This is a genomic window from Mycobacterium sp. E2327 (assembly GCF_001672675.1).
GTDB lineage: Bacteria > Actinomycetota > Actinomycetes > Mycobacteriales > Mycobacteriaceae > Mycobacterium.
In genome coordinates this window covers 1-56057 of record NZ_LZKE01000256.1, presented here as the reverse complement: position 1 = coordinate 56057, position 56057 = coordinate 1, and the positions used below count along the sequence as shown (strand labels likewise).

Annotated in this window: 59 protein-coding genes; 18 read left to right on the top strand and 41 right to left on the bottom strand. The window is 70.3% G+C overall.

Translation table 11 applies throughout. The annotated features are described in order from the left end of the window. Window positions 1-270: 270 nt before the first annotated feature. The gene (locus A5712_RS29815; protein WP_068114170.1) at window positions 271-1902 is read left to right on the top strand and encodes a hypothetical protein; all 1632 of its coding nucleotides are present in this window, start codon (window positions 271-273) and stop codon (window positions 1900-1902) included. A gap of 52 nt (window positions 1903-1954) precedes the next feature. On the opposite strand, the gene A5712_RS29810 is transcribed toward A5712_RS29815, so the two are convergent. Further along, window positions 1955-2986 carry an NAD(P)-dependent oxidoreductase gene (locus A5712_RS29810; RefSeq protein WP_068114168.1) on the bottom strand — a complete coding sequence of 344 codons (1032 nt, stop codon included), beginning with the start codon at window positions 2984-2986 and terminating at the stop codon, window positions 1955-1957. Continuing rightward, on the bottom strand, window positions 2983-3759 hold the full coding sequence (locus tag A5712_RS29805; RefSeq protein ID WP_068114201.1) for an S-methyl-5'-thioadenosine phosphorylase: 777 nt from the start codon (window positions 3757-3759) through the stop codon (window positions 2983-2985). The genes A5712_RS29810 and A5712_RS29805 overlap by 4 nt, the downstream gene beginning before the upstream one ends. Before the next feature lie 34 nt (window positions 3760-3793). Here A5712_RS29805 and A5712_RS29800 point away from each other — a divergent pair, with 34 nt between their 5' ends. Then, window positions 3794-4666 (top strand): 1,4-dihydroxy-2-naphthoate polyprenyltransferase, encoded by an 873-nt coding sequence (locus A5712_RS29800; protein WP_068114203.1) that lies wholly within the window; start codon window positions 3794-3796, stop codon window positions 4664-4666. Window positions 4667-4771: 105 nt separating this feature from the next. On the opposite strand, the gene A5712_RS29795 is transcribed toward A5712_RS29800, so the two are convergent. Then, entirely contained in the window at window positions 4772-5125 is a 354-nt protein-coding gene (locus tag A5712_RS29795; protein WP_068114165.1) for a DUF4229 domain-containing protein, read from the bottom strand. A 46-nt stretch (window positions 5126-5171) separates the two neighbouring features. Here A5712_RS29795 and A5712_RS31165 point away from each other — a divergent pair, with 46 nt between their 5' ends. Next, the gene (locus A5712_RS31165) at window positions 5172-5327 is read left to right on the top strand and encodes a hypothetical protein (protein ID WP_142282082.1); all 156 of its coding nucleotides are present in this window, start codon (window positions 5172-5174) and stop codon (window positions 5325-5327) included. A gap of 6 nt (window positions 5328-5333) precedes the next feature. On the opposite strand, the gene A5712_RS29790 is transcribed toward A5712_RS31165, so the two are convergent. The 8 genes from A5712_RS29790 to A5712_RS29755 all read right to left on the bottom strand — a co-directional run bounded on the left by A5712_RS29790 (window position 5334) and on the right by A5712_RS29755 (window position 13024). Next, window positions 5334-6605 (bottom strand): MinD/ParA family protein, encoded by a 1272-nt coding sequence (locus tag A5712_RS29790; protein WP_068114198.1) that lies wholly within the window; start codon window positions 6603-6605, stop codon window positions 5334-5336. Between the two features lie 44 nt (window positions 6606-6649). After that, entirely contained in the window at window positions 6650-7627 is a 978-nt protein-coding gene (gene ccsB / locus A5712_RS29785) for a c-type cytochrome biogenesis protein CcsB (protein ID WP_068114163.1), read from the bottom strand. After that, entirely contained in the window at window positions 7624-9183 is a 1560-nt protein-coding gene (locus A5712_RS29780; protein ID WP_068114196.1) for a cytochrome c biogenesis protein ResB, read from the bottom strand. The genes ccsB and A5712_RS29780 overlap by 4 nt, the downstream gene beginning before the upstream one ends. Window positions 9184-9305: 122 nt before the next feature. After that, entirely contained in the window at window positions 9306-10085 is a 780-nt protein-coding gene (locus tag A5712_RS29775; protein ID WP_068114158.1) for a cytochrome c biogenesis CcdA family protein, read from the bottom strand. Continuing rightward, a complete protein-coding gene (locus tag A5712_RS29770) occupies window positions 10082-10672 on the bottom strand; it encodes a TlpA disulfide reductase family protein (RefSeq protein ID WP_197519535.1) in 591 nt (196 codons plus the stop codon). The genes A5712_RS29775 and A5712_RS29770 overlap by 4 nt, the downstream gene beginning before the upstream one ends. Continuing rightward, entirely contained in the window at window positions 10669-11277 is a 609-nt protein-coding gene (locus tag A5712_RS29765) for a histidine phosphatase family protein (protein WP_068114156.1), read from the bottom strand. Before A5712_RS29765 ends, A5712_RS29770 begins: the two co-directional genes overlap by 4 nt. Then, window positions 11277-12620 (bottom strand): glutamate-1-semialdehyde 2,1-aminomutase, encoded by a 1344-nt coding sequence (hemL, locus tag A5712_RS29760; protein WP_068114152.1) that lies wholly within the window; start codon window positions 12618-12620, stop codon window positions 11277-11279. The genes A5712_RS29765 and hemL overlap by 1 nt, the downstream gene beginning before the upstream one ends. 62 nt (window positions 12621-12682) lie before the next feature. After that, window positions 12683-13024, bottom strand: a complete 342-nt coding sequence (locus A5712_RS29755) for a hypothetical protein (protein WP_068114149.1) — start codon at window positions 13022-13024, stop codon at window positions 12683-12685. Window positions 13025-13047: 23 nt separating this feature from the next. Here A5712_RS29755 and A5712_RS29750 point away from each other — a divergent pair, with 23 nt between their 5' ends. Together A5712_RS29750 and A5712_RS29745 are read left to right on the top strand one after the other, a co-directional pair. Continuing rightward, entirely contained in the window at window positions 13048-13923 is an 876-nt protein-coding gene (locus A5712_RS29750) for a hypothetical protein (protein ID WP_231982280.1), read from the top strand. Window positions 13924-13956: 33 nt separating this feature from the next. Further along, window positions 13957-14352 (top strand): nitroreductase family deazaflavin-dependent oxidoreductase, encoded by a 396-nt coding sequence (locus A5712_RS29745; protein WP_068114189.1) that lies wholly within the window; start codon window positions 13957-13959, stop codon window positions 14350-14352. Here A5712_RS29745 and A5712_RS29740 read toward each other — a convergent pair. The 4 genes from A5712_RS29740 to A5712_RS29725 all read right to left on the bottom strand — a co-directional run bounded on the left by A5712_RS29740 (window position 14336) and on the right by A5712_RS29725 (window position 20026). Beyond that, entirely contained in the window at window positions 14336-15688 is a 1353-nt protein-coding gene (locus A5712_RS29740; protein WP_068114192.1) for an amino acid permease, read from the bottom strand. The two genes, A5712_RS29745 and A5712_RS29740, sit on opposite strands and share 17 nt — an antisense overlap. Window positions 15689-15819: 131 nt before the next feature. Beyond that, a complete protein-coding gene (locus A5712_RS29735; RefSeq protein ID WP_068114141.1) occupies window positions 15820-17160 on the bottom strand; it encodes an MFS transporter in 1341 nt (446 codons plus the stop codon). 3 nt (window positions 17161-17163) lie between these two features. Continuing rightward, window positions 17164-18309 (bottom strand): LLM class flavin-dependent oxidoreductase, encoded by a 1146-nt coding sequence (locus A5712_RS29730; protein WP_068114138.1) that lies wholly within the window; start codon window positions 18307-18309, stop codon window positions 17164-17166. A 91-nt stretch (window positions 18310-18400) separates the two neighbouring features. Continuing rightward, on the bottom strand, window positions 18401-20026 hold the full coding sequence (locus A5712_RS29725; protein ID WP_068114136.1) for a phospholipase C: 1626 nt from the start codon (window positions 20024-20026) through the stop codon (window positions 18401-18403). Window positions 20027-20132: 106 nt separating this feature from the next. On the opposite strand from A5712_RS29725, the gene A5712_RS29720 reads away from it, so the two are divergent. Together A5712_RS29720 and A5712_RS29715 are read left to right on the top strand one after the other, a co-directional pair. Continuing rightward, window positions 20133-20993 (top strand): alpha/beta hydrolase family protein, encoded by an 861-nt coding sequence (locus A5712_RS29720; protein ID WP_304528687.1) that lies wholly within the window; start codon window positions 20133-20135, stop codon window positions 20991-20993. Between the two features lie 51 nt (window positions 20994-21044). Then, window positions 21045-23162: an acyltransferase family protein gene (locus tag A5712_RS29715; protein ID WP_197519537.1), complete on the top strand. Its 2118-nt coding sequence runs from the start codon at window positions 21045-21047 to the stop codon at window positions 23160-23162. 226 nt (window positions 23163-23388) lie between these two features. On the opposite strand, the gene A5712_RS29710 is transcribed toward A5712_RS29715, so the two are convergent. Together A5712_RS29710 and A5712_RS29705 are read right to left on the bottom strand one after the other, a co-directional pair. After that, window positions 23389-24084 carry a GDSL lipase gene (locus A5712_RS29710; protein ID WP_068114128.1) on the bottom strand — a complete coding sequence of 232 codons (696 nt, stop codon included), beginning with the start codon at window positions 24082-24084 and terminating at the stop codon, window positions 23389-23391. A gap of 170 nt (window positions 24085-24254) precedes the next feature. Next, window positions 24255-25493: an acyltransferase gene (locus A5712_RS29705; protein WP_068114186.1), complete on the bottom strand. Its 1239-nt coding sequence runs from the start codon at window positions 25491-25493 to the stop codon at window positions 24255-24257. Window positions 25494-25809: 316 nt separating this feature from the next. Between A5712_RS29705 and A5712_RS29700 the strand changes: the two genes are divergently transcribed. After that, the gene (locus A5712_RS29700) at window positions 25810-26241 is read left to right on the top strand and encodes an STAS domain-containing protein (protein ID WP_068114125.1); all 432 of its coding nucleotides are present in this window, start codon (window positions 25810-25812) and stop codon (window positions 26239-26241) included. 15 nt (window positions 26242-26256) lie between these two features. Here the strand turns inward: A5712_RS29700 and A5712_RS29695 are convergent, their stop codons facing one another. From A5712_RS29695 to A5712_RS29665, 7 genes are all read right to left on the bottom strand, one after another. Continuing rightward, window positions 26257-26502, bottom strand: coding sequence for a hypothetical protein (locus A5712_RS29695; protein ID WP_068114123.1), 246 nt, complete (start codon window positions 26500-26502; stop codon window positions 26257-26259). Then, window positions 26499-27011: a DUF3093 family protein gene (locus tag A5712_RS29690; protein WP_068114179.1), complete on the bottom strand. Its 513-nt coding sequence runs from the start codon at window positions 27009-27011 to the stop codon at window positions 26499-26501. The genes A5712_RS29695 and A5712_RS29690 overlap by 4 nt, the downstream gene beginning before the upstream one ends. A gap of 55 nt (window positions 27012-27066) precedes the next feature. Beyond that, window positions 27067-28053, bottom strand: a complete 987-nt coding sequence (hemB, locus tag A5712_RS29685) for a porphobilinogen synthase (protein ID WP_082973722.1) — start codon at window positions 28051-28053, stop codon at window positions 27067-27069. Window positions 28054-28144: 91 nt separating this feature from the next. After that, complete coding sequence (locus A5712_RS29680; RefSeq protein ID WP_068114120.1) at window positions 28145-29812, bottom strand: uroporphyrinogen-III synthase; 1668 nt, start codon at window positions 29810-29812, stop codon at window positions 28145-28147. Between the two features lie 22 nt (window positions 29813-29834). Beyond that, window positions 29835-30779, bottom strand: a complete 945-nt coding sequence (gene hemC / locus A5712_RS29675; RefSeq protein WP_068114176.1) for a hydroxymethylbilane synthase — start codon at window positions 30777-30779, stop codon at window positions 29835-29837. Between the two features lie 13 nt (window positions 30780-30792). Next, complete coding sequence (locus A5712_RS29670) at window positions 30793-32157, bottom strand: glutamyl-tRNA reductase (RefSeq protein WP_068114116.1); 1365 nt, start codon at window positions 32155-32157, stop codon at window positions 30793-30795. A gap of 100 nt (window positions 32158-32257) precedes the next feature. Then, complete coding sequence (locus tag A5712_RS29665) at window positions 32258-32515, bottom strand: glutaredoxin family protein (RefSeq protein WP_068114115.1); 258 nt, start codon at window positions 32513-32515, stop codon at window positions 32258-32260. 57 nt (window positions 32516-32572) lie between these two features. Here A5712_RS29665 and A5712_RS29660 point away from each other — a divergent pair, with 57 nt between their 5' ends. The 5 genes from A5712_RS29660 (at window position 32573) to cmaA2 (ending at window position 35686) form a co-directional block, all read left to right on the top strand. Then, window positions 32573-32884 (top strand): WXG100 family type VII secretion target, encoded by a 312-nt coding sequence (locus tag A5712_RS29660; RefSeq protein WP_068114113.1) that lies wholly within the window; start codon window positions 32573-32575, stop codon window positions 32882-32884. After that, window positions 32877-33167 carry a WXG100 family type VII secretion target gene (locus A5712_RS29655; RefSeq protein ID WP_068114111.1) on the top strand — a complete coding sequence of 97 codons (291 nt, stop codon included), beginning with the start codon at window positions 32877-32879 and terminating at the stop codon, window positions 33165-33167. Before A5712_RS29660 ends, A5712_RS29655 begins: the two co-directional genes overlap by 8 nt. A gap of 117 nt (window positions 33168-33284) precedes the next feature. Then, window positions 33285-34196: an HAD family phosphatase gene (locus tag A5712_RS29650; protein ID WP_068114108.1), complete on the top strand. Its 912-nt coding sequence runs from the start codon at window positions 33285-33287 to the stop codon at window positions 34194-34196. A gap of 42 nt (window positions 34197-34238) precedes the next feature. Then, window positions 34239-34754: a MaoC family dehydratase N-terminal domain-containing protein gene (locus A5712_RS29645; protein ID WP_068114104.1), complete on the top strand. Its 516-nt coding sequence runs from the start codon at window positions 34239-34241 to the stop codon at window positions 34752-34754. An 11-nt stretch (window positions 34755-34765) separates the two neighbouring features. Continuing rightward, a complete protein-coding gene (gene cmaA2, locus A5712_RS29640; protein WP_068114101.1) occupies window positions 34766-35686 on the top strand; it encodes a cyclopropane mycolic acid synthase CmaA2 in 921 nt (306 codons plus the stop codon). A gap of 13 nt (window positions 35687-35699) precedes the next feature. On the opposite strand, the gene A5712_RS29635 is transcribed toward cmaA2, so the two are convergent. From A5712_RS29635 to A5712_RS29600, 9 genes are all read right to left on the bottom strand, one after another. Continuing rightward, the gene (locus tag A5712_RS29635; RefSeq protein WP_068114098.1) at window positions 35700-36791 is read right to left on the bottom strand and encodes a lysophospholipid acyltransferase family protein; all 1092 of its coding nucleotides are present in this window, start codon (window positions 36789-36791) and stop codon (window positions 35700-35702) included. After that, a complete protein-coding gene (locus A5712_RS29630; protein WP_068114096.1) occupies window positions 36773-37888 on the bottom strand; it encodes an SDR family oxidoreductase in 1116 nt (371 codons plus the stop codon). Before A5712_RS29630 ends, A5712_RS29635 begins: the two co-directional genes overlap by 19 nt. 72 nt (window positions 37889-37960) lie before the next feature. After that, window positions 37961-38062: a 30S ribosomal protein bS22 gene (locus A5712_RS30580; RefSeq protein WP_003402602.1), complete on the bottom strand. Its 102-nt coding sequence runs from the start codon at window positions 38060-38062 to the stop codon at window positions 37961-37963. Window positions 38063-38189: 127 nt separating this feature from the next. Continuing rightward, window positions 38190-38447 carry a cell division/environmental response transcriptional regulator gene (locus A5712_RS29625; protein ID WP_067152205.1) on the bottom strand — a complete coding sequence of 86 codons (258 nt, stop codon included), beginning with the start codon at window positions 38445-38447 and terminating at the stop codon, window positions 38190-38192. Window positions 38448-38587: 140 nt separating this feature from the next. After that, window positions 38588-39460, bottom strand: coding sequence for a pyrroline-5-carboxylate reductase (gene proC, locus A5712_RS29620; RefSeq protein WP_197519534.1), 873 nt, complete (start codon window positions 39458-39460; stop codon window positions 38588-38590). A gap of 27 nt (window positions 39461-39487) precedes the next feature. Beyond that, complete coding sequence (locus tag A5712_RS29615; RefSeq protein ID WP_068114089.1) at window positions 39488-40327, bottom strand: thioesterase family protein; 840 nt, start codon at window positions 40325-40327, stop codon at window positions 39488-39490. Between the two features lie 25 nt (window positions 40328-40352). Then, window positions 40353-41195, bottom strand: coding sequence for a sugar phosphate isomerase/epimerase (locus A5712_RS29610; RefSeq protein ID WP_068114087.1), 843 nt, complete (start codon window positions 41193-41195; stop codon window positions 40353-40355). A gap of 15 nt (window positions 41196-41210) precedes the next feature. After that, a complete protein-coding gene (locus A5712_RS29605; RefSeq protein ID WP_068114085.1) occupies window positions 41211-42143 on the bottom strand; it encodes a hypothetical protein in 933 nt (310 codons plus the stop codon). Further along, on the bottom strand, window positions 42140-43156 hold the full coding sequence (locus A5712_RS29600; RefSeq protein ID WP_068114082.1) for a Ppx/GppA phosphatase family protein: 1017 nt from the start codon (window positions 43154-43156) through the stop codon (window positions 42140-42142). The genes A5712_RS29605 and A5712_RS29600 overlap by 4 nt, the downstream gene beginning before the upstream one ends. Window positions 43157-43251: 95 nt before the next feature. Between A5712_RS29600 and A5712_RS29595 the strand changes: the two genes are divergently transcribed. Next, entirely contained in the window at window positions 43252-44037 is a 786-nt protein-coding gene (locus A5712_RS29595; protein WP_068114081.1) for a hypothetical protein, read from the top strand. A 12-nt stretch (window positions 44038-44049) separates the two neighbouring features. Here the strand turns inward: A5712_RS29595 and A5712_RS29590 are convergent, their stop codons facing one another. Further along, window positions 44050-44772, bottom strand: coding sequence for a FadR/GntR family transcriptional regulator (locus A5712_RS29590; RefSeq protein ID WP_068114079.1), 723 nt, complete (start codon window positions 44770-44772; stop codon window positions 44050-44052). Between the two features lie 66 nt (window positions 44773-44838). Between A5712_RS29590 and A5712_RS29585 the strand changes: the two genes are divergently transcribed. From A5712_RS29585 to A5712_RS29575, 3 genes are read left to right on the top strand one after another with little or no spacing between them, the layout of a single operon-like run. Further along, window positions 44839-45795, top strand: a complete 957-nt coding sequence (locus A5712_RS29585; RefSeq protein ID WP_068114076.1) for a hypothetical protein — start codon at window positions 44839-44841, stop codon at window positions 45793-45795. Then, the gene (locus A5712_RS29580; RefSeq protein WP_068114074.1) at window positions 45792-46121 is read left to right on the top strand and encodes a hypothetical protein; all 330 of its coding nucleotides are present in this window, start codon (window positions 45792-45794) and stop codon (window positions 46119-46121) included. Before A5712_RS29585 ends, A5712_RS29580 begins: the two co-directional genes overlap by 4 nt. Then, entirely contained in the window at window positions 46118-47974 is a 1857-nt protein-coding gene (locus tag A5712_RS29575) for a GMC family oxidoreductase (RefSeq protein WP_068114071.1), read from the top strand. The genes A5712_RS29580 and A5712_RS29575 overlap by 4 nt, the downstream gene beginning before the upstream one ends. A gap of 102 nt (window positions 47975-48076) precedes the next feature. Here A5712_RS29575 and regX read toward each other — a convergent pair whose 3' ends face one another. The 6 genes from regX to A5712_RS29545 all read right to left on the bottom strand — a co-directional run bounded on the left by regX (window position 48077) and on the right by A5712_RS29545 (window position 54109). Then, window positions 48077-48760: a two-component sensory transduction protein RegX gene (regX, locus tag A5712_RS29570; RefSeq protein ID WP_046187060.1), complete on the bottom strand. Its 684-nt coding sequence runs from the start codon at window positions 48758-48760 to the stop codon at window positions 48077-48079. Further along, window positions 48757-49977, bottom strand: coding sequence for a cell wall metabolism sensor histidine kinase WalK (locus tag A5712_RS29565; protein ID WP_142282078.1), 1221 nt, complete (start codon window positions 49975-49977; stop codon window positions 48757-48759). The genes regX and A5712_RS29565 overlap by 4 nt, the downstream gene beginning before the upstream one ends. 149 nt (window positions 49978-50126) lie before the next feature. Continuing rightward, a complete protein-coding gene (locus A5712_RS29560) occupies window positions 50127-50876 on the bottom strand; it encodes a phosphoglyceromutase (RefSeq protein WP_068114066.1) in 750 nt (249 codons plus the stop codon). Window positions 50877-50902: 26 nt separating this feature from the next. After that, complete coding sequence (locus A5712_RS29555; RefSeq protein ID WP_066930865.1) at window positions 50903-51418, bottom strand: YbjN domain-containing protein; 516 nt, start codon at window positions 51416-51418, stop codon at window positions 50903-50905. Further along, window positions 51415-52746, bottom strand: a complete 1332-nt coding sequence (gene mshA, locus A5712_RS29550) for a D-inositol-3-phosphate glycosyltransferase (RefSeq protein WP_068114062.1) — start codon at window positions 52744-52746, stop codon at window positions 51415-51417. Before mshA ends, A5712_RS29555 begins: the two co-directional genes overlap by 4 nt. Before the next feature lie 52 nt (window positions 52747-52798). After that, on the bottom strand, window positions 52799-54109 hold the full coding sequence (locus tag A5712_RS29545) for an ROK family protein (protein ID WP_068114060.1): 1311 nt from the start codon (window positions 54107-54109) through the stop codon (window positions 52799-52801). Window positions 54110-54283: 174 nt separating this feature from the next. On the opposite strand from A5712_RS29545, the gene A5712_RS29540 reads away from it, so the two are divergent. Then, a complete protein-coding gene (locus A5712_RS29540; RefSeq protein ID WP_068114056.1) occupies window positions 54284-55033 on the top strand; it encodes an SDR family oxidoreductase in 750 nt (249 codons plus the stop codon). On the opposite strand, the gene A5712_RS29535 is transcribed toward A5712_RS29540, so the two are convergent. Further along, the coding region (locus tag A5712_RS29535; RefSeq protein ID WP_068114053.1) for an Ig-like domain-containing protein at window positions 55017-56057 on the bottom strand (1041 nt) is incomplete at its 5' end. The genes A5712_RS29540 and A5712_RS29535 overlap by 17 nt on opposite strands.

Sequence of the window (56057 nt, the reverse complement as noted above, 5' to 3'; positions counted from 1 at the left end):
ACCCCACAGCCAGCATGTCCCGGCATCATTACACTGCGATACCGTCGGCGGTAACAGTCATTCGGGCGACGAGGTTTCGGTGTTCGCCTGTGAGCGCAGCGTAACCGCGTGGCGGCCACCCCGGAAACGCACACGTCCTCACCACTGCCGCGTCGCCCGAACGGAGATTATGTTTCCAAGTAAGCAACGCGGTCGATGCGGCAGGGGGTTCCCGCGCCGCGCCGCCAAAGTTGCGCCGCCAGAAGCCGTCCTCGACACCCGGGGGGAACCGTGAGTCAGAGCAGCGACGATGCCCCTACCGGGCCGATCCGCGGGCGAACGCAGCAGACCCAGCCCGCGCAGCCCCGCCGGCGTTCGGACGTCGCGATCGATCTGACCGCGGCCGCCATGCTCGTCGTAGCGCTGCTGTTCCCGTGGAACCTGTATTTCGGCTTGGGAATCGAGGGCAGTAACAAGCCGCTGTTGGCGGTGCTGTTCGTCGTGACGCTGCTGTCGCTGGCATCGATCGTGCTGGCCGGTTCCTGGCGATCGGCGAGTCCGAAGTTCGATCCCGCGCGGGCGGGCCGCCTTCGGCTGGCGCTCAACGTTCCCTACGTGTTGCTGGTCATCGGCTTCGTCGTGTTCGACGTGTTCGAGACCGTGCGGTTCGGTGGCAGCGTGAACGTGCCCGGCGGTGTCGGGCCGGGGGCGTGGCTGGGCATCGCCGGCTCGCTGCTGAGCGCCCGGCCGGTCGCGGCCGACTCAAATGACCACCCCAGGCCGGTGCGGGTCATCGGCTACGCGTCAATGGTGGGCGCGGCACTGAGCTTTTGCTTCAACCTGTTCTGGCGCCTGAAATACGCGCTGCACGACGCGGGCGGCTCGTCCGGCTTCGGCAAGCAGAACATCGCGGTGATCGCGACGGCGTTGGTGTACGGCGCGGTGGCGCTGCTCGCCGTGCTGGTCGGGTCGAGGTGGCTGCTGCGCAGCACCAGGGCTTCCCGGCTGGCAACCGTGGCCCTCGGGGTCTCGACGCTGGTCGCCGGAATCCTCGTGTGGATCCTGCCGGTCGGCCGCGACATCGACGCGTTCCACGGCATAGCGCAGAACACGTCTACGGCGGGGGTGGGCTTCGAGGGCTACCTGGCGTGGGCGGCGGCCGCGGCCATTTTCGCGCCCGCGGCGTTGTCGGCCCGCCGTGACGCGTCGGCGACGGAGGAGAACGCGTGGCGCGCGGCGGCCCGAAACGGGTTGCTGCTCATCATCGTTTGGTGCCTGGGGTCGATGGCCATGCGCATCACCGACCTGGCCGTCGCGGTGACCCTGAACTACCCGTTCTCGCGCTACGACAGCATGGTGCTGGCGGCCTTCGACCTGGCGACCGCGGTGCTGGCCATCTGGCTGCGCATCAACCTGGGCAACGACGCCGTCTCCCCCAGGCTGATCTCGTCGCTGTGCGGACTGGTTGCGACACTGGGCATTTCCCGCGTCGTGCTGGGCGTCGCGCTGGCGCCGCGGTTCGAGGAGGCCCCCAACGCGCCGGCGCCGAATCCGGTGTACGGCAACAACCTCGCCCAACAGATCACCAGCACCTTCGACGTCGCCCTGTGCGTGCTGGCGCTGTGCATCCTCGTGGCGGCCATCATCACCGGGCAGCTCGGCGCGCGGCGCGCGCGACGCCAGCGCCGCCGCCCCGCCCACACGCGCGGCGGCCCGGCCGGCACCCCCCCCGGCCCCGGCGCGCCGACGACGCGCATCCCCGTCGGCCACGCGGCCCCGTCGGCCGCGGCGACGACGCGCATCCCGACCGGCGGGGCGACGCCGCAGCTCGCCGGTTCGCCGCGGATCTTCCGCGGCGACGACTCGGCCACCCGGCAGATCCCCGTCCAAAAGCCGCGGATCTTCCGCCCGCCGTCGAGTTAGAGCTAGCTGGCGGCGACCCGCTTCGCCCGGCTTCGCCGCGCTTGCGATCGCCTTAACGCAAAGGCGCGAAGGCGAATTCGCGCAAGCCCTCGCGCGGGTCGATGCCCGCACGAAACCCCAACACCTCGGCGGCCCGGGCCGGGTCGGCGACGATGTGGCGCACGTCGCCGCTGCGGTACTGCCCCGTGACCACCGGGGCGACCGAACCGTCCCGCGCCTCGCACAGCGCGCTGGCGACATCCAGGATCGAGATGGGCCGCCCGGAGCAGACGTTGACGGCGGTGAAGCCGTCACGGTCGGCCTCCGCGGCGGCTACGTTCGCGGCGGCGACGTCGTCGACGTGCACGAAATCCCGCATCTGGCCGCCGTCCTCGAAAACCCTTGGCGGCTCGCCCTTTTCCAGTGATGAGCGGAAGATCGCCGCCACCCCGGAATACGGGGTGTCGCGCGGCATGCCCGGCCCGTAGACGTTGTGGTAGCGCAGCGCCACCACCGAGCCGCCCGTCGCCTCCGACCACGCCAGCGCGTAATGCTCCTGCGCGGTCTTGCTGGCCGCGTACAGGCTGCGCGGGCGCAGCGCGGCGTCCTCGTCGACCAGTCGCCACGTCACGTCGAGCCCGCATGCCGGGCAATGGTTTTCGAAGATGCCGGCGTCGAGGTCGGCGCGCCGGCGCGGCGGCGGGTCGACCAGCCCGTGCTCGGGGCAGGCATAGTGGCCCTGCCCGTAGACCACCATCGACGAGGCCAGCACCAGGCGGCGCACGCCCGCGGCGAACATCCTCGCCAGCAACACCGTGGTGGCGAAATCGTTGTGGCCGCCGTAGGCCGGCGCGTCGGCCGCGTCGACGCCGGCACCGACCATCGCGGCCTGATGACACACGAGGTCCACGCCGTCCAGCAGCGGGGCCAGCGCGTCGCCGTCGCGGACGTCGACGCGTCGACAGCCGTGTGGCAGCACGGGATTCGGGCCGTGCGCCGCGGGCAGCATCGCGTCGACGCCGACCACGTCGTGACCGGCCGCCCGCAGCGCCGTGTCCACCCGCGACCCGATGAAACCGGCCGCCCCGGTCAGCAGCACCCTCACGGCAACTCCACCGGCAGGGTCACGCCGGTGTGCGGCTGGCAGTGCGCGCAGTCCCGCTCGGCGGCGACCCGGCCGATCGCGGCGCGCACCAGCTCCTTGAACGGCCCGATGTTCTTCTCGAACTGGGCGAACACCTCGACGGCCTTCACGCCTTCACCGGCCCGGACGCCGGCATCCAGGTCGGTCACCAACGCGATTGCCGCATAACATATTTCGAGTTCGCGCGCCAGCACCGCCTCCGGATAGCCGGTCATGTTGACCAGGCTGAAGCCGGCCGAGGCGAACCAGCGGCTCTCCGCCCGGGTGGAAAACCGCGGACCCTGAATCACCACCATCGTGCCGCCGTCGACGACGTCGGGCAGGCCGGTGGCCGCGGCCCGCAGCGTCGGGCAGTAGGGGTCGGCGAAGTCGACGTGCACGGCGCCGGAGTCGAAGTAGGTGTCGGGGCGGCCGGTGGTGCGGTCCACCAGCTGGTCGGGCACCACCACCGCGCCCGGGCCGTTGTCGGGATTCAGGCTGCCGACCGCGCAGGGGCCGAAAACCCGCCGCACGCCGAGCTTGCGCAGCGCCCACATGTTGGCCCGATACGGCACGGTGTGCGCCGAGAACTGGTGGGTCGCACCGTGCCGGGGCAGGAAGGCGACCTCGTGGTCGCCGACGGCGCCCACCGTGACCGGGGCGCTGGGCGGGCCGTAGGGGGTGTCGACGTCGATGTTGCGGGTGTCGGACTCGAAGAACGTGTAGAAGCCGCTGCCGCCGATGACTCCGAGCATCCGCTCATTGTGGTGCATGAGGCAGGATGGCTTGGTGGCCAGTCTCGCGCAGTGGGTCTCGGGTGCCCGGCCCCGCACGCTGCCCAACGCGGTGGCGCCGGTGGTGGCGGGCACGGGCGCCGCGGCGTGGCTGGGATCCGCGGTGTGGTGGAAGGCGCTGCTCGCGCTGGCCGTCGCGCTGGCGCTGATCGTCGGCGTGAACTACGCCAACGACTACTCCGACGGCATCCGCGGTACCGACGACGAGCGCGCCGGCCCGGTCCGGCTGGTGGGCTCGCGGCTGGCCGCCCCGCGCGCGGTGCTGACCGCGGCGGTGACGAGCCTGTCGCTGGGCGCGGTCGCCGGGCTGGTGCTGGCGCTGCTGAGCGCGCCGTGGCTGATCGCGGTCGGCGCGGCCTGCATCGCCGGCGCGTGGCTGTACACCGGAGGCTCAAAGCCGTACGGCTACGCGGGTTTTGGCGAGGTCGCGGTGTTCGTGTTCTTCGGCCTGGTCGCCGTGCTGGGTACCGAGTACACCCAGGCGCTGCGGGTGGACTGGGTCGGGGCGGTGCTGGCGGTGTCGATCGGGGCGATGTCGTCGTCGGTGCTGGTGGCCAACAACCTGCGCGACATCCCCACCGACGCACAGTCCGGCAAGATCACCCTGGCGGTGCGCCTGGGTGATGCCCGCACGCGGATCCTTTACCAGGTGCTGCTGGCGACCGCGGGGGTCGCGACGCTGGTGCTGATGGCGGCGACGCCGTGGTGCGCCGTGGGATTGGTCGCCACGCCGCTGGCCCTGCGCGCGCTCGCCCCGGTGCGCTCCGGCCGCGGCGGGCGCGAGCTGATTCCGGTGCTGCGAGACACCGGGCTGGCGATGGTGGTGTGGGCCTTCGCGGTGGCGGGCGCGTTGGCCCTCGCGCACTGAGTGTGCATTCAGGGTTTTGCGTGTGAGCTGGCGGCGGGATCCGGGCGATTTTTTCGCCCCGGATGCACGCGCAACGCCGTCGATGCACACGCAAACGAGGGGGGACTAAGCGTCCGGCGCGTCCGGCTCCGGCCGCGGCGCCTCCTCGCCGCGCAGCCGGGCCTGCAGCTGTTCGCGCTCCCGGCGCCGGCGTTCGCCGGCTATCGCGAGCGACGCGGTCGCGCGGCGGCGCAGCGGGCCGAACACCCAGATGCCCAATGGCATCGCGATGATCAGAGCGAACAACACCGCGACCACGACGGGGAACTGGGCGATCCCCAGCAATCGCGCGAGCCCGTAGATCGCGCCGCTCAGCGCGGCGACCAGCGCCAGCCGCGCAGCCGCGTAGAGCAAAACGTCGACGACGACCCGATTGCGCGGGCGCTCGTCGGTGCTGCTGTCGCTGGGCCGATCTGACACACCCCGAGCCTACGGCCCGCGTATATTCGCTCGGAGGAGGTGTTGAGTGCTCTACCTGCTACTCGTTCTGATCCTGGGAACGCTGATCTACGTTGGCTGGCGCGCGGCGCGGTCACAGGCCCGGCCGAAGACCCGCGTCATCGGGCCCGACGACGATCCTGACTTCTTGCGGCGGTTAGGCCACGGGGATAACCCCCGCTAGTCCCTCCTAAACCAGACCCGGGTTGCGCTGGTCACCGGGGAACCCGTCGGCCACGACGGCGGCCAGCTCCGTGAGCGCTTCACGGGTGCCGCGCCGCAGCCGGTCCAGGTCGATCTCGGCGCCCTCCTCGAGGTGCGGGTCGAACGGGATCAGCCGCACCGCCCGGCAGCGGCGCGAGAAGTGGTCGACCACTTTGTTCATGTCGACCTTGCCGGTGCGCGGCCGCACCGCGTTGATGACCGCGATCGAATTGCGGACCAGCTCCTCGTGCCCGTGCGCGTCCAGCCAGTCCAGCGTCGCCGAGGCGCTGCGCGCGCCGTCGATCGACCCCGACGCGACGACCAGCAACACGTCGGCCTTCTCTAGCACCGACGACATTACCGAGTGCAGCAGCCCGGGGCCGCAGTCGGTGAGCACCAGGCCGTAGAACCGCTCCAGGATCTCCAGCACCCGGCTGTAATCCTCGGCGCCGAACGCGTCGGAGATCGCGGGGTCGGTTTCCGACGCCAGCACCTCCAGGCCGCTCGGGCCCTTCGAGGTGTACCGGCGGACGTCGCTGTAGCGCTCGATCGCTCCGGCGTCGTGCAGCAGCTGGCGCACCGTCGCCGCCGTCTCCAGCGGGATCTTCTGGCTCAGCGTGCCCCGGTCGGGGTTGGCGTCGACGGCCACCACGCGGTCGCCGCGGATCGTCGCGAACGTCGACCCCAGCGTCGCGGTGATCGTGGTCTTGCCGACGCCGCCCTTCAGCGACAGCAGCGCGATCCGGTAGCAACCCCGCAGGGGCCGGTTGACCTGCGCCACCAGGTTGTTGTGGCGTTGGGCCCGCGGGCTCTCGCCCAGGTTGATCAGGTGACCGGACAGGTCGTAGATCACCCGGCGCCAACCCTCGGATGGCGGCGGTTTGACCGGGCGCAACAGCATGCCGGTGGACAGCTCCGGATACGGCGTGTGCGGCAGGTGCTCGGGCCGGTACGGGGGCGCCTGCGCCTCGGCCGGTGGCGCCTCTGCTGGCCCGTTGTAATAGGCCCCGAACGCGGTCGGGTCGACGCGCGGGATCCCGGTCACCGGTGTGGGATCCCAGGGCGGCATCCCGCCGGGCGCCGGGCCGGGCGCGGTGGGGGCTGCCGCTTGCCGCCGCTCGGGTCCGGGGACCCGCCGCTCGGTGCGGAATCCGGCGAAGGCGCGGGTGGGCGCCTCGTCGCTCGGTCCCGCCTGCTGGGGCGGCGCTTCGGGGGGCGGCTCGGGCGCACCCACGCCGGTGGTTGGATGGTCGGACACGTGCACTCCCCCTGTTGTGTGTTACTCGGGTCGGTTGCTGACTGTCATCCCACGCCCGCATACGAATGCAGGCCCACGGTCACCAGGTTAACGAAGAACAAATTGAAGATCATGGCGACGAATCCCGCGACGTTGATCCAGGCCGCCTTCCTGTCCCGCCATCCCGCGGTCGACCGTGCGTGCAGATAGGCCGCGTATACCACCCACGCGACGAACGAAACCGTCTCCTTGGGGTCCCAGCCCCAATACCTGCCCCAGGCCTCTTCCGCCCAGATGGCGCCGAAGATGACCCCGAAACCGAACACCGGGAACGCGAAGATCGTGGTGCGGTAGGCGACGCGGTCCAGGGTCTGGGCGTCGGGGAGCCGCCGGACCATGCGGGCCAACGCGCCGTCGGCCTCCGGATCGCCGAGCCGCGACGTGCGCAGCAGGAACAGGATGCTGGCGATGCCCGCGACCATGAACACCCCGGAGCCCAGGCTGACCACCGACACGTGGATGGGCAACCAGTAGGACTGCAGCGCGGGCATCACCGGCGCGGCGTTGGTGTAGAGCCAGCGCCCGGAAACGGTCAGCAGGATCAGGATCGGCAGCAGCAGGAACACCCACAGCGGGCGATACTGCGGGCGGCGCAACACGACCGCGCCGGCGACCAGGCCGCAGAAGCACGTCAGGTTGATGAACTCGTACATGTTGCCCCACGGCACCCGCACGGTGGCCAGGCCGCGCAGCACGATGCAGGCCAGCAACAGCCCGATGCCGAGGTAGACCACGGCCAGCCCGGCCCGCCCGACGCGCTCGTCGAACGGCCGCGCGTCGGCATCCTCCACGATGCCGGGGACCGAGCTGTCGGCGGCGACCGAGCCGGCCAGTACCGCCGTGCGCCGATCGGCGCGCCGGGCACCGACGTAGGCCAGCTCGACGGCCAGCAGCAGCAGCGCGACGACCAGGGCGACGATCGCCGAGGTGAACGCCCAGTCCGAGTAGCGCGCCAGCGTGATGTTGACGTGCAGCGTGTTCATTTGACGTCCACCTGAGAACTCCTTCTGGACGCGGCGGTGTCGGGCTCGCCCAGCCCGTGCAACAACCGCTCGGTCAACCGCTCGAACTCGTCGCCCCACCCCGAGTTGTCGGTGCGCGCCAGCCCGCCCAGTTCGACGTTCACCGTACCGGCCGCCGGGCTGAGCCTGACCCACACCCTGCGGCGGCGCACCAGCAGCGACACCACCAGCCCGCCCATCATCGTGACCGCGAAGACGAGCACCCAGGCCTGGCCGGGGTCGTGGGAGACCTGCAGGTTGACGAACGGCACGGCGCCGTCGAAGCGGACGACGGTGCCGGCGGCCGGGCCCTGATCGAGGCGGACCTCCTGACCGACGCGCAGGTTGACCCGCTTCTCCTTGGTCAGCCGGCCCTGCTCGATCAGCCGGGGATCCAGCGTGAACAACGACTGCGGCCGCCCGGTGTCCAGGCCGGTGTCGCCGCGGTAGATGTCGACGGCCACGGCCGGGGCGTTGAGCGCCGGGAAGCGCGACGACAGCAGGGTGCCCTCGAGCTGCTCGGTCGGCGCCAGCAGGCCCTGGATGGCGATCTCGTGCTGGCGGCGCTCGGCCGCGTTTGGGTAGCTGCCGGCGGGCGGGTCGATGCGCGCCACGCCCGAGCTCAGCAGGGTCTGCGGGTTGTCGGGGCGCCATTGCACGGTCGACGTGCGCGCCTGGCCGTCCGGGAAGGTCACGGTGAAGGTGGGCGCGTAGCCGTGGCCCTGCAGGTACACCCGGTCGCCGCCGACGCGCAGCGGATGGTTGACCTCCAGCAGGTAATGCCGCCAGTTGTTGGCGGCCAGGTCGCGGCCGTTCTGGTAGTCGATATCGGCGGCGAACGAAGTGGCCTGCCCCGACGGCAGGTAGTGCGCGGCAAAGTCGTTGACCCGGATGCAGATTGGGTGCAGCGACGTGCCGTCGACGGTGTTGCCGGCGCGGAACGAATCGAACGCCGCCGGCGAGGCCGAGCAGAAGCCGGGGCCGCCGTCGGCGATGACGATGACGTTGCCCTCGTAGCCGAACAGCTTGCCGACGGCCACGGCGACCAGCAGGCCCAGCAACGAGAAGTGGAAGACGATGTTGCCGAACTCGCGCAGGTAGCCCTTCTCAGCCGAGACCTCAACGACCTCGCCTTCGTGGCGGATCGCCGTGCGCCAGCCGCGCAGTCGGCCGGCGATCGTGTTCGCCAGGGCGTTGAGATCCGCCGCGTCGCCGGCGATTTCGGCGCTGGCGTGCTTGGGCAGCCTGGCCAGGTTGCGCGGGGCGGCCACCGGGGTGGCGCGCAGGCTGCGGGCGTGCTCGATCATCCGTGGGGTCAGGCAACCGACCAGGGACACGAACAGCAGCACGTAGATGGCGGTGAACCAGAAGCTGGAGAACACGTCGAAGGCCTGCAGCCGGTTCAGCCAGGGCCCGATCACGCGGTGGGTGGCCAGGTACTCGTCGACCTTGCCGGCGTTGAGGCTGCGCTGCGGCAACAGCGCGCCGGGTATCGCGCCCAGCGCGAGCAGGAACAGCAGCACCAGCGCGGTGCCCATCGAGGTCAGCGCGCGCCAGGTGTTGCGGGCCGTGGCGCGAAGGGTCGCGAGCAGACGCAGAATCGCACTGGCGCGTGTCTTTTCATGCGATTCTGCGTCTGCTCGCGCATCCAAGGGCGCCATCAAATCGGCAGCCTCACGTCGGAAACGAACGCGTCGCGCAGCCAGGAGACGAAGTCGTTCCACACCCCGGTGACCAGCAGGGCGCCGACGGCGATCAGCAGCGCGCCGCCGAAGACCTGGATGGCCCGGGTGTGCCGTCGCAGCCAGCCCAGCGCCCCCACGGCCCCCGCCGAGCCGAACGCCAGCAACACGAACGGGATGCCCAGCCCCAGGCAGTAGGCGATCACCAGCGCGACCCCGCGCGCGACGTTCGCGCCGTCGGTGGCCGACGCGACCGTGATCACCCCGGTCAACGTGGGCCCCAGGCATGGCGTCCAGCCGAGCGCGAACACCGCGCCGAGCAGGGGCGCCCCCGCGACCGTGGTCAGCTGCCGCGGGCTGAACCGGGCCTGGCGCTGCAGCGCCGGGATGAGGCCCACGAACACCAGGCCCATCACGATGGTCAGCACGCCGCCGACGCGCTGCAGCAGCAGCTGGTTGGTGATCAGCGCGGTGGTCATGCCGAGGACGGCGACGGTCCCGAGCACGAACACCGTCGTGAACCCGGCGACGAACAGCGCGGCGGAGCCCGCGACCCGCCACCGGGCGGCGGGCGGCGCCTTGATGGCGCCGGGCGGCGGTTGCTCGTCGACCCCGACGACCGCGGCCAGGTAGGACAGGTAGCCGGGGACCAGCGGGACCACGCACGGCGAGGCGAACGACACCAGCCCCGCGAGCAGGCACACGCCGAGCGCCAGCAGCAGCGGCCCGGCGGCGGCGATCTGGGCGAAGCCGGTCACGGGCCGGCCACCCGCTGCACCACGGGCTGCAGGTCCTGGGCCAGCAGCTCGCGCAGGAAGACGGCGGCGACCCGGTGCTCGCGGTCCAGCACCAGCGTGGACGGGATGACGGTGGTCGGGTATCGGCCGCCGAACGCGATCAGGGTGCGCATCGCCGGATCGTAGATGGAGGGGTAGCTGACGTGGTGATCGTCGACGAAGTCCAGGGCTGCCTGCCGGTTGTTGTCCCGGACGTCGATGCCCAGGAAGGAGACCCCTGCGCCGCGGGTGGCGTCATATACCTGCTGCAGCTGGGCGACCTCGGCGCGGCACGGCCCGCACCACTGCCCCCAGATGTTGACGACGACGACGCGGCCGGCGAACGTCGGGTCGTCCAGCGACAGGGTGTGCGCCGGGTCGGCCAGGTCCGGCCCGGACAGCGGCCCGGGGCGGCCGCGGCTGGACGGCGGGTCGTAGTAGATGTCGGTCTTCCCGCCGGGCGAGACGAACTCGAAGGTGCCGCCCTGGGCGACGGCGTCGCGACCGGAGCAGCCGGCCAGCAAAATGGCCACCGCCGCCCCGGCCATCGCCAGCCGCCGCACGCTCATGGCGCCGCGGGCTGGAAGTACTCGATGTCGACCAGGCGATCGCCGTCGTAGACCAGGGTCGTCACCGAGGCGAGCCCGCATTCGCGTCGCCGCGGGTCATGCCAGAGCCGACGGCCGCTCAGGTGCAGCCGCAGCGTCCACACCGGCAGCTGGTGGCTGACGCACACCACCTCCTGCCCGGTGGCGCGGGCGCGCGCCTTGTCCACCGCGGTCGTCATCCGGGCCGCGATCTCGCTGTACGGCTCGCCCCACGATGGGGTGAACGGGTTGCGCAGCTGCCACCAGAACCGCGGGTCGCGCCAGGCGCCGTCGCCCGGGCCGACGCGGCGGCCCTCGAAGAAGTTGAGCGATTCGATCAGGTCGGGGTCGGTGTCGACGTTCAGGCCGTGCTTGGCGGCGATGGGCGCGGCGGTCTCCTGGGCCCGCTGCAGCGGGGAGGCGATGACGGCGGCGATGTCGCGGTCGGCCAGCGCCTCGGCGACCGCGTCGGCCTGCGCCCGTCCCCTCTCGGACAGGTGGAATCCGGGCAGCCGGCCGTAGAGGACGCCGCTGGGGTTGTGCACCTCGCCGTGGCGCACCACGTGGACTTTGGTCTGTTCGGCCATCAGGGCCTGTCCTCCTGTGCGGCCGCGCGGGCCGCGAGGGCCAGCCCGGCCGAGATCCGGTCGAATGCGTCGTCGTCCAGGGCCGTCGAGACGAACCACGCCTCGAAGGCGCTGCATGGCGGGTAGATACCCGCGTCCAGCAGGGCGTGGAAGAACGGCGGGTAACGCCAGGTCTCGCTGGCCCGCGCGGCGGCGAAGTCGGTCACCGGCGTGTCGGAGAAGAACACGCTGAGCATGTTGCCAGCCCGCGGAACCTGGTGCGGCACACCGGCTTTCGTCAGCGCCTCGGACAGCAGCCCGGCCAGCCGATCGGCGTTGGCGTCCAGTGAGGCGTAGGCCGCGTCGTCGGCGGCGCGCAGCGTGGCCAGCCCGGCGGCCACCGCCACCGGGTTCCCCGACAGGGTGCCGGCCTGATACACCGGCCCCAGCGGCGCCAGCCGCTCCATCACCTCGGCCCGTCCGCCGAACGCCGCGGCCGGCAGCCCGCCGCTCATGACCTTGCCGAAGGTGAACAGGTCGGCGGCGACGGGATCGATTCCGTACCAACCACTTCGGCTGACCCGGAAGCCCGTCATCACCTCGTCGACGATCAGCAGCGCCCCGTGCTCGGCGGTGATCGCGCGCAGCGCCGCGTTGTAGCCCGGCCCCGGCGGGACGACGCCCATGTTGCCGGGGCTGGCCTCGGTGATCACCGCGGCGATCTGGTCGCCGAACCGGGCGAACGTCTCCGTGACAGCGTCAATGTCGTTGTAGGGCAACACGATCGTGTCGGCCGCGGCCGCGCCGGTCACCCCGGGCGAGGACGGCAGGCCCAGCGTCGCGACACCGGATCCCGCGTCGGCGAGCAACGCGTCGACATGGCCGTGGTAACAGCCGGAGAACTTGACGATCTTGGCCCGCCCGGTGAACCCGCGGGCCAGCCGGACGGCGCTCATCGTGGCCTCGGTGCCGGAGTTCACCAGCCGGATCCGCTCGACCGGCGCCACCCGCCCGATGATCTCGGCGGCCAGCTGGCTCTCGGCCGGCGTCGGCGCCCCGAACGATAGGCCCGAGGCGGCGGCCGTGGCGACGGCGTCGACGACGGCGGGATGGGCGTGGCCCAGGATCATCGGGCCCCAGGAACACACCAGGTCGACGTAGCGGTTGCCGTCGGCGTCGGTGAGCCAGTAGCCCTTCGCCTCGGTGATGAAGCGCGGCGTGCCGCCCACCGCGGTGAACGCGCGCACCGGGGAGTTCACCCCGCCGGGGATGACGGCGCAGGCGTCGGAGAAGAGCCGCGCCGACGCCGCCACGCCGCTTCCCGAGGTCGCGGCATGGGCGGTCGCCTGGTCACTGGTACCCATGCCGACCAGTGTCCCAGCCTCGGCCGATCGTTCAACTACAGGGTGTAGCAGAGCGCCGCTTATCAGGCGTCCTGCTGGTCGGCCTGCTGCGCGGCCCGCAGCTCGCGGCGGGCCGCTTCGCGTTCTTTTTCCGCCGCGCGCCGGTGGGCGGCCACGTCGCCGAGGCCCTCCTCGACCGCGAGTTCCTCGACCGCGGCGGCGCGTTCGTGGGCGGCGCCGGCTTGGTAGTGGCGCGACACCGCGCGTTCACGGGCCGCCTGGTCCCGCTCGTGAGCGCGGTCGGCGCGCTCGGCGGCGCGCTTCACGTCGTCCTCGGTGACGGCCTTGCGGGCGGCGAGTTCGGCCTCCCGCCGCAACAGCTCCTGGGCGCGCTCGGCGGCCTCGTCACCCGGGGAGTCGGTCATGACGCGACATTACGCTTGCGCTGGTGACACGGCACACGGCCGTCGAGGTCGCCCGGACCCGGGTGGAAGGCGTCCGCGACGATCCGCACGCCCGCCTCGCGCTGATGCGAGAGCTCTACGAAGTCCCGGCGCGCGTGGACCGCGGACACCTGCCGTATCGGCAGGCGGCGTCGGCTTTCATGGGGTGGCAGCTGCGGCGCGGGCTGCTCAACCCGGCCGAGGGGCCGTCCCCGGGGAGCCCCTGGTGGCGCGCGATGAACGAGCGCCTACTCCGCGACGGATGGGAGGCGCGCGCCCTGGCCTTCGGCCATCCCGGCGCGCCGAGCTCTCCGGCCGTCGCCGCGACGCTCGAGTTCATCCGGCGGCCCTCCGCCCAGCGTTGGTACCGGGCGCACAATGTGAGCGTCGTGAGCGCGTACCTGGAGAACCTGCACCTCGCCGCGCGCGAATCCCGCGTCGAACGTTTCTTCATCAACCTCGTGCTGATGCGAGTCCTCTACGCCCACGCCCTGGTCGCCTCCCCGCGCCTCGCGCTCGGCTGGCTGGCCGTCGCCGGCCGGCCGCTCGGCGACCCGCGGCTCGGCATGACCGGGATATTCCTGTCGCTTTCCCGGGTGCTGCCGGATCGCTACCCGCTCGGCGAGGACCTCGCACCCTACCTGCGGGCCGAGCACGGAGTAGGGCACCTGCTCGATGTCGGGGTCATCCAACCGCGACTCGAACTGCTCTACGACTGGTCCGCCCGCGAGCTGGCCATCCCCGGCCTGCGACGCCTGCTGGACGGCCAAACCCCTTGTTACGCATGGCCGGCACACGATCAGCAACCCTGGCGACTGCCCCCGTCCCGCCCGGCCCGGCTGGCACGCGCGCTGCTGCCCGCGACACGCCGCATGCCTTGATGCCGGGCGGGGTGGGCGGGTTGGATGGAAGGCATGCAACTTCCACAGGGGCTCGCCCGCTTCAACCGGCACGTCACCAACCCAATTCAACGGCTGTGGGCCGGCTGGGCGCCTTCGTTCGCCATCATCGAGCACGTCGGCCGCCGCTCCGGAAAGCCTTATCGCACACCGGTGAACGCGTTCAATGCCACCGTCGATGGCAAACCCGGCGTGGCGGTCCTGCTGAGCTACGGCCCCGACCGCGACTGGTTGAAGAACATCAAAGCCGCGGGGAGCGGGCGGATGCGCCGCCACGGCAAAAGCTTCGGCATCGCCGACCCGCAGGTGGTCACCAAGGCCGAGGCGGCCACGCACGTAACGAGCCGGGCGCGGCCGATCTTCTCCCGTATACCGTTCGAGCAAGCGGTGTTGTTCACCAAGACCGACTGACCCGGCCGCGCGCCCGGGCCGCGAAATACAGCGCGATCACCACCGCCCACGACAGCAGGCTGAGCCAGAGCTGGCTGCGCGCCGAGCGGTCGAACGCCATTTGCACCAGCACGGCGGTGATCCCGGCGAGCGTGAGGATCGACAGCACCGGGAAGAACCACATCTTGATCCGCAGCTTTTCGTTCGGCGTCCGGCGCCGCAGCACGATCTGCGACAGCGCGATCAACCAGTAGACGAACAGGATGACCGCGCCCGACGAGTTGAGCAGGAAGAGGAACACGGTGCCGGGCGCGATCCAGGCCATGAGGACGCAGCCGAAGCCGATCGCCGACGAGCACAGGATCGCGATGTGCGGGACGCCGCGCCGGCTGAGCCTGACCAGCCGGGCCGGGGCCTCGCGCCGGTCGGCGAGCACGAACAGCATGCGTGACGCCGTGTACAGGCCCGAGTTCAGGCAGGACAGCACCGCGGTCAGCACCACGGCGTTCATCACCTGATCCGCGCCGCGCAGGCCCATGTGTTTCAGCGCCGCGACGTACGGGGAGGCGCCCAACTCCACCGAATTCCACGGCAGGATCACCACGAGCAGGAAGACCGAGCCGACGAAGAAGATCCCGATGCGCGCCACCACCGACCTCGTCGCCCGCTGCACCGCCAGCTCGGGATCGCGGCTTTCGGCGGCGGCGACGGTGACGATCTCGGCGCCGACCATGGAGAAGATCACCACCACGATGGCCGCGAAGACCGCCGCGACGCCCTTCGGGAAGAACCCGCCGTGCGCCGTGAGGTTGGAGAAATCGGGGTGATGGCCGGGCAGCAGGCCCAGCACGAACACCGCGCCGACGGCGAGAAAGATCGCGATCGTGGCGACTTTGATTCCGGCGAACCAGAATTCGAATTCACCGAACGACGACACCGAGAACAGGTTCGTCGCGGTCATCAGCACCATCAGGCACAGCGAGAGCAGCCACAGCGGCGCGTGGAACCAGTACCCCAGGACCTTGCCGCCGGCGACCGCCTCGAACCCGACCACGATCACCCAGAAGTACCAGTACAGCCAGGCCACCGAGAACCCCGCCCAGCCGCCCAGGGCCTGCGCCGCGTAGTCGGCGAACGACCCCGTCGACGGGTTGGCGGCGGCCATCTCGCCCAGCATCCGCATCACCAGCACGATCAGCAGGCCGCACAGCGCGTACGTCAAAAACGCGGCGGGCCCGGTGTCCTTGATCACCACGCCCGACCCGACGAACAACCCGGCGCCGATCACGCCGCCCAGGGCGATCATGCTCAGCTGCCGCTGCGATAGCCCTTGGCGCAGTTGGGTGGTGCCGGCCACGGTTAACCACATCACATCGGCGGACGGGCCGCGACCGGTTGCCGCGCCGAGACTGCGCACAGATCGCGAATTTTGCGAAAATCACGCGCTCACCGCAGTCTCGATGAGACTGGTTGCGGCGCCCGGTCAGCTCACAGGTACAAATCCCGCTCGCGGATCCTGGCCGTAGCGATCACGCTGATGACGGCCGTGGCCACCAAATACCCGCACGCCAGCCACGGCGCCTTCCTGTCGGCGGCGATCAGCGCGGTCAGGATCATCGGGGTGACGCCGGAGGCGTACACGCCGGAGAACTGGTAGACGAACGACAGCCCGGTGTAGCGGGTGGCGGTGGGATACAGCGCCGAATACAGCGTGCCCTGCGCGCCGTAGAACAGCGCGTGCACGACACCGAACACGACGACCATCGCCAGCCCGAACAGCAGCAGATTCCTGGTGCCGAACAGCGCGAAGGCGGGGAACGCCAACAGGCCGTAGCACACCACGCCAACCAGATAAACCCGCCGCGGCCCGAACCGGTCGGTCAGGATTCCCGACACCGGCAGCAGCACCGCCATCAGCAGGGCGGCGACGGTCACAACGACCAGGACCGACACCTTGTTGAACCCCAACGCGCCGGTGGCGTAGCTGATCGCGAAGACACCCCAGGTGTTGAAGGCCGAGCCCTCGGCCCACCGCGACAGCAGCCCCAGCACCGTGTTGCGCCGGGATCGGGGTTCGCGGACGATCTCCCGGATGGGCACGGTGGACGTGGCCTCGAGGTCGGCCAGCTCGCGAAAGGCCGGCGTCTCCTCCACCCGCAACCGGACCACGATGCCGATCGCCACCAGCACCAGGCTAAGCAGGAACCCGATCCGCCAGCCGTAGGCCAGGAACCGGCTGGGGCCCAACGCGATCTGCAGAAACGCGAAAATGCCGGTGCCCAAAGCCAATCCGAGCGCCAGGCCGACCTGCGGAATGGCGCCGAAGCGGCCGCGGCGGTCCGCGGGGCTGTGCTCGACGGCGAGCAGCACCGCGCCGGCCCACTCGCCGCCGAGCGCGAACCCCTGCAGGATGCGCAGCGTCAGCAGCAGCACCGGCGCCCAGGCCCCGATCTGGGCGGCGGTCGGCAGGACCCCGATCAGCGCCGTGGCGACGCCCATGATCAGCATCGTCAGCGCCAGGCTGCGCTTGCGACCGATTCGGTCCCCGATGTGCCCGAACACCAGGCCACCGATCGGCCGCATCACGAACCCGACCGCGAACGTCGCGAATGCCAGAAGCGTTCCCACCAACGAGGTTTCGTTGGGGAAGAACACCTTGCTAAACACCAGGCCCGCCGCGGTCGCGTACAGGAAGAAGTCGTACCACTCCACGGTGGTGCCCAGCAGGCTGGCGGCGACCACGATGCGCAGCCGGCGGCGGCGTTCGGCGTCGGATTCCTCGTGGCCTTGCGGCGCCGCGACGCCCGCGTCGGGCAGCGTGGTTGCCATGGCCTACTGCGCGGACGCGATCGCGAACGGCGTCGACGGCGCCGGCTGTGATTGGCGATTGGGGTGCTGCCACAAGCCCTTTCGTTCGAGCAGCGGCAGGACACCCTCACCGAACCAGTACGCCTCTTCCAGGTGGGGATAGCCCGACAGGATGAAGTGGCTGATGCCCAGTCGCGAGTATTCGACCAGCCGTTCGGCCACCTCGGCGTGCGACCCGACCAGCGCGGTGCCCGCGCCGCCGCGCACCAGGCCCACCCCGGCCCACAGGTTGGGGCCGACCACGAGGCGGCCGCTGTCGCCGCCGTGCAGGTCCAGCATGCGCCGCTGGCCCTCGGACTCGCTGCGCGCCAAGCTGGCCTGCACCCGCTCGACGTCGGCCGGGTCGACCGCGGCGAGCAGCCGGTCGGCCTCGGCCCACGCCTGCTCGGAGGTGTCGCGGCTGATCACGTGGATCCGCAAGCCGTACTGCAGGATTCGCCCCGCGTCGGCCGCCCGCCCCCTGATCCAATCGAGCTTCTTGGCGACGGCCGCCCGCGGCTCGCCCCAGGTGAGGTAGACGTCGGAGTACTTGGCCGCGACCGGCCCCGCCGCGGCGGACGACCCGCCGAAGAACACCGCGGGGATCGGGTCGGGCGGGTTGTTCAGCTGCGCGCCGTCGATGCGGATGTGGTCCCCGGCGAAGGTAACCGGCTCCCGCGAGGTCCAGAGTTGGCGCACCACGTGCAGAAACTCGGCGGTGCGGGCATAGCGCGATTCCTTGTCCAGGAAATCCCCGTAGGCGCGCTGCTCGTGCGGTTCGCCGCCGGTGACGACGTTGAGCAGCAGCCGGCCGCCCGAGTGCCGCTGGAACGTCCCGGCCATCTGCGCGGCCAGGGTGGGGCTGAGCAGCCCGGGCCGGAACGCGACCAGGAACTTCAGCGTCTCGGTGCCCTCGATCAGCATCGCCGTCGTCAACCACGCGTCCTCGCACCACAATCCGGTCGGCGTGAGCACGGCCTCGAAGCCGTTGTCCTCGGCGGCCGCGCAGATCTGGTGCAGGTACCGCAACGTCGCGGGGCGGTCACCGTGCATCGCGGTGCCGTGCCCGCCCGCGACCAGGTTTCGCGAATCCCCGTACGTCGGCAGGAACCAATGAAACGCCAGGCTCATTCACCCTCCCTCGTGTCCAACCCCCGATGGTGCGGGACATCGGCGGGACGCGCGAGGGTTGAAAACTGCGAGATTGGATCCCGCGCCGACGCTATTGCGGGTTGCCGGTACGGGGGTCGAGGGCCAGCGCCGGTTGGGTGGGACCGGTGAAATCCAGCATCCCGGTGAGCGCGCCCGCGCGCTCGTCGAACGAGTGGTCGCCGATGCGGCCGGTGCTCCAGTTGTCCTCGATGAACCGCAGGATCGACGTCTGGTCGGTCAACGTGTGGTCGACGAAATTCGTTCTGGCGTAGGGGGATATCACCAGCAGCGGCAGCCGGGGGCCGTACCCGCAGCGGCCCTGGTACGCGGCGGGCGCGGCGGCGGGATCACCGCATCGGCCCGGACCGTTCAGCGCGTCCTCGGGTGTGGCCGAGGAGGTCACGATCGGCGAGGGTTTGTGATCGTACCAGCCGTCGGAGTCGTCATAGGCGACGACGATCGCCGTATCGCGCCATTGCGGGAGCCGCTGCAGGTGGTTGATCGTCTCGACGAGGAACCGCTGCTCGTCGAGCGGATCGGAGTAGCCGGCGTGCCCGTTTTGGTAGGCGGGCGGTTTGAGGAAGCTCACCGCCGGCAGGTGACCGCCGTCGGCGGCGGCCCAGAAATCGGACAGGTCGTATTGATGGTTGGCCTGGTCGCCGTGCCCGATCTGGTCGGTCGCGCTGGGCGGCAGGTGGTGCGGGTTGGCGGTGGACGGATAGTACTGGAACGGCTCGTGGTGCGGGACGTAGTCGGGCTTGGTGCCGAAGGGCAGCGCCCCGGTTTTGCCGGTCCCGCCGAGGGTTTCGCCGATGTTGTGGGTGGCGCCGCACTCGGCCGTGCCGTCGGGCCTGCGGTTGGTGGGCCGGAAGCCGCCCTGGAACCAGCCCCAGGTGACGCCCTTCGCGGTCAGCAGGTCGCCGATGTTCTTGTTGTCGGCGCTGAACTGCACCTGGTCGCGTGACGAGCAGTCGTCGCCGAGGGGTTGCGAGTCGTTGATCAGGGTGCCCTGGCCGTTGCCGGTGTCGTCGACCACCATGTGCGGCGGGAACGGCTGGCCGCCCGGCATGAATTTCTTTGTCACCCCGTGTGTTTGGCCCGAGACGAGGTTGATGTGGCCGGGTGACGACGGGCCGAAGGTGGTGTTGTAGAAGTTGTCGCTCATCGAGTAGTGCTGCGCGTAGTTCCATAGCGCGGTCACCGTGTTGCCGTCGTAGTAGCCCATCACCAGGCCGGGGGCGTTGAATGACGGCGCCGGGCACGGGTCGCCCTCGGTGTGCTCGACGAACCGATCCATCGCGCCGCCGTTGAAGGCCAGTTGTTCGGCCTGGTATTCGTGGTCCTGATCGCAGGTCACGATCTGACCCGGCCCGCCCAATCGCATCGGCTGCACCGAATTGGGGTTGTGCGTCAACAACTCTGGGGTCAAGCCGTCCACCGCGGGGGTGGCCGGCTTGGCGGTGAGCGGTTGGCCGTCGACGCCCGCCGCGCGGGGATACGTGCCGAAGTAGTGGTCGAACGAGACGTTCTCCTCGAAGATCACCACCAGGTGGTGGATCGGCGTCGCGGTCGCCGGCTCCGCGCTCGGGCTCGTGGGTCGATGCCCGCACGCGGCGACGAGGACGAGTGCCGCCAGCACCGCGGCGAAACGCTGCCATCGGGTGAACGGCGCCTCAACACCGGGCGTACGGACCATCAAAGATCTCCTCTTCGTGACCAACAGATCACGCCAGATCACGCAATGCTTCCAATACGGCGTGGCTCGGCCGGGAATGTCGGCTGGGCGCGGCATCATTGCGATCATGCCTGACCTGACACGCCGGGCGGTGCTCCGGATGGGTGCCGGCGCAAGCCTCGGGGCCGCCGGCGTGTTCGCCTTGAGCGCCCTGCTGGATCCGATCAAGCCGCAAGCGGCGCCCGCGCCGTACGAGCCGTCGGCCGCCAGCAGCAACCTGCCGAACAGACTGACCGGTTCCTTCGTCTCGGCGGCCCGCGGCGGCGTCAAGACCAACTGGGTGATCGCCCTGCCTCCCGGGCAAAAGGCCGAAGCCGGAGCCCTGCGTCCGGTCATCGCGCTGCACGGCAAGGACGGCGACGCCAACATGATGCTCGACTGCGGTGTCGAGAAAGCGCTGGCGCAGTTGGTCAAGGAAGGCAAGCCGGCGTTCGCGGTGGTGGGTGTCGACGGCGGCGCCAACAGTTACTGGCACCGCAGGGCCTCGGGCGAGGATCCCGGCGCGATGGTGCTCGAGGAGCTGCTGCCCATGCTGTCGTCGATGGGTTTCGACACCTCCCGGGTGGCTTTCATGGGGTGGTCGATGGGCGGCTACGGGGCGCTGCACCTGGGCGCCAAGCTGGGGCCGGCGCGCACGGCCGGGATCTGCGCGGTCAGCCCGGCGCTGTACACCTCCTTCACCGGCAGCGAGGAGGGAGCCTTCGACAGCTACGACGACTGGGTGCAGAACAGCGTCCTGGGTGTGCCGGCGCTGAACTCGATTCCGCTGCGCGTGGACTGCGGCACCTTCGACCGCTTCTATTTCGCCACAAGACAATTCGTCGCCCAGCTGAAGACCAAGCCGGCGGGCAGCTTCTCGCTGGGCGGACACGACATCGGTTACTGGCGCACGCAGTTGCCCGGTGAACTGGCCTGGATGGCGACCTAGCCCACGCACATGACAGTCCGGCAGGAAGTGCTCGCCAGCGGCCCACGTCGAGTGGAGCGGCGGAGTTCACGGAAGGGATTCCGGCCCGACATCGAGGGGTTGCGCGCGGTCGCGGTCATCGCCGTCGTCCTCTACCACGCGGGCATCCCGGGCGTCACCGGCGGCTACATCGGTGTCGACGTCTTCTTCGTCATCTCCGGCTTCCTCATCACCGGCCTGCTGTGGCGCGAGGTCACCACCACCGACACCGTCCGGCTGGGCCGCTTCTACGGCGCGCGCGCCCGGCGCCTGCTGCCCGCCGCCGCCACCGTCGGCGTCGTCACCGCCGCGGCGGCGGCCGCGGTGCTCCCACCCCTGCAGGCGCGCAGCGTCTTCCTCGACGGCATCGCCAGCGCCCTGTACGTCGGCAACTACCGGTTCGCCCGCCAGGGCACCGACTACCTGTCCTCCGACGCCCCCTCGCCGTTCCAGCACTACTGGTCGCTGGGCGTCGAGGAGCAGTTCTATCTGGTGTGGCCGGTGCTCATCATTGGCACCGCGTGGCTGGTCCGCCGCGTGAAAGGCGGTGCCGGCAAGAGGGCGACGCCCTATGCGGTGGTGCTCGCGGTGGTGGGCGCCGCGTCGCTCGCGGCGGGCGTGGTGTGGACCCGCACGTCGCCCGCCTTCGCGTTCTTCTCGTTGCCGACCCGCGCCTGGGAACTGGCGGCGGGCGGCCTGGTGGCCCTGTCGATCCCGGTGTGGCGCAGGCTGCCCCTGCTGCCCGCGTCCATCGCGGGGTGGGGCGGCCTGGGGCTGATCGCGCTCACCTGCACCCAGCTGGGTCCGGGCACCCCCTACCCCGGCACCGCCGCGCTGCTGCCCGTGCTGGGCACCGCGCTGGTGATCGGCGCGGGTTGTGTGACGGGTGGGCTGGGCGCCGGGCGCCTGCTGTGCAAGCCGGCGATGCGGGCGATCGGCCGGGTCTCCTACTCCTGGTACCTGTGGCACTGGCCGGTGCTGTTGCTCATGCCGCCGCTGCTGGGCGAGCCCGCCGGGCTGCCGGCCCGGCTGACCGCGACCGCCGTGTCGGCGGGCCTGGCCGTGATCACGCTGCATCTGGTGGAGGACCCCGGCCGGTTCGCCGCCGCCCTTCGCCAATCGGCGAAGGCCAGCCTCGCGGTGGCCGGCGCCGCCAGCGCGGCGGCGGCCTGCGCGTGCGTGCTGTTGCTGACGTTGACGCCGGTGCCGGCGGGTCACGGGGTGGCGGCGCCGAAGGCCAACATCGTCGCGGTGCCCCCATCCGGCGTCGCCGCCGTCAGCGCGACCGAAGCGGCGCTGCGCCAGGCCTTCGCGCAGGTGCGCGACGCCGTCGCGGCGTCCGCGGCGCTGCGCGCCGTCCCGTCCAACCTCGACCCGCCGCTTGCCAAGGCGCCCGCCGACAAGGCCGCCGTCTTCGTGAACGGGTGCGTGCGATCGTGGCGCGACGTGGGCCAAAGCGAGTGCGCGACGGGCGATTTGGCGTCGCCGACGACGGTGGCCCTGGTCGGCGACTCGCACGCCGCGATGTGGGAGCCGGCCTTCCAGCGGGTCGCCGAGCAGCGGCACTGGCGGCTGGAGGCGCTGGCCAAGGTCACCTGCCCGCTGCAGGAACTTCACATCACCAGCCCGTATCTCGGCCGCGAGTACACCGAATGCGTCCAGTGGCGCGGCCAGATCATGGACCGGCTGAAGGCCGAGCGCCCGCGGCTGATCGTGCTGGACATGAGCCGGCGCTACGGGGCGGATTTCGGTTTCACCTCATACGACCCCGCCTGGATCGACACCCTGGGGCGCACGGTCGAACAGTTGCGGAGCACCGGCGCGAGCGTCCTGGTACTTGGGCCAGCCCCGGATCCGCACGGGCAGGTGCCGGCCTGCCTGTCGGGTCACCTCGACAACGCCGCCGCGTGCGCGCCGGCCCGATCGGACGCGCTCGACGAGGACGGCATGGGCGCCGAGCGGGCGGCGACCACCGTGGCCGGCGGGCAGTACGCCGACCTGACCGACCTGTTCTGCGCCGTCGACCGCTGCCCCGTGATCGTCGGCAACACCCTGGTTTTCCGGGACGACAACCACATCACGACCGAATACGCGCAACTGCTGACACCGGTGATCGGTGCGCTCGCGGACCGCGCCCTGGCGGACGGCTGACGCGTAATGAACTTCTCGCCATGCACGAACGTCATATCAGTGAAAGGTGTTTGGAGGTTTTCAAGATGACTCCGCTGCTGCTGATCTGCATTGCGGCCATCGCGCCCGTCGCGGGCGTCGGGCTCATGCAGTTGCAAACGCGCCTGGAGCAATGGGACTACGAGCGCCACGCGGAAGATTAGCCTAAAGCCTTGCGCGCCTAAGGCTTTGGCTGCTCACCGCGACGTCATCGAGACAGCTGCATGCCGATCAGCGGCGCGATCTTGTCCGCCAGATACTGATGCCCCGCGTCGTTGGGGTGCACACCGTCCGGGCCGATCAGGTCGGGCCTGTCGACGAACCAGCGATCACCGATCGGATCGACAAACGCCGCGCCGGCAGCCCGCGCCGCGCCGTTGAGCACGTCGCGAATCTCGAGGACGGAATCGGGCACGTCGGCGGTCGGCCACGGCGGCCCGATCACCAGCAGCCTGGCGGACGGCGACAGGCGCCGCGCCAGAGCGAAGGTGTCCCGCACCTTTCCGGCCAGCAGCTCGGGGTCCTCGGGATGGAAGCCCTGGTCGTTGCGGGAGCCGAAGAACACCACCAGGGCATCCTCGGGCTTGACCGCCCTCCCGGTCAGGTCCTCGAAGATGCTGCCGTGGTCGCCGCGCACCCCATAGCCGGCCCTGCCCTCGGCCGACACGTCCGGCACGATCCGCACGCCGCGCTGGGCCAGCGTGTGCCAGGCCAGCGCGGTCCACGAATTGGGGCCGAGGCCGCCCTCGTCGGTCCCGGTGGTATAGGAGTCGCCGACGACGGCCACGTGGTTCAGCCGGGAATCCAGGGTCAGCGTCTGGTAGGCCCGAACCCGTGCCGGGCCCGCGAGGACGACGCCCGCCACCAGGGCGAGGCCGAGCACGAGCGTCGCCAGGCGACTCATGGCTACCTCCCCCCGGAAGCTGTATCGTCGTGCGCCGCATACCGAATCAACGGAATCGTACGAGGAAACGGCGCGAACTGGGCGTCAATCCGCGCAAATGGCGGCTGGTCGCTATCGCCATGGTATCGACGGGTTGCGGGCGCGACCGGATCCGCGCGCCGAGGTAAATCTCACACCGCGCGCGCCGAAATCGCTTCCCGCGCATCCTCGATCGGTCGAACCTTGGCGCTCACCGGTTCGCTGGGCTCGGTCTTCGCGGCCGCGGGCCGGACGTCGACCATCCTGCGCATCCAGCGGCGCGCGGGCTCTTCGACAAAGTGATACAGCAGGATTGACATACCCACGGCGATCGCAAGCAGGCCCACGACATTCCATTTCCACGGGTTGTCCTGCGGCGTGAGCTCGAACTCTTCGACCGCCCATCCCCAAGCGGTGTGCACCAACTCGTGGACCATGTACAGGCAGAACGAGATCTGTCCGCCGTACACCATGACCCGGGTGGACAGGATCCTCGGCAGTCCCCCCACGCCGATCGCCAGCGCGATCACCAGCGGAACGAACAGCATGTCGACCACCCCGCCGCTGTCGTTCTCCACGACGCCGGGGATCGGATGCGCGCTGAACCAGTACAGGACGCCCACCATGGCGGCCAGCAGAAGCAGGGACACGTACCCGGCGACGCGGCGGCCGCGACTGGTCAGCCGCAACCTGCGCACGGCGGCACAGGCCAGGGCGCCCGCGACGAACTGGGTCACGATCCGCGGCAGCCAGCTCCACGGCGTGTAGAAGTGGCCACTGGCCAGCAGCATCACCACCGGCGGCAACGACGCCGCGAACGCCAACACCATCAAGCTGCGCGCCCTGGTCGCCTGCTTCATCCGCAGGATCACCAGCACCAGCACGCCGAAGAGCAAGTAGGCCAGCCACTCCGCACTGATCGACCAGGCCGGCCCGTCCCAGCTGGAGTCGTCGAAGAACGGCTGGAACCACAGCTGCACGAGCAGGACCTGGCGCACGTAGCTGATCGCGGTGAGCTGGGCGGCGTCGGGCGACGGCACGTGCCCGACGTGCAGGGTGAAAATCACCCACAGTGCGGCCAGGTGCATCGTGACCAGGTACACCGGCCACACCCGGGCCAGTCGCAGCCACAGGAAGTGCAGGGTCGCCCGCGTCGACCACGACCTGCCCATGCGGTCGAGGTAGTTCCAGGTCAGCACGAACCCGCTGAGGATGAAGAAGAGGTCGACGCCCTGGGCCCCGCAGTTGAGCACGGGTGCTAGGGCGTCGCGCAGGTCGGGCGACGCGTCGCCCAGCATCGGGCGGAAGTGAAACAGCACCACCCACACCGCGGCGACGATGCGGAGTCCCGTCAGGGCCTTGATCTCTCCCCGGATCTCTGCGCCGCGCACGTTGTTCTTTCCGCCTGGACTCTCGCTGTTTCGTATCCGTTGGGTACCGGCTGACCGGGCGATGTCGAGCCCCCCGACCGGCAACCGGCAGCCTTCGAAGCGTAACAGCGCGAGCGCGCCGATCGCGTGATGGGCCGTGGCGTGGCACCGGTTTCGCCGGGCGGCCCACGTCGGCCCGCGCAAGCCGTCGGCATTGCTTCAGCCCAGGCCAGAACCCCCGAAAGTGGCTTCTTAGCAAAGAGTTAGGACCGGCTTTCGGTCCCCTTAGATTTAACGGGCACCGTTAGGAGGACAGGTTCGAAGGAATGGGGCGCTCATGACGATCACCAATGTCGCGACTCGGCACGGTTACGGCACCTTCGATTGCGGCGCGGCACAGATTCGCGCCCACTGCCGTCACCTGGCGACCGTGGTGACCGTCCGCGGCGGCATCGACCCCGCCAACGTCGACCGGGTCAGCGAATACCTTTGGCGGTTCACCCTCGGGAGCAACCCCGTGGTGCTCGACCTGAGCGAACTGAGCCATTTTGCTGCGGCCGGCGTCGCACTGGTGCACCGGTTCGACGAGGACTGCCGCGCCGCCGGCGTCGAGTGGACGTTGGTCGCGAGCCCCGCGATCACCGCACTGCTGGGCGACCGGGGCGACTTTCCGATCGCGCGGTCGGTGCACGAGGCGCTGCGCACCCTCGCCGAGGCCATCGTCAGCCGCCGTCAGCTCGTGCTGCCGCTCATCAAGAAGACGGCCTAGTTCTTCTCGAGGTTCTTAGCGCCGCCGCAGCCGCGCGATGCCCAGCACCGCCAGCACACCCGCGGTCGTCACCAGCACCATGGCCAGCAACAGCAGCTGGGGGTTGTACACCAGCGACGTGGTGAACGGCTGGCCGTCCGCGATGGGCGCGACACGGACCGTGTGACGCGCGTGCACCCAGGCCACCCCCGCGCCCGCCAGCGCCGCGCAGGCCAGGGTCAGTAAGAGCAGCGCCCGGAAGGTGCCGTAGCGGGCGGTCACGACGTCGGCCCGCCCTCGAAATCGTCGTCGGCGACATCGGATCCGGCGGGCTCCACCCGTTCCTGGACCAGCGGGGTCAGCGCCGCCCGAAGGTGGCGATGGCGGCGTGCCCAGGCCTGGGCGGTGCGATCGTTGGTGAGCTTGAGGCCGATCCCGATCCGGCCGCGCGGCACCCCCACCAATTCGCCGAGCGCCCGCGCGGACTGCCACCTCGCCAGCTCCTTGCCGGAGGCCTGGTGATGCTCGGGCGCCGGGTAGACCTTGAGGATCTCCCGCACCAGGATGGTCTCGGTGCCCTGCCGTAGGGCGTCCTCGGTGAGCTCGACGGAGACGTGGATCCGCGCCGCCTTCACCTGCAGCCCCACGAACGCCGACACCAGCACCAAAAAGATCGCCGGGACGACCAGCGACACTTTCGCGCCGCTCCAGATCTCGATCAGGACCATCGCGCCGGCCGACGCGGGGCCCAGCGCCACCCACCACCAGCTCGCGCCGGGCTCGTAGAACAGCGGTTGTGGCTCGTCGCCGCCCGCCCTGGTCTCCGATGTCAAAGCGCGCCCCGTCTCACGAAAGCCACCCCGCCGCGTCCGCGGCCCAGTAGGTGAGCACGATATCGGCACCGGCGCGCCGGACGCTCGTCAGCGACTCCAGCGCGGCGGCGCGTTCGTCGATCCAGCCGTTGGCGGCCGCCGCGCAGATCATCGCGTATTCCCCCGACACCTGGTAGGCGGCCACCGGTACCGGTGAGATCGAGGCCGCCGCGGACACCACATCCAGGTAGCCCATCGCGGGCTTGACCATCAGGATGTCGGCGCCCTCGTCGAGGTCCAGCCGGATCTCGCGCAGCGCCTCGCGGAAGTTGCCCGACTCCTGCTGGTAGGTGCGCCGGTCCCCGGACAGGCTGGAGCTCACCGCTTCCCGGAAGGGGCCGTAGAACGCCGAGGCGAACTTCGCCGCGTAGGCCAGGATCACCACGTCGGCGTAGCCCGCGGCGTCCAGGCCGTCGCGGATCGCGGCCACCTGGCCGTCCATCATCCCGCTCGGCCCGACCACGTGGGCTCCCGATTCCGCTTGTGCCACAGCCAGTTTGACGTAGCGAGCCAGGGTGGCGTCGTTGTCCACCCGGCCGCGCGCGTCCAGGACCCCGCAGTGCCCGTGATCGGTGAACTCGTCCAGGCAGGTGTCGGCCATCAGCACGGTGGCGTCGCCGAGGTCCTTGGCCAGGTCGCGCAGCGCGACGTTGAGGATGCCGTCGGGGTCGGTGCCGGCTGAGCCGGTCGGGTCCTTGTCCTGCTCGCGGGGCACGCCGAACAGCATCAGCCCGCCCACCCCCGCGGCGACGGCGGCTTCCGCAGCCGCGCGCAGCGAATCCCGGTCGTGCTGAACCACGTTCGGCATCGACGCGATCGGCCGCGGTTCGTCGATCCCGTCCGCGACGAACATCGGCAGCACCAAATGCCTTGGCTCCAGGGACGTTTGCGCCACCAGGCGACGCAACGCGGGGGTCGAGCGGAGCCGGCGCGGACGCTGCCGCGGGTACGCCATGCTCATCGGCCTCCGCGAGCGTGCGGAGAATGCCAGTCCAGACGGCGTGTCGGCGTACAAACACGCACGCTCGCCTGGCCCTGACCGGCGATCGCCACTACCGCCTGCGGCTCTTCTTGCGCGGCGGTGGCAGCGCGCCCTCGGCGCGCAACCGCGCGGCATGTTCGGCCAGGGCGTCGACCAGGGGGCCGACGGCGGCGGTGTCGGGCTGGACGTCGACCCGCAGGCCGAACTCGGCGGCGGTCTCGGCCGTCTTAGGCCCGATGCAGGCGATGATCGTCCGGGCGTGCGGCTTGCCGGCGATGCCGACCAGGTTGCGCACCGTCGAGCTGGAGGTGAAGCACACCGCGTCGAAGCCGCCCGTCTTGATCATTTCGCGGGTGGCCGCCGGCGGCGGCGCGGCGCGCACCGTCCGGTACGCCGTCACGTCCTCGATCTCCCAGCCGCGCTCGCGCAGGCCCTCGGCCAGCGTCTCGGTGGCGATGTCGGCCCGCGGCAGCAGGACACGGTTCACCGGGTCGAAAATGCTGTCGTAGGGCGGGAAGTCGTCGAGCAAACCGAGCGAGGACTGCTCACCGGCCGGCACCAACTCGGGGCTGATCCCGAAGGCGCGCACCCGGTCGGCCGTCGACTCGCCGACGCAGGCGATCTTCACGCCGGAGAATGCGCGGGCGTCCAGGCCGAACTCGCCGAACTTCTCCCACACCGCGCGCACCGCGTTGGTGGAGGTGAACACCACCCACTGGAAGCGGCCGTCGACCAGGCCCTTGACCGCCCGCTCCATCTGGGCGGGGCTGCGCGGCGGCTCGACGGCGATGGTCGGCACCTCGACCGGCAGCGCGCCATAGGAGGTCAGCCGCTCGCTCATCTCGCCGGCCTGGTCCTTGGTGCGGGGCACCAGCACGGTCCAGCCGTACAGCGCGCGGCTTTCCCACCAGTTCAGCTTCGCCCGGCTGGCCACGGTCTTGCCGATGGTCACCACGAGCGGCCCGGTCAGCGGGCCGGCCGGGTCGCTGCCGCCCAGGACGGCCGGATCGGTCAGGCCGCTCAGGGTGGTCTCGACCGAACGCTGCTGGCAGGTGGTGCCCTGCGCGGTCACCACGCAGGGGGTGGCCTCGGCCAGCTCGTGCTCGATCAGGGCGCGGGCCGCGTCGGCCAGGTGCGACGCGGTGGCCTGCAGGATCAGCGGGCCGGGCGCCGCGGCCAGCGCATCCCAGTCCACGTCACCGCGCACGTCGGCGACAGTGTGCGACGAGCCCAGCGGCAGGCCGGCGTAGGTCGGGACGGCGCTGGTGGCGGCCAGGCCGGGCACGATCTCGAGGTGCAGGTGGCTGCGCGCGACGGCGTTCACCTCGGTGATGACGGCGTCGAGCGTCAGCGGGTCGCCGGCCACCAGCCGCACCACGTCGACGCCGGCGCGGGCCTCGGCGACCAGCGTCTTGGCCACCTCCGCCGGTTCGCCCAGCGCCGGACGCACATCGGGCCCGGCGGAGATCACCGCGGGCGCCGCCGCTTGGGCCTGGTCATCGGTGGCGCCTTGGCTATCGCCTTCGGCGGCCGGGCTCGCCGGCGCCGGCCCGGAGACCGGCGGCAGGTCCTTGCCGATCAGCGCGAGCACGGGTTCGGGCACGTCCGGGTCGGTGAACACCAGGGCGGCGTTGGCCAGCACCGCGGCGGCCCGCGTCGTCAACAGTCCCGGGTCGCCGGGGCCGGAGCCCACGAACGTGATGTGGCCCGGTCTCGGCTTACGCCCTCGCGTCGTCATTGTCGCTCCCAAGTGACTCTCTTCAGTTTCCTTGCGCGGGGTCTTGCCGCGCCCCCCCAATCAGCTCCCGCGCGCCCAGCTCGAACAGCTCCGCGGCGACCGAAAGCCCCAGCTCTCGTGCCCGGTCGGGAGTGCCGACGCCGGACGCTCGGATCACATCCGACCCGTCCAGCGCCGCCACACAGCCGCGCAACGACAGCTCTTCGAAGACCCGGCCGTCCTCATCGATGGACTCGACCACCTCGGCGATCGCGCCCACCGGTGCGGAGCAACCCGCCTCCAGTTCGGCCAGCAGGGCTCGCTCCGCGGTGACCGCCGCGCGCGTGTCGGCGTCGTCCAGCTCCGCCAGCACCGCCGCCAACTCGTCACCGGCGCGGCATTCGACGGCGAGCGCGCCCTGAGCCGGTGCTGGCAACATCTGCACCGGCTCTAGCGTCTCGGTGACATCGTCGAGGCGGCCCAGCCGGGCGAGACCGGCCCGGGCCACCACGATCGCGTCAAGATCACCACTGCTTACCCTGTTCAACCTGGTATCTAGGTTGCCTCGTAGGGGGCGGATTTCCAAACCGAGACCCAATGCTCTAAGCTGTGCGGCCCGCCGCGGCGACGAGGTGCCCACCAGCGAGCCCGCCGGCAACTCCCCCAGCACCAACCCGTCCCGGGCGACGAGCGCGTCGCGGGGGTCGTTGCGCGGCGGGATCGCCGCGATGGTGAACCTCGGGTCGTCGGCGGTGGGCAAATCCTTGTGCGAATGCACCGCGGCGTCGACGCGGCCGTCGTCGATGGCCTCCCGCAGCGCGGTGGTGAACGCCCCCACGCCGAGGCTCTGGATGGGCGCCGACGACCGGTCACCCGCGGTCGAGATGGTCACCAGTTCCGCGGGGTGGCCGTTGGCGATCAAGGCGTCCCTGACGACGCCGGCCTGGGTGGTGGCCAACAGGCTGCCCCGCGTGCCTATCCGGATCACGTGCGCCAATCGGCTACTCGGCGGACTGTGTGCCGGCGTCGAAACCGCTTGGCAGCACCGGCAATTCGCCGGCAGCGACGGCATCCACAGCGGTCTGGTCGAGTTCGAACAGTTCGCGCAGCGCCTCGGCGTAGCTGTCGCCGCCGGGGGCGCTGGCGAGCTGCTTGATCCGCACGGTCGGGGCGTGCAGCAGCTTGTCCACGACGCGCCGCACGGTGCGGGCCACCTCCTCGCGATGGGCGCTTTCCAGGCCGGGCAGCCGGTTGTCGAGGCGCAGCAGTTCGGCTTCGACGACGTCGGCGGCGCGCTGGCGCAGCGCCGTCACCGTCGGGGTGACCTCGGCCATCCGCTGTCCGGCCAGGTAGGTGGCGACTTCGGCCGCCACGATGTGGCGCGCGGCGTCGACGTCGGAGGCCGCGGCATGCGCCGACGGCTCGTGCTGCACGCGTTCCACGTCGACGACCCAGACGCCGGGCAGCCCGGCCACCGCCGGATCGACGTCGCGCGGCATGCCCAGGTCACAGATCACCAGGGGATGGGTGGTCTCGTCCCGGCGGGCGGTGGCCAGGGCGTGGTGCACGTCGGCCAGCGACACCACGGGGCTGACCGCGCCCGTGCAGCTGACCACGACGTCGGCGTCCGCGAGCGCGTCGGCCAGCCGGTCGAGGGTCAGCGCCTCGGCGCGCACCCCGGACTCGCGGATCTTGCGGGCCAGCCGCTGCCCCCGGGAGGCCGAGCGGTTGAGCACCAGAACATGGTCGATGCCGGCCCGGGTGAGGTGGGCGGCCGACAGCGCGCCCATCGCCCCGGCGCCGATGACCGCGGCGGTCTTGCCCGCCAGCCCGCCCAGCCTGCGTTCGGCCATGGCGAGCGCGACCGACACCACCGAGGCGCCGGCGGCGTCGATGGCGGTTTCGGAATGCACCCGCTTGCCCACCGACAGCGCCCGCTGGGCCAGCTCGTGCAGCACCCGGCCGACGGTGCGGTTGGCCTCGGCGGCGGCGTAGGCGCGACGCACCTGGCCCAGCACCTGCTGCTCGCCGATCACCGCCGAATCCAGGCCGCTGGCGACGGCAAAGAGGTGTTCGACGGCGGCCTCGCTGTAGCGCACGTAGGCGTACTTGGTCAGGTCACCCATCGACATGCCGGAGTGTTCCGACAGCACCTGCCCGACCACCGCCAACCCGCCGTGGAACGCGTCGACGACGGCGTAGACCTCGACGCGGTTGCATGTCGAGAGCACCATCGCCTCGGTCACCAGCGGCGACTGCAACACCCGATCGACGATCTTGACCTGATCGGCCTCGTCGATGCTGAGTTGTTCCAGGACGGAGACCGGCGCACTACGGTGCGAAACCCCGAAGAGCAAGACGCTCACGGCAGCATCACCTGGCCAGCTCCCTTGCTTCCTCCAGTAACTGAACTGGTGTCCACGGTAAACGTTAATCAGCTGGGCTACCAAATGAATGGTCGCCGGGCTACCCAGCCAGATCGGCCCGCAGCCGGGGCTCGTCGACCTCCCAATAGCTGTGCTCGCGCCCGTCCAGCAGGATCACCGGCAGGCGGTCGCCGAACTCCGCGCGCAACGCCGGGTTGCCCGCCGCCGCGGCGTCGTCGACGTCGGTCGTGGCCAGCTCGAACCCGAGCTCGCCCGCCAGTTCCGCCAGCCGCGCGTGCACCCGCTCACAGATGGTGCAGCCGTCGCGGGTGAGCAACTCCACACGTCGCGAGGTCATGGCCACCAGTGTGCCTAGTGAATTGTGGGGCCGCGACGCAGCGGTTACGTTGCCGCTGTGGCCGCTGACGAGACGCTGAGCGTCGACCCGCAGGCGATGCGGGGGTTCGCCGAAGCTTTGGCGAGCCGCGCCGAGGATCTCAAAAGCCAGCTGGCCGACCTCGACAATCAGGTGGGCGAGATGCTGGGCGGCTGGCGCGGAGCATCGGGCAGCGCGTACGCCTCGGCGTGGGAGCTGTGGCACCGCGGCGCGGGCGAGGTGGAGGTGGGCTTGTCGATGCTGGCGCGGTTGGTGGCCCAGGCCGGCGGGCTGTATCAGGCCAACGAGGCCGCCTCCGCGCAGGAGATGCGCGAGGTGGGCCGTGGCTGAGGCATTTCGGGTCGACCCGCAAGGGTTGGCCGACGCGGTGCAACGAATGACGGAGTTTCAGCGCTATGCCGAACACACGCTCGGCGAAATCGATGCTCTGGTAAGCAATCTGCATTCGACTTGGACGGGACGCGGCGCCGAGGCGCACGCCGAGGCGCATCGGCACTGGGCTCGCGGCGAGGAGATGATGCGCGAGGCGCTGGCCCAGCTGCGCACCGCGGGCGCCACCGCGCACCGCAACTACACCGGCGCCATGTCAACGAATTTGGGCATGTGGCCCTGACCTGACCGCGCCCCCATCCAGCTCAGGCGCAGAAAGCCGCCCCTGGCATCCGCCGGATAGGGTTGATAGCGGTCGCCCCCGGATAGCGGGCGACACCGCGATCTAGGAGGTTTGGCGATGACTTCCTCTGAGTCCGGCGGCGCCGAGCACACCGGCCGCGCCGACCTGGATTCGCTGGTCGACAACGCGAGCGCCGAGCGCGCGCTGGAGGACCTGCAGGCCGCGAGCGCCGCCGACGAGGGCCGTCCGCAGCCGCCGATCGACCTGACCGCGGCCGCGTTCTTCGACGTGGACAACACCCTGGTCCAGGGCTCGTCGGCCGTACATTTCGGCCGCGGGCTGGCCGCCCGCAACTACTTCACCTACCGCGATGTGCTCGGATTCATCTACGCGCAGGCCAAGTTTCAGTGGCTGGGCAAGGAGAACAGCAACGACGTCGCCGCCGGCCGGCGCAAGGCGCTCGCCTTCATCGAGGGCCGCTCCGTCGAACAGCTGGTCGCCCTGGGCGAGGAGATCTACGACGAGATCATCGCCGACAAGATCTGGCCGGGCACCCGCGAGCTCACCCAGATGCACCTCGACGCCGGCCAGCAGGTGTGGCTGATCACGGCGACGCCGTACGAGCTCGCGGCCACCATCGCCCGGCGGCTCGGCCTGACCGGCGCGCTGGGGACCGTCGCCGAATCGGTCGACGGCGTCTTCACCGGCCGGCTGGTCGGTGAAATCCTGCACGGCCCGGGCAAGGCCCACGCCGTGCGCTCGCTGGCGATCCGCGAGGGCCTCAACCTCAAGCGCTGCACCGCGTATTCGGACAGCTACAACGACGTGCCGATGCTGTCGCTGGTGGGCACCGCCGTGGCGATCAATCCCGATGCACGGCTGCGGGCCCTGGCCCGCGAACGGGGCTGGGAGATCCGCGACTTCCGGACCGCTCGCAAGGCGGCCCGGATCGGGGTGCCGTCGGCACTGGCCCTGGGCGCGGCCGGCGGCGCGCTGGCGGCAGTGGCATCCCGACGCCAATCGCGCTGATAGGCTGCGCCGCTAGATGTAATCGAGCGGAGAGCAAGCGGCATGTCAGTACTCCCCCAAGGCACCCAAGACCTCATCGGTAGCCATTACCGGGCACCGGACTACTTCGAGGTCGGACGCGAGAAGGTCCGCGAGTTCGCGGCCGCGGTGCAGGACGACCACCCGACGCACTTCAGCGAGACGGACGCGGCGAATGCCGGTTACGACGCACTGGTGGCACCCCTGACCTTCCTGGCCGTTGCGGGACGCCGTGTGCAGCTGGAGATCTTCACCAAGTTCGACATCCCGATCAACATCGCGCGGGTCATGCACCGCGACCAGAAGTTTCGGTTTCACCGCCCGATCCTTGCGAACGACAGGCTGTATTTCGACACCTACTTGGACTCGGTGATCGAATCGCACGGCGCCGTCGTCGTCGAGATCCGCAGCGAAGTCACAGACGCCACCGGTAATCCCGTCGTCACTAGCATCGTTACGATGCTGGGGGAAGCCTCACACGAAGACGCGCGCGCTGAAGAAACCGTCGCCGCGGTCGCATCCATATCAGCCGGAAAGTAGGGTCGATTCCCATGTCACAGGATGAATCGCGTGGCACACAGCTGAAGCCGCCGGTCGAAGCAGTCCGATCCCACTACGACAAATCCAACGAGTTCTTCAAGCTTTGGCTTGACCCGTCGATGACCTACAGCTGCGCCTATTTCGACGAGAACCCTGACCCCAAGAACCTGACCAAGACGCTCGAAGAGGCGCAGTACGCCAAGCGCAAGCTCGCGCTGGACAAGCTCAACCTCGAGCCCGGCATGACGCTGCTCGACATCGGCTGCGGCTGGGGATCCACCATGCGCCACGCGGTCGCCGAGTACGACGTCAACGTGATCGGGTTGACGCTGAGCGAAAACCAGTACGCCCACGACAAGGCCAAGTTCGAGGAGATGGACAGCCCGCGCCGCAAGGAGGTGCGCATCCAGGGCTGGGAGGAATTCGACGAGCCGGTGGACCGCATCGTGTCACTGGGCGCCTTCGAGCACTTCGCCGACGGCGCCGGTGACGCCGGATTCGAGCGCTACGACACGTTTTTCAAGAAGTTCTACAGCCTGACGCCCGACGACGGCCGGATGCTGCTGCACACGATCATCGTGCCCAGCCCCGAGGAGGCCAAGGAGCTCGGCCTGACGGCGCCGATGAGCCTGCTGCGCTTCATCAGGTTCATCCTGACCGAGATCTTCCCGGGCGGCCGGCTGCCGCAGATCCCGCAGATCGACCACTACTCGTCCAATGCGGGCTGGAAGGTCGAGCGCTACCACCGGATCGGCAAGAACTACGTGCCCACCCTGAACACCTGGGCCGATGCGCTCGAGGCACACAAAGAAGAGGCCATTGCCCTGAAGGGGCAGGAGACCTACGACATCTACATGCATTACCTGAGGGGCTGCTCGGACCTGTTCCGCGACCACTACACGGACGTCTGCCAGTTCACCCTGGTCAAGTAAGCCGCGACGGGCGCTAGCCGAAGAAGATGTTGCGGCGGCCGGCGAGTAGGCGGTACAGCGTCTGCTGGATCGTCTCGCGCACCTGGTCGGTCAGCTCGAAGGTGACCATCGGGTCCTCTGCGTCGGAGGCGGCGTAGTCGTTCGTGTAGATCGGCTCGCCGAACGCGATGCGCCACTTCGACGGCAGCGGCACCAGGCCCGCGGGCCCGGCCAACGGGAACAGCGGGGTGATCGGGAAATAGGGCAGCCCGAACAGCCGCGCCAGCAGCTTGACGTCGGTGAGCATCGGGTAGATCTCTTCGGACCCGACGATCGAGCACGGGATGATCGGGGCCTTGGTACGCAGCGCCGCCGTCACGAAGCCGCCCCGGCCGAACCGCTGCAGGCGGTAGCGGTCCTCGAAGCGCTTGCCCAGCCCCTTGTAACCCTCCGGGAAGACGGCGGTCAGCTCTCCCGCCGCCAGCAGGCGGTGCGCGTCCGTCGTGCAGGCCATGGTGTGGCCCGCCTTGCGGGCGGCTTCGCCGACCACGGGCAGGTCGAACACCATGTCGGCGGCCAGCAGCCGCAAGTCACGCTGCGCCGGATGTTCGTCGTGCACCGCCACCGACAGCATCAGCCCGTCGAACGGCAACACCCCGGCGTGGTTGGCCACCACCAGCGCGGCGCCCTCGCTCGGCAGGTTCTCGATGCCGCTGACCTCGACCCGGAACCAGGACCGGAAGAAGAACCTCAGCAAAGGCCGAACGATGGCGCTGTTGAAGTGCGGATCGAACCCGAACTCGTCGACGGTGTAGTCGCCGGTGAGCCGCTGCCGCAGGAAGCCGGCTACCGCGGCGACCCGTTGCGCAAGATCGTTGAGCGGCGCCTCGGCGGTTGACGTCGCGCTCGCCGCGCGGCGATGTTCGTCGATCTCGCGGACGACCGCGGCGATTTGTTCGGCAGATGCGCGGCCCCGCGGATCGGCGAGCATTGACGGGTGTTGACGGGACGAGTCCGCCCTCTGATCGGCTCTCCGGCGAGCCGCTACCCGACCCCTATTTGTATGCAGTGGAATGACGTTCGCTCTGGTTTCGCCCGCCACGATACCTACCTGCCCCCACCCCATGGAATTGCATTTCGGCTTCCCCAGCGCTGCGCTAACGCTATGGCGCGACCCTCCAGGGAGCGTACCCGATCGGGGTCGATTATGGGAGTCAAGCCACGGCCGCGGACGTAATCGTCAAACGCCTCGGCCGTCGTCCATTTCGGCTGGAAGCCGAGCTCCGTGCGCATTCGTGTGGTGTCCATGACGCGGCCGTAACTCAGATAATTGAATTGATCCCGCGTGATTTCGGTATAGCGATTAGCCCGTCTCAGCGAATCCAGCGCCCACACCCCAAAACCGGGAACTGGCACCGGGATTCGGCCGGCCCGGCGGATGGCCTGCGACAGCATGATGATGCCGTCCGCGCCGATGTTGAACGTGCCGGCCTTGCCCGCCATCGCGGCGCGCTCCAGCGCGCCCAGCGCGTCCTGCTCGTGCAGCAGCTGCAAACGCGCGTCCCGGCCGAACATCGTCGGGACCAACGGGCCGGCCAGATACCGCGACAGCGTCGTGTCCATCGCCGGACCGATCATGTTGGCCAGCCGCAGAATCGTCACCGCGATGTCGGGCCGGCGCCGGCCCAGCCCGCGCACGTAGCCCTCGATGTCGAGGCTGTCCTTGGCGAACCCGTCGCGGAAGGGCCGGCGGCTGCTGCTGTCCTCGGTGAACATCACCGGGTCGTGCGCCGTGGACCCGTATACCTCGGAGGTCGACTTCAGCACCACGCGGCGCACCGAGGGCGCCTTCTGGCAGGCCGCGAAAAGTTGCATCGCGCCCATCACGTTGATTTCCTTCAGCGCCGCACTGCCGCCGGCTCGGGGCGCGTAGGACGCCGCCGCGGCGTGCACCACCGTGTCGACGTCGCCATTGCGAATCACCTTGGCAATGAAGGGATTGCGAATGTCGGCACGGACGAACTCGGCGCGCCCCATGCGGCGCAGCATGTCCTTGCTGGGGGCGATCGCGTCCACCGCGATGACCCCTTTGATCAACGGGTTCTGGGCGAGGCGCGCGGTCAGGTAGCCGCCCAGAAACCGGCATGCACCGGTAACCAGCACAACTTTGGGGTAGTGCACGGTGCCGCTCGTGCCGGCACCTTCCCCGCTCGACTGATCCACTCAAACAGCCTAACGGGCTGGCGCGACGACGGCGTTAAGGCGGCGTGACGGTCGACCTGGGCCGGCTAGCGCTTACTTGCCGAGTTTTCTGCGCTGCACCCGGGTGCGACGCAGCAGCTTGCGGTGCTTCTTCTTCGACATTCGCTTGCGCCGCTTCTTGATTACTGAACCCATGAACTCCGCTATCTGACCGGGGACTGCTCACATGACCAAAAGACCCCGCCACTTTACCCGGCCCGCAGCACCGAACACCAAACCGGCGACCGCGTGACGTCTCGACGGCCCGCGCGGCAGTCCCAGCTCAGCCCGCGTCGAAGTACGAAGTCTCCAGCATGTCGTGGACGGCCTTGGCGTGCACGCGGAAGGACCGGCCCACCCGGACGGCCGGCAACTCGCCGTTGTGCACCAGCCGGTACACCGTCATCTTGGAGACGCGCATCAGCGCTGCCACCTCGGCGACGGTAAGAAACTGTGTCCTGGCCTGCTGGCCATCAGCGGAACCGGAGTCCCGCCCCTTAGCAGCGGAATCTCGCGCCGATGGCCCGTTCGTAGACGTCATCGCAACCCAATCGTGTCAGGCTCGCGCAATGCCAGCGGCTTCCCCTCCGCTGGCACCCACACGTGCATACAAAGAGGAGAATAGCGGGACTAGTGGGGTTAATGGTACTGGTGAGGGACAATCAATCCGGAAATCTCAAATTATTCCGATGTAATTCTTAGCTGCTCAGAGCGCCTTTTCGCGGCCTGGACGGCGGCGTCGACGGCCACCCGCAATCCCCCTCGCTCCAGTTCGCGCAGCGCAGCGGCGGTGGTGCCACCGGGCGAGGTGACCGTCGCGCGCAGCTGCGCCGCCGACGCGTCCGCCCGCATGCCCGGCGGCTCGCCCTCGATGGCGCGCTCGGCATCCATCCGCTCGAGCAGCATCGCCGCCGAACCGGCCATCGTCTGCGCGGTCAGGTCGGTGGCGACCTGGCGGCTCAGACCCGCCGCAACGCCCGCGTCCACCAGGGCCTCGACCATCAGGAAGAAATACGCCGGACCGGAGCCGGACAGCGCCGTCACGGCATCCATCTGGGATTCCGGAACGGTCAACACCCCGCCGACGGAGTCGAACAGCGCCGACACCTCGGCGAGCTGGGGTTCGGTGACGAAGCGCCCCCTGGCCAGCGCGGTCACCCCCGCGCCCACCAACGCCGCGGCGTTCGGCATCGCGCGGACCACCGGCGTCCCGGCCGGCAGCTTGGATTCGAAGTAGGTGATCGTGATGCCGGCGGCGACGGTGACGAACACCTGCTCGGCGCTGTCCGTCTCGGCCGCGCCGGCCGCCCGGACCAACTCCCCGAGCACCGTCTCGACGTCGGCCGGCTTGACCGCGACGACAACGAAGGTCGCATAGTCCACCGCCTCCGCGACCGACGCCAGCCGCACCGAATAGGTGTCCGCCAGGTACTTGGCGCGCTCGGGCACTCGCTCGGCCACCACCAGGTCCTTGACCTGCCGGCCGGCCCGCAGCAGGCCCGACAGCAGCGCCTCGCCGATGCTGCCGCCGCCGATGATCGCGATTCTCGCCATGGGAGAAAGCATTCCAGACAGCGGGCGCTAGCGAGCGGCAGGGACCAACGCCAGCTGGCGCGCCTGCACCACCAGGCGGCCGAGCTGGTCGACGACGATGTGGTCCTCGTCGAACCAGTCGTGCCCGATCTCCACGCAGGTGGCGATGATTCGCAGCCAGCCGTCGGCGGGCAGGGCGCGCAGGAAGGCCGTCAGCTGGATGGTGGGCGCCCAGCCGGTGCGGTCCACGGCGAACGTCACCGGCGCCGACAGATCCCCGCACATCAGCGCGAACAGCGCGTCCGGGGCGACGTCGCGGGGGCGCGCCCACATTTGGATCACCGGCGGGTGGCCGTTGCGGGGGCGCATCGTGGAGAGCAGCGGTCGCACGTCGCAGCCCTCGCCCAGGTGCACCAGGCCGGCCAGCGGGTGGCCCGGGCCGATCGGCTCGGCGTCGTCGGGCGGTTCGGGTGCCATCAGGTTCAGGACCGGGTTGGCCGACAGCAGCGGCGCGTGCGAGCCGTCGGGGGGAAAGTGCTCGGGCTGGCCGAGGTTGACCACGGCGTGCACCGCGGTGCGCTCGCCCTGCATGAGCTCGACGTCGACGACGCTGATCCGCCGGCCGCGCTTGCGGAAGGAGGTCAGCAGCCGCATGGGCCCCGGGTCGGGCGCCCACAGGAAGCTCGCGGACACGGCCACCGGTTGCATGGCCCGTTCGGGGCCGTCGGGGTCACGGCCGCCCGCGGTCCGTGCGGCGTTGGCGCACAACGCCAGCATCGCGCCGCCGTGCACCTTGGGGCCGATGGTCCAATGCTTGTCGAGCTCCCCCTCGTACACGCCGGGGCCGGCCTCCCGCAATGTCATCGCGGTGGTGAATAAGGCGTTCATGTTCTCCTGGGTGGTCGGTCGCGGATCACCGCATCAGGTGGGTGCGCGCGAACTGCAGTGACTCGAGAAGCATGGCTTCCCGCTCGTGCGCCGAACGCGCGCTGGACGTCGACACTTCCAAGATCACGTGGCCGGCGAAGCGGCCGCCGGCCAGCATCTGGCACACCTCGGCGGTCGGTTGCGTGCCGCGCCCGGGCACCAGGTGCTCGTCGGCCGGCAGGCCGCTGCCGTCGCACAGGTGCAGGTGGGTCAGGCCCTCGCCCATCCGCTGGGCCATGTCCAGCGAATCGGTGCCCGCGGTCGCCGTGTGGGACAGGTCGAGCGTGTAATTCGAGTGGTTGCCGTCCAGCGGGTCGTAGGACGGCGCGAACGCCGAGATCGCCGGGCCCGGTCCGCCGCCCCGCCGGCGCATCCGTTCCAGCGACTGGCCGGCGCCGAAGAACCGGTCGGCCCGGAACGGGAACATGTTCTCCACGGCGACCTTGACGTCGCTGGACGCCTCCAGCGACGCGACCTGTTCGCTGAACCCCTCCGCGTAACGCCGCTGCCAGCGGAACGGCGGATGCACGACGACGGTCTGGGCGTCGAGCTCTTCGGCGGCCCGCACGCTGCGGTCCAGCTTGGGGATCGGGTTGGCGCCCCACACCCGCTGCGAGATCAGCAGGCAGGGCGCGTGCACGGACAGCACCGGCACGCGATAGCGCCGGGACAGCTTCTTGACCGCGGCGATGTCCTGGCTGACCGATTCGCTCCAGACCATCAGCTCGACGCCGTCGTACCCCAGCCTGTCCGCGTATTCGAAGGCGGCCTCGGCCCGCAACGGGTAGACCGAGGCCGTCGATAGGCCGACTTTTATGGCTGGGCGCACTGTCGGTGGTGGCGCCTAGCCCGACTGCAACGACAGCGCCAACGGCCCCAGCGTGATCAGCACCCCGACCGCGATGGCGATCAGGCTGCTGGCGATGTCCTCGGTCTTGCGGACCACCCGGACCCCCACCACCAGGCCGAGAATGACCAGCACCGTAAGCACCAAAGCCACGATGCTGTTCCAGCGCCACAGCTCGTCGAACGCGACGAACAGCCCGGCGCCGAACGCGACGGCCAACATCGACTGCAACACGATCAGCGTTCCGCGCCACAACGCCTGCAGCCTGCCGGGCGCCTCGTGCGCGTGCTCGGCCTCGACGCCCAGGTGGTCGTCGCCGCGTTCTTCTTCGGCGAGCGCGTCCGCGCCCCGCTCGGCGCCGCGGCGCCGGGCGACCTCGTCGGCCAGCGTCTGCCCGCCGAACAGCGTGGAATCCGACTGCAGGTAGGAGCGCACGTAGGCGGAATCTTCGGACGCCGGCTCGGCCTCGCGCACCTCGGAGTCCATCACGTCCACCGGGATGTCGGAGTAATGGTCGACCGGGTCGGGGCTCATGCCCTCGGCGCCGGACTGGCCGGACCGGTCGGCGGGCGCGTCGGCGTGCCGCAGGGGTCGTGGGTATTCGCTGCGCTCGGGCCCCGTCAGCCGTTGCGGCTGGGGCGGCGACTTGGGCCAGCGCGGCTCGGGTTCGGACCAGTACGGGGCTTTGGGCTGATCCTCGGTGACCTGCTCGGCGGTCTGGACTGTTGCGTTGGCCGGAGGTTCGTCGTCACGGATGACGGGGATCTCGCCGGTCAGTTCGGCGACGGTGACCGCGTCGCTGTCGCCGCGCCGACGGCGGCGCCGCCGGGTGACCGACGGTTCGCCGATCGTTCCATTCCTGGCCAGGAGTTCGGCCACCGAGATCGGCCGAGTGCCAGGGCTCTCGGTCTCGGACTGCGGTCCGCTCATGATTTGTCGCCCTTCGATCGGTTGGCGTTCCGATCAGCTTTCTGACTTCCAGCATCGCGCACCGAAGCATCGACGAGTGCAGTTCCGTCCGCCTCGCTGTCGAGTTTTCGCAAGATGAGACCCTCCCGCAACGCCCACGGGCAAATGTCCACCTCTTCGATCGACAGCACTCGCATACTCGCCTCGGCCACCAGGGCGCCCGCCACGATCTGGGGTGCCCGCTCGGCGCTCACTCCTTCCAATTCAGCCCGGTCAGCGGTCGTCATCCTAGAGATGAAAGATATGAGTTGTCTGAGGCCGTTTGCTGTCAGCGTCCGCTTCACCCGCGGCCCGGCCGCCGACGGCGCCGCCCCGGTGAGGCGTGCCAGCGAACGAAACGTCTTCGACGTGGCGACCGCGAGATCGGGGGCGCCGGCGTCCAGCACCGTCTCGCAGGCTTCCGCGAGCTCGGCATCCAGCCAGTCGCGCAGCATCGCCACGCGCCGCCGCCCGGGCGGGTCGTCGGGCAGCCATTCGCGGGTCAACCGCCCCGCGCCCAGCGGCAACGACAGCGCGACCTCGGGCTCCTCGTCGACACCGCTGGACATCTCCAGCGAGCCCCCGCCGATGTCGAGGTTGATGATTCGCCCGGCGCTCCAGCCGTACCAGCGGCGCACCGCCAGGAACGTCAGCCGCGACTCGTCGACGCCGCGCAGCACCTCCAGCTCGACGCCGGCCTCCTTGCGCACCCGGGACAGCACGTCGTCGGAATTCTCGGCGTCGCGGACCGCCGATGTGGCGAAGGCCATCAACTCCTCGCAGCCGGAACTGTCCGCGATCTTGGCGAACTCCTCGATCGTCGAGACCAACTTGTCGGCGCCGCGCTTGGTGATCTTTCCCGAGCTGTCGATGGACTCGGAGAGCCGCAGGGTGGCCTTCGTCGAACTCATGGGTGTCGGATGCCCACCGCGGTGGGCGTCAACCACCAACAGATGGACTGTGTTGCTGCCCACGTCGAGCACACCTAACCGCACAGAAACAACCTAGTCGCGCTGCAGGGGGTGCGCCGCGGAGGGCGGCCGTGTGTCAGCGGCGTCACCAGGCGGAATCGTGGACTAACGTTGACCAAATGGCAGATCCGCACCCGCAACCGGGTCAAGAGGTCGAATTGGACTTCGCCCGTGAATGGGTGGAGTTCTACGACCCGGACAACCCCGAGCACCTGATCGCGGCCGACATGACCTGGCTGCTGTCGCGCTGGACGTGTGTGTTCGGCACCCCGGCCTGCCGCGGCACGGTCGAGGGCCGCCCGGACGACGGGTGCTGCTCGCACGGCGCGTTCCTGTCCGACGACGACGACCGCGCGCGGCTCGACGATGCGGTCAAGACGCTGACCGACGACGATTGGCAGTTCCGCGAAAAGGGCTTGGGCCGCAAGGGTTATCTGGAGCTCGACGAGCACGACGGCCAGCCCCAGTACCGCACCCGCAAGCACAAGGACGCCTGCATCTTCCTGAACCGGCCCGGCTTCGCCGGCGGCGCGGGATGCGCCCTGCACACCAAGGCCCTCAAGCTGGGCGTGGCGCCGCTGACCATGAAGCCCGACGTCTGCTGGCAGCTGCCCATCCGGCGCAGCCAGGAGTGGGTGACCCTGCCCGACGGCACCGAAATCCTCAAAACCTGGGTCACCGAATACGATCGCCGCGGCTGGGGCTCCGGCGGCGCGGACCTGCACTGGTATTGCACCGGCGATCCGGGCGCCCACGTCGGCGCCAAGCAGGTCTGGGAGAGCATGGCCGACGAGCTCACGGAGCTGCTGGGGAACAAGGCCTACGCCGAGCTGGCGGCAATGTGCAAGCGGCGCAGCAAGTTAGGGCTCATCGCGGTGCACCCGGCCACCCGGGTCGCCGAGTAGCCCGGGCCCGGCTCAGGCCTCGTGAGTTTTCCTGTACGCCAACACCATTCGCAGCGCGCTCGCGTTTAGGTAGCCCTCGACCGCCGCGGCGGCCGCCTCGGCGTCGCGCGCCAGCACCGCGTCGGTGATCGTCCTCAGGTCGGCCACCACCGGGGCCGCGTCCTCATAGGCGGCGGTGAGCTCGTGCTCGCGGCCGCCGAACGCGTGCTCCACCCAGCGATACATCAAACCCAGCGCGCGGTTGCGGCTGCCGTGGATGAGCACCCGGAAATAGGCGACGTCGGCGGCCTGCAGCGCCGCGGCCCCCTCGGCGTCGACCACCGCCGTCAGCGCGGCGCGCAGCGCCTCGGCATCCTCCGGCGCTCCCCGCTGCGCGGCCAACCGGCCGATCAACGGGCCCAGCGCGGCCCGGATCTCCAACAGTTCGGCCAAAAACTCCGGGCCGAGCCTGCGGACCAGCGCCTCCACCACCGCGGGGTGGGTGAGCGCCTCGGGGTCGCGCACCACGTTGCCGCTGCCGTGCCGCGCCTCGATGAGCCCCATCTGCTGCAAACGGGCCAGGCCCAACCGGAGCGAGGTGCGGTTCACGTTGAGCTGCTCGGCCAGCTCCCGCTCGGGCGGCAGCAAGGATCCGGGCGGAAAGGCGCCGTCAAGGATGGCATCGGCGATCGACGCGGCGATCTGTTCGTCGACCCGCTGTCGATCCGGCGGCTGCAGCGCACTTGACTGGTTCATTGGCTCAACCAATATAGTGGACCAACCGGGTGTGAGGCATCAAGCATCCCGATCGGAGGTGAGCACATGGACGACGAGATGCGATCGGCCGCGGCCCCGCGCTGGCGGGGCAAGGCCGGCCGCCTGGAAGTCTGGTACGCCACCCTGTCGGACCCGGCGACCCACGCCGGGCTGTGGATCCACTGCGAGACGGTGGCCCCGCTGCACGCGGCGGACGCCCCCTACGCGCACGGCTGGACGACCTGGTTCCCACCCGAGGGCCCGCCGCGCACCGAGCGGTTCGGCCCCGAACCCACATCGCCCGCGGCGGGAGCCGCCTGGTTCGACGCGGCCGGGGTGCGCGCGTCGCACGAAAGGCTGGCCGGCACCGCCGGATCGCTGGCGTGGGAGCTGTCGTGGAAGGACGCCGGCACGCCGCTGTGGACGTTCCCCCGCGCGGCCTGGGAGCGCGAACTCTTGCCGGGCGCCCAGGTCGTCCTGGCGCCGACCGCCGAGTTCGCCGGGTCATTGACCGTCGCCGAGGCCGCGGTAAACGTCGACGGCTGGCGCGGCGGCGTCGCCCACATCTACGGGCACGGCAACGCCCGGCGCTGGGGATGGATTCACGCCGACCTCGGCAACGGCGACGTCATGGAAGCGGTCACGGCCGTCTCGCACAAACCGGGGCTGCGCAGGCTCGCGCCGATGGCGTTCGTCCGCTTCCGCATTGACGGAAAAGATTGGCCCACAAGCCCGTTGCCGTCGCTGCGGATGCGAACGACGCTGGGCGTGCGGCACTGGCAGCTGGAGGGGCGCATCGGCGCTCGCCGGGTGCTCATCCGGGTCGACCAACCCCCCGAAAGGTGCGTGAGCCTGGGCTACACGGACCCCGACGGCGGCCGCGCGGTGTGCACGAACACCGAGCAGGCCGACATCCACATCGAGGTCGACGACCGGCACTGGTCGGTGCTGGGAACCGGGCATGCCGAGGTCGGGCTGCGCGGCGCCGACGCACCGGAGATCAACGAAAGGATCCCCACGTGAGTTTTGCTCTCGACCCGCCCCTGCTCTTTGCCGCCGGAGTGCTCATCGAGCGGCAACTTCCCTCCGACCGCCGCGATCTGGCCGAGGCTGCCACCCTCGGGGTCTTCTTCGGCGGCTCGTTCGGGCTCTACAACAACGTGCCCGGCCTCGGAGTGCTGTGGCGGCCCTTCCGCGCCCGCAACGGGCGCGACTTCATGTGGAACAGCGGCGTTTTCGGCGTCGACACGGCGCGGGCGGGCTGGCCGCTGCACGCGGCGGCGGGTGCCATCTTCGCCACCTATCCGTTCTTCATCAAGTTGGGGCGCCGGCTCGGGCGAATCATATGAGCCGTCTCGCCGCGTCGTTCGGCGCCGCGCTGCTCCCCGAGGAGTCCGGCGGCCCGGCACCGGCCCAGCTCGCCGAGCGCGTCGACCGCTACCTGAACCGGCTGCCCGCGACCTCTCGGTGGGCCGTGCGGGCCGGACTGCTCTCGGTCGCCGCGGCCAGCTACCTCACCAGCGGCCGATCACTGTCGCGGCTCGACGCCGGCCAACGGGACCGGGTGCTGCGGCGGGTCGCGGCGCTCGGCCCCGACGCCGGCGCGGCGGTCGAGGCGATGAAGGCGGTCGTGTTGCTCGCCAACGGTGCGGAAACCTATGCGCCGGAACTGCTTTCGCGCGCCCAGCGCCATGACATCGCGCGTTCCGATGCGCCGTTGACCATCACCCCGTCGACCGAGAGCCCCTCCATCGTCGCCGCCGACGCCGTCATCGTGGGGTCCGGCGCCGGCGGCGCGATGGTGGCCCGCACCCTGGCGCGGGCCGGCCTCGACACCGTCGTGCTCGAGGAGGGACGCCGCTGGACGGTCGAGGAGTTCCGCAGCACCCACCCGATCGACCGCTACGCCGGCCTGTACCGCGGCGCCGGGGCCACCGTCGCACTCGGACGTCCGTCGGTGGTGCTGCCCATCGGTCGGGCGGTCGGCGGCACCACCGTGGTGAACTCCGGCACCTGTTACCGGCCGCCGCCCGACGTGGTGCGGCGCTGGAGCGCGGACTTCGGCCTGCGCCTCGCCGATCCGGACCGGCTGGCCGAACGCCTCGACGACGTCGAGCGCACGCTGCGGGTGGCGCCGGTGCCGCTGGAGATCATGGGCCGCAACGGGCGGCTGCTGCTGGACGCCGCGACGACGCTGGGCTGGCGCGCGGCGCCGATCCCGCGCAACGCACCGGGCTGCGAAGGCTGTTGCCAGTGCGCGATCGGCTGCCCGCGAAACGCCAAGTTCGGCGTGCACCTCAACGCGTTGCCGCAGGCGTGTGCCGCGGGTGCGCGGATCATCTCGCACGCCCGCGTCGAGCGGGTGCTGCACCGGCACGGACGCGCCCGCGGCGTGCGGGCCCGCCGGCCCGACGGCACCGCGCTGGACGTCCTTGCCGACACCGTCGTCGTCGCCGCCGGGGCCACCGAGACGCCGGGCCTGTTGCGGCGCAGCGGTTTTGGCGTGCACCCCCGCCTCGGCCGAAACCTCGCGCTGCACCCGGCGATGATGCTGGCCGGGCGGTTCGACGACGACGTCGTCGCCTGGCACGGGGTGCTGCAGAGCGCGGCCGTCCACGAGTTCCACGAGTCCCACGGCGTGCTGATCGAAGCGACCTCCACGCCGCCGGGGATGGGCTCGATGGTCTACCCCGGTTACGGCGCCGAGCTGCTCGGCTGGCTGGACCGCGCGCCCCAGGTCGCGACGCTCGGGGCGATGGTGGCCGATCGGGGCGTCGGCTCGGTGTCCTCGGTGCGCGGCGAGACGCTGGTGCGCTACAACCTCACCCGGACCGACGCCGCCAAGCTGATGGTTGCGATCGAGGCGATGGGCCGGCTGCTGTTCACCGCGGGCGCCGTCGAGGTGCTCACCGGCCTGCCCGGCGCGCCGACCGCGGCGTCGCTGCCCGCGCTGCGCGACGCGCTGGCGCGAAGCGACGCCCGAAGCCTGCACCTGGCGGCCTTCCATCCCACGGGGACGGCGGCCGCGGGCGCCGACGCGCAGCTGTGCCCGGTCGACGAAAGCGGGCGGCTGCGCGGCGTGGACGGCGTCTGGGTGGCCGACGCGTCGATCCTGCCCAGCTGCCCGGAGGTGAACCCGCAACTGTCGATCATGGCGCTGGCGCTGGGGGTGGCCGACGAAATCGTCGGCGCCGCACGATGATTCGGTGTGAATCCTGGGCGCCCTGAACGCACAATCCCCGCCGCAGTACACACTCGACCGCCCTGAATACACACTCGTGGCGGTGAGCGGCGACGCGGGCGGTTAGCCCTCGAGCTTGTATCCCAACCCGCGCACCGTGACCAGGTGCACCGGGTTGGCCGGGTCGGCCTCGATCTTCGAGCGCAGGCGCTTGACGTGCACGTCGAGTGTCTTGGTGTCACCGACGTAATCCGCACCCCATACCCGGTCGATCAGCTGGCCGCGGGTCAGCACCCGCCCGCTGTTGCGCATCAGGTATTCGAGCAGGTCGAATTCCTTCAGCGGCAACGTGATCGTGTCACCGTTGACCGAGACGACGTGGCGCTCGACGTCCATCCGGACCGGTCCGGACTCCAGCACGCCGTCGCTGATCTCGGAGTCGTCGTCGCCGCCGCGGCGCAGCACCGCGCGGATCCGGGCGATCAGTTCGCGCGCCGAATAGGGTTTCGTGACATAGTCATCGGCGCCCAGCTCGAGGCCGACGACCTTGTCGATCTCGCTGTCGCGGGCGGTCACCATGATCACCGGCACGCTGGAACGGGCGCGCAGCTGCTTGCACACGTCGGTGCCGGACATGCCCGGCAGCATCAGGTCGAGCAGCACAATGTCGGCGCCGCCGCGATCGAACTCGGCGAGTGCTGCGGGTCCATCGGTCACGACCGTGGCCTCGAAGCCCTCCTTGCGCAGGAGGAATGCCAGAGGGTCGGCCAGCGACTCCTCGTCCTCCACGATCAGCACGCTCGTCATCTACTCAATTCTTCCTCTCGTTGTGACCGATTGGGCCGCACCTCACGACCCCGCGGTTGCTCGGGTTCCTCGTCGCCGTCCTGGTAGGCCGGAATCGACAGCGTGAACGTCGATCCGGTCCCCGGCTTGCTCCACACGCCGATGCTGCCGTTGTGGTTGGCCGCAACGTGTTTGACGATCGCGAGTCCCAGGCCGCTGCCGCCGGTGGCCCGCGAGCGGGCCTTGTCGCCGCGGAAGAACCGCTCGAAGACGCGTTCCTGGTCTTCCAGCGCGATCCCGATTCCGCGGTCGGTCACGGCGATCTCGATGTTGTCGCCGCGGCGCCGACGGCTGATCGAGACCGGCGAGCCCGGGGGCGAATAGGCGATCGCGTTGGACACCAGGTTGGCCAGCGCGGTCACCAGCAGCGTCTCGTCGCCCAGCACCCGCAGGCCGCTGGGCGCGTCGGTGCGAATCTCGATGTCGGCGTTCTCGGCGGCCACCTTGTGGCGTGAAATCGCCTCGGAGACAACGGTATCCACTTCGACGTCGGTGACGTTGGGCAACGGGTCGGCGCCTTGCAGCCGGGACAGCTCGATCAGCTCGGCGACCATGTCCCCCAGCCGGTTGGCCTCCACGAGCACCTTTTCGGCGAACCGGCGAACGGTTTCCGAGTCGTCCGCGGAGGCCAGCAGGGCCTCGGCGAGCAGCGCCATGGCGCCCACCGGGGTCTTGAGCTCGTGGCTGACGTTCGCCACAAAATCGCGCCTGGTGGCCTCCATCCGGGCGTAGTCGGACTGGTCGTGGACGAAAACCACCGCGAACCGGCGGTCCTCTTCGCTGAGCAACCGCGCCTGCCCGTGCACCGAGAGGCCGGAGCGGCCCGCGGCGCGTTTGGGTGGCCGCAGGTCGAACTCGACGTCGACGCCGGTGAGCGCCTGCTGGGCGGCCTGCCAGGCCTGGTCGTCGAGCTGCCGATCCCGAACCAGGCCCAATTCCCTGGCCCGGTCGTTGAGATAGACGACGTCGCGATGCGAATCCACCACCGCGGCTCCCAGCGGCATCAGCGCGACGATGCGTTGCAGCATCTGCGCGACGGTGATGCCCGTCCATTCGGTGGTGGATTGCTGACGGCGCTCGACCGCCCGCGGCGCCAGCCGGACCCCGGCCGCAACACCCACGGCCAGTGCCAGCACTGACAAGACCCCGGCCAGCAACAGCGCCGAGAACACAGTCACAACAAAATCCTACAAATTTGGTGAACGCCGCCCTAGCGGAGCGCGGCCAAAATCGGACAAGTCACACCCTACGCAACAGGTGTTCCGCTGCCGTTTACGCGATGTTTGGCAAAGGGGCCTTTAAAAGGTGCTGGTAGGCGCGGAGGAGCTCAGCCGCGCCCCTGGCTGGCAACGGCGGCGGCGCCGGCCGCGGCCGCCTCCGGGTCCAGGTAGGTCCCGCCCGGCAGCACCGGGCGCATGTCGGCGTCCAGGTCGTAGCGCAGCGGAATCCCGGTCGGGATGTTCAGCCCGACGATCTCCTCGTCGGACATGTCGTCGAGGTACTTGACCAGGGCGCGCAGCGAGTTGCCGTGCGCGACGATCAGCACCGTCTTGCCGGTCCGCAGGTCGGGGACGATGACGTCGGTGAAGTACGGCAGGAAACGGGTGACCACGTCGGCGAGGCATTCGGTCAGCGGCCCGCCGCCGATGTTGGCGTAGCGGGGGTCGGTGTCCTGGCTGAACTTGCTGCCCCGTTCGATCGGCGGCGGCGGCGTGTCGTAGCTGCGCCGCCAGGTCATGAACTGCTCCTCGCCGTAGCGCTCCTTGGTCTCGGCCTTGTTCAGGCCCTGCAGCGCGCCGTAATGGCGTTCGTTGAGCCGCCAGCTGCGCCGCACCGGGATCCACAGCCGGTCGGCGGTGTCCAGCGCCAGGTGCGCGGTGGTGATGGCGCGGCGCAGCAGCGAGGTGTAGAGCACGTCGGGCAGCAGGCCGTGTTCGGTCATCAGCTCGCCGCTTCGGACCGCCTCGGCCCGGCCCTTCTCGGTCAGCCCGACGTCGACCCAGCCGGTGAACAGGTTGAGGGCATTCCAGTCGCTCTCGCCGTGGCGGAGCAGCACCAGCGTGGCAGTGTCTCCCATGCCGGAAAGTCTCTCACGCGGCGCTATCAGTCGTCGGAGTCGTCGTCGTCAATGAGATGCGCGAACGCCTGCAGGTTCTTCAGCGACTCCCCGCGAGACACCCGCCACTCCCACTCTTTCTGGATCGACGAGCGAAAACCCAACTCCAGCAACGTATTAAAGTCCGAGTCCACCGCCTCGAGCACCTGGCCAAGGACCCGGTCGATCTCGTCGGCGTCGACCGACGCCAGCGACATGCGGCCCACCAGGTAGATGTCGCCGACGTTGTCCAGCGTGTAGGCGACCCCGTACAACCTGCGATTGCGCCTGAGGAGGAACCGGTAAACGCCCTCATGGTTCTCGTCGGGCTTGCGGCACACGAACGCCTCCACGCGCACCGAATGCTCGCCGACGCTCAGGATGGTGTTGGTCTTGAGCTTGCGCTCGCCGGGCAACTCCACCACCAGGCCCGGCAGGCCGCCGTGCGCGCCGGGGAATTCCGAGTAGGTCAGCCCGCTGGCCCGCAGCGTGTGCTCGATCACGGCCTGCACGGTCGTATTCACGCGTCCACCCCGCGACGCGTCGTCCAGCGGCGGGGCTTGCGCATCGAGGCCCGGTCGCGAAACCGGCGCTGGCGCAGGGCGGTGAAGTCGCCGATCGCGCGCCGATAGCTGGCCAGCAGCGCGTCGGTGGTGTTCTCCCAGGAGAAGGTGGCGGCGTGCGCGGCGGCCGCGCGGCCCATCGCGTCGGCCTGCGGCGCGGGCAGGCGCAGCAGCCGATCCAGGGCGTCCGCCCAGTCGCCGACGTCGTGCCCGGACACCAGCGCGCCGGAGATCCCGTCGCGCACGGCCACCGGAAGGCCGCCGACCGCGGCGGCCGCCACCGGGGTGCCACACGCCTGCGCCTCGACGGCGACGAGCCCAAACGACTCCGAATAGCTCGGCACCGCAACAAGATTGGCGGCCTGGAACAACGTCGCGAGGTCCGCGCGGGACTGCGGCGGCAGGAACGTGACCCGGTCGGTGATACCGAGTTCGCCGGCCAGCCGAACCAGCCCGTCGGGAGAGGCCAGACCGCTGCCCGACGGGCCGCCGGCCACCACGATGCGCACCCCGGGCAATTTCGCGGCGGCGCGCAGCACGATGTCCGGCGCCTTCAGCGGCTGGATCCGGCCGACGAAGGCCACCACGTCCTCCTCGGGCGGGAGACCGAGCGCGGCCCGTGCGGCGCGGCGATCGCCCGGGCGGAACACGTCCAGATCCACTCCGGGGTGGACCACGTCGATGCGAGCCGGGTCGGCGCGATGAATCGAAATCAACTGCCGCGCTTCGTCTTCGGTGTTGACGATCAGCCGGTCCGCCTCGTCGACGACCTGCTGCTCCCCCACCGTGCGCAGCGGCGGCTCGGGCGCATCCCCGTCGGCCAGGGCCGCGTTTTTCACCGCGGCGAGCGTGTGCGCGGTGTGCACCAGCGGCACCGCCCAGCGGTCCCGGGCCAGCCAGCCGACCTGCCCGGACAGCCAGTAGTGGGAGTGCACGATGTCGTAGTAGCCCGGCTCGTGCGACGCCTCGGCGCGCAGCACCCCGGCGGCGAACGCGCACAGCTGGGTCGGCAGGTCATACTTGTCCAGGCCCTCGAACGGCCCCGCCACGACGTTGCGGACCAGCACGCCGGGCGCCACGTGGGCGACCGGCGGATCGGCCGACGCGGTGGCCCGGGTAAAGATCTCCACCTCGATGCCGCGGCGGGCCAGGTGCAGCGCGGTTTGCAGCACGTAGACGTTCATGCCGCCGGCGTCGCCGGTCCCCGGCTGGGCCAGCGGTGAGGTGTGCACCGCCAACACTGCGACCCGGCGCGGGCCGTTCAGCCGGGGGACGTCGTCGTGCCGCACCCCTTCATCTTTACAGGACGGGCCGCGAACCGACCCAAGCGCGCCGTTCGCGCTAAGCGGACGTCTCGTCGGCGGCGACGTCCCGCAGCCGGGCGTCCAGCGCCCCGGCGCGCCGCATCGCCCCGAGCGGGTCGGCGTACAGCCCACCCAGCGACACCGTCCCGGCCCCGGCCTCCTGCACCCGGTTGCCGAACGCGGTGACGCGGATATCGCGCGGCGCCAGGACCGAGTTTGCGGCGAACGCCGCCTCCACGTGCTCCATCGCCTCGGGGTATTCGGTGAACGCCTGCCCACCGACCACCAGCTCGTCGGGGTTCAGCATGTCGCGCAGCAGGGCGACCGCCTCGCCGAGGACCCGGGCCCGCTCCGCCAGCAGCTCCCTGGCCTGCCGATTGCCGGCCCGAGCCACCCGCAGCAGGTCGGTCATCGCGGTCGCGGACCCGTTGATGCGGGTCGCCGGGGCGACGCCGGGAAGGATCTTGAGCCGCCGCGCGGCGGCCAGCACCGCTTCGTCGCTGACGGTGGACTCCAGCTGTCCGGCGCCGCCGAGCAACTCGGAGTGGGCGGGCAGCGCGGCGATGGTGCCGGGGCCGCTGGTCGGGCAGTGCACCCGCCCGCCGATCACCAGCGCATAGCCGACGGTCTCGCGGGCGTAGACGTAGAGGCTGGTCGGCGAACTCGGCGCGAATCGCCGCAGGCCGAGCAGCAGCTCGGCGCCGGCCATGGCGTCGACGTGCGAGGCCACCGAGACGGGCAGTCCGAGCGCGTCGGCCAGCACGGGGCCCACCGGCGCCTGCCGCCAGCCCAGCCTGGGGTGGTCGACGTGTCCGCTGGCGCTGTCGACGGTGCCACCGATCGCCACCCCGACCCAGAGCGGGCGGCGCCGGTGCCAGCGCCTCAGGTACCGGCTGGCGCTCTCGGCCAGCGACGCCAGCGCGGGCCCGGCGGCGCTGAGCGGCGTCGGGGTCTCGACGGTGTCCAGCGTGCGGCCGAACAGGTCGGTCGCCACGATGCTGGTGGTGCGCGCGCCGATGTGGATGCCGAGCGTCACGAACGGTTCGTGGTTCAGCTCCACCGGCACGCGTGGGCGTCCGATGGCCCCGGATACGGCCAGGTCGGCGCGCTCGCGCAGCAGCCCGGCGTCGAGCAGCGCGATGACCTGGCGGTTGACGGTGGCGATGCTCAGCGACGTGACGCCGGCGATGACGTCACGGCCGACCGGGCCACGCAACCGGACGGCCCGGAAGACCGAAGCCGCGGCCGAGTCGGAGATGTGCAGCGCCGGGGGCAGGATCTGGCGGTGCAACCGGAAGGGGGCCTTGCGGCTGGGGGAATGGGTGTGGGTGAGAGTCGTCGTGCGCACGAGAGAGTCCTTTGTCCGAGTTCGAATGGCCGCTTCGGCCACGCCTGAAAGGTCAGGAGCGGCAAAGTGCGCGGCAACAACACGCACTCGCCGCGCAAAGACACGCGGCGGTGTTGTCGAACAGGGCGCTGAGGTGCACCCCGAGAATTTAGCACGTTTATTAGAGTTATTCCGATGAACGCAGCAGGGGGGCAACAGCGGGTCGCGGTGGTCACCGGCGCCAGCTCCGGGATCGGCGAGGCAACCGCCAAAGCCCTTGCGGCCCTGGGCTTTCACGTGGTCGCCGTGGCGCGCCGCGCGGATCGGATCAACGCGCTGGCCGACGAAATCGGCGGGACCGGCGTTGTGGCCGACGTCACAGACGATGCGGCGGTACAAGCGCTCGCCGACAAGCTCGGACGCGTCGACGTGTTGGTCAACAACGCCGGTGGCGCGTGGGGTCTCGAACCCGTCGCCGAGGCCGACCTGGAGCACTGGCGGTGGATGTGGGAGACCAACGTGATGGGCACGCTGCGCGTCACCCGCGCGCTGCTGCCCAAGCTGATCGACTCCGGCGACGGCCTGATCGTCACCGTCACCTCGGTCGCGGCGCTGGAGACCTACGACGGCGGCGCCGGCTACACGGCGGCCAAACACGCCCAGGGCGCGCTGCACCGAACGCTGCGCGGTGAGCTACTCGGAAAACCGGTGCGGCTCACCGAGATTGCGCCGGGCGCGGTCGAAACCGAGTTCTCGCTGGTCCGTTTCGACGGCGACCAACAGCGCGCGGACGCCGTGTATGCCGGGCTGACGCCGTTGACGGCCGCCGACGTCGCCGAGGTCGTCGGGTTCGTCGCCTCGCGGCCGTCGCACGTCGATCTCGACCTGATCGTCATGAAGCCGCGCGACCAGGCCAGCGCGACGCGGTTCAACCGCCAGGGCTAGGCGAAGGCGTGGTGGTCGTCGGAGAAGAAGTGGGCGTACCCGACAGCGTCGGGGCGTTCGACGGGGTGACCGGCGCGGTCACCGGGATCTGCGTGGCCGGCGGGTGCGCCGTCGGGGGCGGCAGCGCCGACATCGCCACCCAGGTGTCCCAGTCCACGGCCCAGTCCCAGATGTCACCGTCGGAGTAGGACAGCTGGATCGAGCTGCCGGTCACCTCGACGGGGTCGCCGTAGATCGCGGTGCGGTAGTACTGCTCGGCGTCGGAGGTCGACAGGTTGATGCAGCCGTTGGTGACGTTGCTGTTGCCCTGCGCGCCCGCGCTCATCGGGTTGGCGTGGATGAACTCGCCGTTGTTGGAGATCCGCACCGCCCAGCGCTCGTGAGCGTTGGAGTAGCCCGCGGCCGGGTTGGACATGTAGAAGTCGGCGTACTTCTCGGTGACCACGTGGATGCCGTTGCGGGTGACGTTGCGCGCCTTGTCGGCCTCGCCGTAGCTGCAGGGGAAGTCCATGATGACGCCGGCGTCGGTGACGACCTGGATGCGGTGCGAGGAGACCTCGGCCTTGACGACCTGCTTGCGACCGATCTGGAAGTGCAGCGAGATGTCGTCGGCGCCGAACGCGCCGTCACCGAACGGCCGCCCGTACAGCTTGGCGTCGACGTTGACCGTGGTGCCCGCCGGGTAGTACTCGCGCGGACGCCAGTGCACGCGCGCCCCCTGCGCCTCGTCGGGCAGCCACGCCCAGCTGCCCTCGACCGGGGGCGTGGTGGTGACGGTGAGTGCCTTCTCGACGGAGGCCTTGTCGCTGATCGGCGCGTCGAACTGGATGATGATCGGCGCGGCGACCCCGACGGTCTGGCCGTCGGCCAACTGGAAGGCGCCGCCGATCTTCTTGCTCGGCGTCACGGTGGTGAACTTGCCGGTGATCGGGATCGCCTTGCCGTTGTGGCCGACGGCCGAACCGCTCCAGGTGTAGGTCGAGTCGTAGCCCAGCGGCTCGGTGGTCGTGTAGACGGTGCGGTC

Coding starts and splice junctions, on each gene's coding strand:
- A5712_RS29805 (WP_068114201.1), bottom strand. CDS start 3,759: ATGCTCGGAGTCATCGGCGGCAGCGGCTTCTACACGTTCTTCGAGTCC.
- ccsB (WP_068114163.1), bottom strand. CDS start 7,627: ATGAACACGCTGCACGTCAACATCACGCTGGCGCGCTACTCGGACTGG.
- A5712_RS29780 (WP_068114196.1), bottom strand. CDS start 9,183: ATGGGCACCGCGCTGGTGCTGCTGTTCCTGCTCGCGCTGGGCGCGATA.
- A5712_RS29770 (WP_197519535.1), bottom strand. CDS start 10,672: ATGAGCGTGCGGCGGCTGGCGATGGCCGGGGCGGCGGTGGCCATTTTG.
- A5712_RS29765 (WP_068114156.1), bottom strand. CDS start 11,277: ATGGCCGAACAGACCAAAGTCCACGTGGTGCGCCACGGCGAGGTGCAC.
- hemL (WP_068114152.1), bottom strand. CDS start 12,620: ATGGGTACCAGTGACCAGGCGACCGCCCATGCCGCGACCTCGGGAAGC.
- A5712_RS29755 (WP_068114149.1), bottom strand. CDS start 13,024: ATGACCGACTCCCCGGGTGACGAGGCCGCCGAGCGCGCCCAGGAGCTG.
- A5712_RS29745 (WP_068114189.1), top strand. CDS start 13,957: ATGCAACTTCCACAGGGGCTCGCCCGCTTCAACCGGCACGTCACCAAC.
- A5712_RS29735 (WP_068114141.1), bottom strand. CDS start 17,160: ATGGCAACCACGCTGCCCGACGCGGGCGTCGCGGCGCCGCAAGGCCAC.
- A5712_RS29730 (WP_068114138.1), bottom strand. CDS start 18,309: ATGAGCCTGGCGTTTCATTGGTTCCTGCCGACGTACGGGGATTCGCGA.
- A5712_RS29725 (WP_068114136.1), bottom strand. CDS start 20,026: ATGGTCCGTACGCCCGGTGTTGAGGCGCCGTTCACCCGATGGCAGCGT.
- A5712_RS29720 (WP_304528687.1), top strand. CDS start 20,133: ATGCCTGACCTGACACGCCGGGCGGTGCTCCGGATGGGTGCCGGCGCA.
- A5712_RS29710 (WP_068114128.1), bottom strand. CDS start 24,084: ATGAGTCGCCTGGCGACGCTCGTGCTCGGCCTCGCCCTGGTGGCGGGC.
- A5712_RS29700 (WP_068114125.1), top strand. CDS start 25,810: ATGACGATCACCAATGTCGCGACTCGGCACGGTTACGGCACCTTCGAT.
- hemB (WP_082973722.1), bottom strand. CDS start 28,053: ATGAGCATGGCGTACCCGCGGCAGCGTCCGCGCCGGCTCCGCTCGACC.
- A5712_RS29680 (WP_068114120.1), bottom strand. CDS start 29,812: ATGACGACGCGAGGGCGTAAGCCGAGACCGGGCCACATCACGTTCGTG.
- A5712_RS29665 (WP_068114115.1), bottom strand. CDS start 32,515: ATGACCTCGCGACGTGTGGAGTTGCTCACCCGCGACGGCTGCACCATC.
- A5712_RS29650 (WP_068114108.1), top strand. CDS start 33,285: ATGACTTCCTCTGAGTCCGGCGGCGCCGAGCACACCGGCCGCGCCGAC.
- A5712_RS29645 (WP_068114104.1), top strand. CDS start 34,239: ATGTCAGTACTCCCCCAAGGCACCCAAGACCTCATCGGTAGCCATTAC.
- cmaA2 (WP_068114101.1), top strand. CDS start 34,766: ATGTCACAGGATGAATCGCGTGGCACACAGCTGAAGCCGCCGGTCGAA.
- A5712_RS29635 (WP_068114098.1), bottom strand. CDS start 36,791: ATGGGGTGGGGGCAGGTAGGTATCGTGGCGGGCGAAACCAGAGCGAAC.
- A5712_RS30580 (WP_003402602.1), bottom strand. CDS start 38,062: ATGGGTTCAGTAATCAAGAAGCGGCGCAAGCGAATGTCGAAGAAGAAG.
- A5712_RS29625 (WP_067152205.1), bottom strand. CDS start 38,447: ATGACGTCTACGAACGGGCCATCGGCGCGAGATTCCGCTGCTAAGGGG.
- proC (WP_197519534.1), bottom strand. CDS start 39,460: ATGGCGAGAATCGCGATCATCGGCGGCGGCAGCATCGGCGAGGCGCTG.
- A5712_RS29615 (WP_068114089.1), bottom strand. CDS start 40,327: ATGAACGCCTTATTCACCACCGCGATGACATTGCGGGAGGCCGGCCCC.
- A5712_RS29605 (WP_068114085.1), bottom strand. CDS start 42,143: ATGAGCGGACCGCAGTCCGAGACCGAGAGCCCTGGCACTCGGCCGATC.
- A5712_RS29595 (WP_068114081.1), top strand. CDS start 43,252: ATGGCAGATCCGCACCCGCAACCGGGTCAAGAGGTCGAATTGGACTTC.
- A5712_RS29590 (WP_068114079.1), bottom strand. CDS start 44,772: ATGAACCAGTCAAGTGCGCTGCAGCCGCCGGATCGACAGCGGGTCGAC.
- A5712_RS29585 (WP_068114076.1), top strand. CDS start 44,839: ATGGACGACGAGATGCGATCGGCCGCGGCCCCGCGCTGGCGGGGCAAG.
- A5712_RS29575 (WP_068114071.1), top strand. CDS start 46,118: ATGAGCCGTCTCGCCGCGTCGTTCGGCGCCGCGCTGCTCCCCGAGGAG.
- regX (WP_046187060.1), bottom strand. CDS start 48,760: ATGACGAGCGTGCTGATCGTGGAGGACGAGGAGTCGCTGGCCGACCCT.
- A5712_RS29560 (WP_068114066.1), bottom strand. CDS start 50,876: ATGGGAGACACTGCCACGCTGGTGCTGCTCCGCCACGGCGAGAGCGAC.
- A5712_RS29540 (WP_068114056.1), top strand. CDS start 54,284: ATGAACGCAGCAGGGGGGCAACAGCGGGTCGCGGTGGTCACCGGCGCC.